The following is a 57523-nucleotide window of genomic DNA, read 5'->3' as shown; positions in this document are numbered from 1 at the left end:
CGATGAGCAGCCGTACGCCGGTCCGGTCGGCCAGCTCGTACAGGAACTGACCCTCCGTCATCTCCTCGCCGGGCCAGGAGATCAGCGCCGCGATGTTCTCCACGGCGAGCGGCACGGGCAGCGCGTCCTGCGCGATGCGGACGTTCTCGCAGAGCACGTCGAGCGCGTCGCGGGTGCGCGGCACCGGCAGCAGGTGCCCGGCCTCCAGCGGCTGCGTCGCGGTGAGGGCGCCCCCCGCCCGTACGAACGCGATGTGCTCGGTGACCAGCGGGGCGCCGAGCGCCTCGGCCCGCTCGGCGAGCGCGGTCAGCCGGCCCCCGTCGGGGCGGTCCGCGCCCCCGAGGCCCAGCGAGACGCCGTGCGGCACGACGGTCACCCCGCGCTCGCGCAGCCGCAGCAGGGAGTCGGGCAGATGCCCGGGGCAGAGGTTCTCCGCGACGGCCTCGACCCAGTCGATGCCGGGCATGGCCTCCACGGCGTCCGCGATCTCGGGCCGCCAGCCGATGCCGGTGCCGAGGCGCAGCCCCGGGCCGCCGTGCGTGGTGCCGGTCCCCATGGCGCCGGTGTCCGTGGTGCCGGGCCCCGTCGTCGTGCCGCTCTCCGTCCCCGGGCGCGTTCCCAGACGCTGCATGTGCCTCCCCCTTCGTCCCCCGTCCCCAGGACCATGGCCGGGACGGGGTCGTACGAACCCTCGGGAGGAGACGTTCAGAGCTACATTTGAGGTTCTGGGCGCCCGGTGTCGACCGTGCCGGGCGGCGGGGGCGAGGGGCGGGACGTCGTCGGCACACTGCCGCGGGGGCCCGCAGGCGACGGCTCCGGGGGAGTGCCCCCGGAGGGCGGGGGAGGTCCGGTCGGGCTCGCGGTCGCGCCCGCCGCGGCGCCGTTGGCGATGTCGTCGAAGTCGACGAGCCCGGTGGCCTCCAGCATCGTGATGTGGTCCAGGACGGTCTGGTTGGCGTCCGTGGCGAGCTGGCGGACCAGCGAGTTGCGGGTGCTGTCCCGCACCTGGGCGATGACGGCGAAGACCTTGCCGTGCGCGACGCGCAGCAGATTCGCGAACTTGCGCTGGTACGTCTCGCCGCTCGCCTCCGTCAGCTCCTTCAGCCAGCCCTGCTGCTGGGCGTTGGGCTGGTTGGGCAGCTCCACGCCGAGCTGTCCGGCGGCCGAACGGACCCGCCGGTCCAGGTCGGTGTGGCCGACGATGAGGTGGTCGCCCGCCTCCTTGACGGCCTCGGTCGGCGCGCGCTCGACGGCCTGCTGCCCGGCGGGTATCTCCCACAGCCCCGCGAGCCGCACCTTCACCAGGAGATCGCGGTCGGCCGCCGACAGCGGGCCCCACCGGGTGGGCACCGAACCGGCGGCCAGATTGGCGGGTCCCGTGCCGGAGCGGTCGGCGTACGACCACACGGGGAACGCGATCGCCCCCAGCGTGGCGAGGAGTGCCGCGATGATCAGAGCCGTGCCGTTGACGCGCCGCAAGGTGCCTCCCGTGGTGCTCCGGTGCCGCCGGTGATACCGGGGAGTACGGAAGATACGGGCGGGGCGTTCAGCGGCGCGAGACGTCGTACGCGACCGGTGCGGGCGTCCGGCCCAGCAGGGCCAGCGTCTCGTCCAGCGGCGAGGCGCCCTCCGGGACGGGGACGGGCGGCGCGAACGCGGCGCCGGGGCCACGGTGTTCGGGCCCCGCGGGCACCCGGCGCGCGACGGCGAGCGCGGCGTCGACGACCTCCCCGGGCAGGTCGAGCGGCACGCCGAGGGAGCGTGCGACGTCCCACCCGTGCACCACGTGGTCGACGAGGTGGAAGCCGACGGCGACGCGGCCGGGGAAGGCCCCGCCGAGCTCCGGGAGCGTGAACGACCGCTCGGCCGCGCCGTCCTCGGCGAAGGCGGCGAGGACGTGCCGCACGGACTCGGCGTACCGCTCCCGCGGGTCGCCGCCGAGGTCCTGCTCGATCCAGTACGTCCGGTCGGCCCCCACGCCACGCGCGGCGGCCGCGAAACCGTGGTGCTGGGCGGTCATATGGGCCACGAGCCGGCGCAGGGTCCAGCCCGCGCACGGGGTGGGGCGCTCCCAGTCCGCCGCGTCGCGGGCGGCGGCGAGGACGCGCAGCGACTCCTGGACGGCGACGCGGTCGAGGGCGAGGAGGCCGGTGTTCTGTGTCCGGTACGTCATGAGGGCCTCGTCTCCTTGGTGGGCGCGGGCCACGGGGCCGGGTCCGAGAGGAGGCCGAGGGCCGACGCCCACACGGCGTCCGGGGCGGGCTGTTCGGTGGTCCAGACGGTGGCGCGCATGGTGCCGTGGCCGCGGTGCGCGCGGACGGTCCGCAGGTGGTCGGGGTGGGCGACGAAGCCGTGCAGCGAGGCCTCGTCCACCCAGACGGAGACGGACCCCGAGCGCCCGCGGAGCGGGTCGGCCCACAGCCACATCCCGACGGCGCCGGGCAGGCGGGGCCAGGCGCGGCGCAGGCGCAGTCCGGAGAGGGCGATGGGGAGCAGGCGGCCGCGGCGGGCGGTGAACTCGGTGAGGCTGACGAGGACGGGCCCTTGGGGGTGTGCGGCGGGGCCGGTCCGCCATCGGGCGCGCAGGAAGGTCGGTGAAGGCATGGGCCGAGCATAAAACTAAACGAACGGTCGTGCAGGTAAATTCTCGCGATACGCACGGCCGGATGGTGGTGCCGGTCCACCGGGCCGGTGACGTCCCAAGGTGTCGTCGGAAGGCCGGAGTTGGTCAGGGGAGCGCGGCCAGGCCCGCCGGGTCCGTCGCCGCGGCCCGCAGCCGGTGCGTGATGGCCGCCGCCGCCCTGCGGTACGCGGCCGGCTCGTCGTGCAGGACCGAGTGAGCGTTGGCCGTCTCCAGGAAGGCGATGAGCTCGAAGGCGAGTTGGGGGACGTCCGTGTCCGCGTGCAGCCCGCCGGTGTCGACGGCCTCGGCGAGGCACTGCTCCACCTGCGCGGTCCAGTCGCGGTCGGCGCGGACCAGCGCGTCGTGCACCGCGCCCTCGCGGGCGTCGTACTCGGCGATCACTCCGTGGAAGAAGCAGCCGCCGGGAAAGATCCGCCGCTCCGAGTACGCCAGCCAGTGCGCGCACAGCTGCCGCACCCGCCCGATGCCGGGCGCCTCCTGTCGGGCGGGCTCGACCACCGCGTCGAGGAAGATGCGCCCGGCGGCCCTGATGGTCGCCAGCTGGAGTTCCTCCTTCGAGCCGAAGAGGGCGAACACCCCGCTCTTGCTCAGCTTCAGCTCGGTGGCGATGCGTCCGAGGGAGAGGGCGTCCAGGCCCTCGACGGACGCGATGTCGACGGTGCGGCGCAGCACGAGACGCCGGGTCTGGTTCCCGCGCTCGACCCGCCCGTCGAGCCGCGCGGCGGTGCCGCCGGTCATGCGGGGGCTCCGGCGTGTCCCCGTCCGGCGTGCCTGTGCGTGATCATGTGGGCGGCCTCCACTCGGCTGCGCGTCTTCCCGGGTGCGAACTCGGGCGGGCCGGGCCCCGCGTTCTGCTCTTGCGTGCATTATTCCCTGCCCCCTTCCCCGCCGCGGGGGAGCGGTGAGGTGCGGTGGATCCCCGGTGCTTTGCCCGCCGGGCCCCGGGACATTGCCCGTCGAGATGACTAAAAAGCCACTTCTTCCGTTCCCCTTGGGATAGTTCCTGCACACAACTGATGAATGGTTGACGCAAGTTGTCCAAAACTCTTAGGCTCTGGAGGTCCAACAGGATGCGGGTCGAGGAAAACCCGCACGGTTGGTCGATCTGTACATGTCTTGGCACCAGTCGATCCACTCGACGGGGTGTGGGGGGGTATCGGCTTCGCTGGTGGTATCCGTCTCGCTCGAACTTCCGGGCTGAGGCGCGGATACCCTTGCGGTCGTTTTTCGGCGATGCTGCCACATCCGCTGCGTCGGGATGTCGAATTCTGCGAGGTTCGGAACGTGCAGCAGTCCGTCATCGACCGGGGGCGCATCACCTTCGGGCAGCTGTCTTTATGGCGATCCAACGAAATGGTCCCGTCAGGGGCCTGTGATCTTTCGCAAGAGGGGGACCCGTCGCCGGGTGCGACGACCGTGTCGGTCGGGCGCGCGCGGGGAGGGCGCGAAGGCCGCCACGTCCGGCCCGTCCCCCCGTCCCGCCTTGTCGGCGGCTCCCAGGAGGAGCCCTGCCACCGGGTGTCCGGGCCGGCTCCGGCCGCGGCGAGGTCCGCTCCCGCCGCGCCGAGGTCCGCGCGGAAGTCCTGGCACCGCTCCTCGCAGCCGCCCCGACCGGGAGGCCGCGGCCGCTGAGGCCATGAGTCGGGGCAGTCCGCCGGACCGGGGCCGCCCACCGCTGATCCGTCACGCGATCACGCCGGTGCTCTCTCCCCGATGCCGTGCCCGCCCCGTCCCGCGCCCAGAGGCGTGCGCGGTGGCGTTCCACGGCCGTTTTCGGTGCCCGACGGATCGGCGCGATACCGAAATCTCGAATTCCGTTTATGGCCCGTCCGCTAACGGGCGGCACGGCGTCGCGACCGTGTGAGTTCCCGCCTCATTCGTGGCACCGACACACCGTCACACGCGATGCGTTCTGCCGACGGCCGCCACGCGTTCCATCGGAAAACCGTCGGCACTCCACCGGGCCGTCGGCAAGCGCCCGCTCTTCGCGCACAGGGCGCCGTGCGGCATGCCCGAAAACCGTCAGGCCCCGGGCAAGGGGCCCTGCCGTGAGCGGCAGCAACCACTAAGGCAGCGTATGAAAGAGAAAGTGATTCTGGGGGAGCGTTCCCAGGACTCCGGAAGAACGTCGGCGCGGCTCCTCGTGGACAAGGAGGACTCGTTCTTCTTCGACCACGCCCTCGACCACGTACCCGGCATCCTCGTCGTCGCGGGACTCCTCGATGTGATCAAGCCGGAATGCGAGGGGCTGCGGCCGGACGGGCGCATCAAGCTGGCGCTCGACTTCCACAAGTTCTGCGAACTGGACGACGCCATCGACGTGTCGGCCGCGCCGTCGGAGGCGGGCGCCGAGGACGGCGCGGCCTGGGACCTGGCCGCCGAGCTCGCCGTGTCCGGCGCGAGCGCGGTCAGCGGGTCGGCCGTCCTGCACCGCAAGTCCTCCGAGCGCTTCGTGCCCGCCGCCCCCGCCCAGGAAGGCGAGACCCTCCCGTCGGCCGAGCTGGCACACCGCGACCGCATCGAGAACTCCCTTCTCGGCTCCGTCTGGTGGGGCGGTGACCGCCTGGTCGCCCGCGTGCGGAGGCCGCCGGAGGGGCACCCGCTGCGGACCCGCCCGCTGGCCGAACTCATCGAGGCAGGCCGGCAGTTCGCGACGCTCATCGGACACGCCGGCTTCGACCGCCCCATCGGCGACAAGTTCATCCTGAGCGCCCTTGAGGCGGACCTGCCGCTCGGGCTCACGCCCGGCGAGGTCTCCATGGAGTGGGTGCGCAGGCCCGTGGACGGCCGGACGTATCACCTCGCGATGCGGCTGTTTCGCGCGACCGGCGACGACGTCGACGAGGAAGTGGGCAGCGCGAACTTCGACGCGATGATCGTGACCCCGCGCCAGTACCAGACCATCCGTTTCCGCAGGCGACGCGCCGAGGAGCGTGCGATATGACGCAGGGACCGATCTTCGCCGACACCACGCCGGAAGCAGCCGATCCGCTGCTGGTCGGCCACAAGTTCGCGCGCCAGGCCCAACTGCGCGCCGCCGGCTTCCGCGTACCGGAATTCGCCTGCCTGCCGGTGGCCGCCTTCGACCGCGTCCGGGAGTCGATCGGGGCGGACTTCCCCGAACTGGCCCCCGACAGCGGCCCCGAGGCGCTCGGCGACTGGTCGAAGCGGGCCGCCGACGCGGTGCTGCGCGCGGGCGTGCCGGACGACGTCGCCGCCGCGCTGCTGGCGGCGTTCGACCGGCTGGCCGGGGACGCGGGCACCGTCGCGGTCCGCTCCTGCGCCGTGCCCACCGCCGACGACGCGGAGGGCGGCGAGGACTCCGCGGGCGATCCGTTCGCCGGCCTCGGCCGCAGCTTCCTCGCCGTCGGCCGCGACGAACTGATCGAGCGGGTCGCCGAGTGCTGGGCGTCCGCCTTCACCGCCGAGGGCGTCCTCTACCGCGCCACGCGCGACGCCGACCCCACCGCGACCCGGATGGCCGTGGGCATCCAGCGCCTGGTGCCCGCCGCCCGCTCCTTCGTCGCGTTCAGCCGCGACCCGCGCGGCACCCGGGGAGCCGAACAGGCCCTGGTCGCCGCGGCCTACGGGCTCGGCGAGGGCGTCGTGCAGGAACAGGCGGACGTCGACCACTTCTCCGTACCCCGCGGCACCGGCGCGATCGAGTCGCAGCTCGTCACCAAGAAGCGCCGCGTCGTGCCCGACGCCGTCGGCGGCACCACCATCGGCGAGGTCCCCGCCGACCTGGCGGAGCGCCCCGTACTCGACGACGCCACCGCCCGCCGCGTCGCCGAACTGGCCGTCTCCCTCGAAGAGCACTTCGGCCTGCCCCAGGACATCGAGGGGGCGATCACCGAGGACGGCGACATCCACCTCGTCCAGGCGCGCCCCGCCGTCATCGCGCCCCTCGCGACCGCCGCCGCGCCCGCCGACCCGGCGGCGCGCGAACTGCACTGGAGCAACGGCAACATCTCCGAGAGCTTCGCCGGCTTCACCTCCATGCTGACGTACTCGGTGGCCTGCGAGCTCTACACGGTCGGCTTCGAGGAGCTGTACCGGCGCATGGGCGTCAGCGAGCGCACCCTCCAGCGCCACCGCTACGAACTGCGGCGCATGATCGGCTACCTCGACGGGCGCGTCTACATGCGCCTGGAGTCCTGGTACCGGCTGCACAGCCAGATGCGGACCTTCGCCTCCATCAAGCGGCAGTGGGAGAAGGCTGTCGTCACGGTCGGCTCGTCCGTGGCCATGGAGGCGCCCGGACGGCTCAAGCGCCTGGCGATGCGGGCCCGCGAGATCCCCGCCGCCGGTGCCCGGCGCGCCCTCGCCCCCGTGCGGATGCGCCGCTTCTTCGGCTGGTGGGACGAGCGGCGCGACGCGCTGCCCGACCCGAGCACCCGGTCCGCCGGCGAGATCGTCGAGGACTACCGCGAACTGTGGGCCGACGTCGCCCTGCGCTGGGGCGGCACGCTCGTCACCAACTCCCACGTCATCGCCGAACTCGACCTGGCCGAACGGCTGATGAAGCGCTGGGCGCCCGGGGCGGACCGCGGCGCGCTCAACGGCATGCTGTGCGACGGCCCGGTCAACCGCTCGGTCCTCGCGCTGCGCTCCCTCCTCGGCGTCGCCGAGGCCGTCGCCGCGCACCCCGAGGCCCACGAGAGCGTGCTCGGGGACAAGGACTCCGAGCAGGTCTGGAGCCGCCTCGCGGACGGCGCGTTCGGCACCGGCCTCGCCGACCTGGCCCGGGCGCACGTGAAGCGGTACGGCGACCGCGGTCTGCACGACCTCAAGTTCGAGTCCACGGTCGTCGCGAACGCCCCGCACCTGCTCATCGACCAGCTGCGCCCGCTGATCTCCATCGGCCGCACGGTCGAGAACAGCGTCGAGGAGGAGCGCCGGGCACGCCAGGAGGCCGAGGACGAACTGCGGGCCCACATCGCCGACCCCGCGCGCCGTGCCGCGCTGCGCGTGCTCTTCTGGTCGCTGCGCCGCAACCTGCTCATCCGCGAGAACGCCCGCTTCTGCCGCACCGAACTCTTCGGCGCCTCCCGCAGGATGGTCAACGCGCTCGCCCAGCACCTGGTCGACGCCGGGCAGTTGGACGAGGTGTCCGACGTGTACGACCTCACCATCGAGGAAGTCCTCGGCGCCTACGAGGGCGGCAGACCGGGCGGCGAGCTGCGCGAACTGGCCCGCGTGCGCGCGGCCACCCGGAAGAAGGCGATCGAGCGGCCGGACCCCCCGAACGTGTTCGCCACCGACGCGGACGTGCCGCTGACCGTGGCGCTCGCCTCGGCCGGCACCGCCCGGACCACCACCGCCTCCACCCTCACCGGCCTCGCCTCCAGCGGCGGCGTGGTCCGCGGTCGGGCCCGCGTGGTCACCGACCCGGACATCGACCCCGAGTCGTGCCGCGGCAAGATCCTGATCGCCAGGGAGACCGACCCGGGCTGGCTGGTCCTCATGCTGGTGGCCAAGGGCCTGGTCGCCGAACGGGGCACCGTGCTGTCGCACATGGCCATCACCGGCCGGATCTTCGGCGTGCCCACCGTCGTCGCGGTGCCCGGCGTGGTCGACGCCGTCCCCGACGGCGCCTGGATCGAGGTCGACGGCGACCGGGGCACCATCACCGTCCTCGACGAGCCGGAGGCCGAGAGCGCCGCCGTCTCCGACGGGACCGGCGCCGAGGACGAGCCCGACCAGTCCGGAGCCGTGGAAGCGTCGTGATCACCCGGCTCGTCAAGTACGCCCTGACGTATCCCCTCTGGTTCTACGGGGTCCTCGGCCTCGGCTGGTCGTACGGCCTGACCTTCGTCTACCAGGCGGCACACCGCTCGGAGGGGATCGCGTCGGCGTCCGGCCTGGCCGTGACGGCGGTGACCATCGCCGTCACGCTCCTGCTGTTCCGCGCCGTGGACGACGTGCGCGACCTCGACTACGACCGGGTGCAGAACCCGGGCCGGGCCCTGGTCACGGGCGCGGTGCGGGTCCGCGACCTGATGACGCTGTTCTTCGGCGGCATGGCCGTGCTGGTGCTCGCCAACGCGCCGCGCGGCCTGCCCGCGGCCGCCTACGCCGCGGTCTGCGCGTACGTCTGCGTCGTGCTGTTCATCGAGTGGCGCTGGGAGTGGCCGAAGCCGGACCGGCTCCTTGCCGGGCTCCTGGTCAACATCCCGCACCAGACGCTCATGTGCGGCTACGTCTACCTCGGCACCGCGCACGGGAGGGACACGGCACCCGGTCTCCTGGACCTCGCCGTCGCCCTCGGCTTCGTCCTGCTGCTCGCGCACATGGAGTTCGCGCGACGGCTCGTGCGCGACCCGGCCCCGCACCTGCGCACCTACGTGCACACGCTGGGCGTCACGGCCACCGCGTGGACCGCGCTGGGGTGCGCGATCGGCGCGGCCGCGCTGCACCTCGCGGCGCTGCGGCCCTGGTCGCCCGGCGAGGCCGAGGGCTGGCTGGTGCTCGTCCCGCTCGTCGTGCCCGTCGTCGCGGCCGTCCGCTTCCACCGGGGCGCGCCCCGGTGGTCCGTGGGCCTCGCCGTGCTGTTCCTGCTGCTGTCCTTCTCCTCGTTCGCGGCCATCGGCCTGGTCAACGCGCTGTGACAAAGACCCACACCGTAAGAAGAAACAGAAGGGGTAGTCCCTTGACCGGATTCTGGACGCTGCTCGGGCCGGACTTCTCCGGGAAGTCGACGGTCCTGACCCGGCTGCACACCGAACACGGCTGGCACGTCGTCTCCTACGACGACCGCTACCTGGAGGCCGCCCCGATGGTGCGGCTGCTCCGCGAGAACTGGGTGGGCGAGGCGTTCGCCCACCGCGGCGAGCGCTACTCGCCGGAGATGGTCCTCGCGGCGCTGCACCCGATCGTGCTCCACCTGCGCGACGAACTGGCGCGGGCCGCGGACCGGGAACGGGTCATCGTCGACTCGTACTACTACAAACTCCTCGCCAAGTGCGCGCTGCTGGGCCTGGAGGACGGCGAACTGTTCGCCGGCTGGCGGGGGTTCCCGCAGCCCGACGGCGTGATCTACCTGGACGTCAGTTCCGACGTGGCGTGGGAGCGCAGCGGCGCGGGCGCGCGCCTCAACTGCTTCGAGCATTTCGGCACGGAGCCCAGCAGGGAGGGGTTCACGGAGCTCCAGGACGCCCTGCGCGGCAGCGTGCTCAAGGAGGTCGCCGAACTCCCGCTGACGGTCATCGACGGCGACGTGCCGCCGGAGGTCGTGCTGGAGAAGGTCCTGGCCGTGCTCGGGGACCGGGAGGCGCGATGACGCCGGCCGCGGCGGCGGTCCGCACGCAGGACCGGCTGGCCGCCCTCTTCGACGAGCGGGCCCGCCTGGTGGCCGGGGCCACCACGGACACCACGCCCGTCACGGCCCTCGTCCTGCTGCGCGCCCTCGACGTCGTGGACGTGGTGCGGGGCGCCCGCGCGTTCGCGGCGGACCTGACCGAGGCCGAGGGCCGGACCTGGCTGCGCTCGTGGACCCGCACCCGCTTCCTGTTCGGCAATCCGGCGAACCTGCCCGAGCACACCCCGGCCAGGGCGGTGGCACCGGGCGGCACGGCGGCCTGGCTCGGCACCTGTCCCAAGGACCACCTGCCCGGCGTGGGCCGCCTGCTCAAACCGCTGATCGGCACGCTCCCGCGCCTGCCGGACACCCTCGACGTGCCGGGCAGCGGCGGCGGCCCGGCACGTGAACTCCGGCTCGCGGTACGCGAGGTGACGCTCGTCCAGTACCTCGTCCACCTGCACCACACCATCGCCGAGGCGACGCTGCTGGGCCGGCTCGACGCCACCGAACCGCTCCGGCTCATCCACCTGCCCGACCTGGACGCGGAGTACGCGCACGGCGACCCCGGCTACGCCCGGGTGCACCACGCCGCCGAGGACGCGCCCGAGCTGCGCCTGTACACCGCACTGGCCCCCTGACCACCGGACCCCGACGGAGAAGAGAACGACGATGGACCTCCCCCACTACACCGAGCAGGACCAGGCACGCCTGGCCCTGTCGACCCGCCTGCGGGACCTCTCCGAGGAGCTCCGCAAGACGGTCGCCGAACCCGACGGCCCCGCCGCGTCCGACGCGTCCGCCGAGCCCGGCAGCGCCCTGGCCGAGCGGATCTGGCAGCTCCTGAACGTCGACGTCCCCGTGCTCCAGGACGAGCTCGTCGCCTACCTGCGCACGCGCGGCACGTCCTGGGACTGGATCGGCGAGCGCACCGGACTGGGCGCGCGCGGCGCCGAGGAGCGCTGGGCCCCGCGCGAGCCCGAGCACCTCGCGGACCCCCGGGCCCGCGCCGCCGAGCTCGACGCCTGGTACGTCCGGCACGTCCAGCTGGAGCCCCTGGCCGACTTCGCCGACCCGGTCAGCCGGCTGCTCGGCGACAGCGCCCCGCTCACAGAACGCTGCCTGATCTGCGAGAAGTACGCGGGCGAGCCGGTGCCCGCCTGGGCCGGACGCCCCGTGCCGCCCGGCGGCCACCTCGTGGACGACGGCACGTGGCGGGTCTGCCACGGACCGACCGGCTACTGGCCGCGCGGCACCCTGCTCATCGAGTCGCACCGCCACTTCCTCGACCACGGCGAGCTCACCGAGGAGGAGGCCGCCTCGCACGCGCTGCTGGTCCGCAGGCTGACGAGCGCGGTCAAGGAGGCCACCGGGTCGCCGCGCGTCTACACGTTCTCCTCGATGGAGGGCACCGCCCACTTCCACACCTGGATGATGCCGCGCATCGGCGAGGACGGCCCGCGCGGCCGGCCCCTCGTCGGCAACCCCGGCCACTGCTCCGAGGCGGAGGCCGTGGAGACCGTGCACGCGATCCGCAAGGTCCTCGGCGAGCAGGCGCAGGCAGGGGAGGCGTCGTGAGCGCGCAGTGCCCCTTCCCCTTCCCCGAGCACGCGGGCGTCGAGCCCGCCCCGGAGTTCGCCACCCTGCCGCAGCGCGAGCGCCTGGTCCCCGCGACCCTGCGCAGCGGTGTCACCGCGCTCCTCGTGCACCGGCACGAGGACGTGTGCCAGGTCCTCACCGACTCCTCCTTCGCCCGCTTCCCCGCCTCGCAGTTCGGCCTGAGCGCCCGCTCCCCGGAGTCCCTCGCGCTGAACTCGGTCGACCCGCCCGACCACACCCGGCGCCGCCAGATCGTCGCCCACGCCTTCACCAACCAGCAGGCGAACCTGCTGCGCCCGTACGTCACGGAACTCGCGGACACGCTGGCGACGGCGCTCCGGGAGCGCGGCGAACCCTTCGACCTCCTCGAAGACTTCGCGGTACCGCTCACCGTCGGCGTGATCGGCCGCGTCTTCGACCTCGCGGAGACCGACGTACGCCGGCTGCTGCCGCTGGTCGAACGGATGATGTCGACCACGGCGTTCGCCAAGTCCGAGGTGCACGAGGCCCATCAGGCCATGTTCGCCGAGTTCCAGAAGTTCCTCGCCGGGCCGCACCTCGATCCCGACGGCCTGTTCGCCCGGATCGCGAAGGCCATCGACGCGGGCGACCTCGGTCCGGACGAGGCGGTGCACCTGGCGTACGGGCTGCTGATCGCCGCCCACGAGACGACCGCCAACCAGCTGGGCCTGTGCGTCCTGCTCCTGCACCGCGACCCGGAACTGGCCCGGCGCCTGCGCACCGGCCCGGAACTGCTGCCCGCCGCCGTCTCGGAGATGCTCCGCTACACCTCGCTGAACGCGGCGGGCGGCGTGCCGCACGTCGTGCAGCGGCCCGTCCGGCTCGGCGGCGCCGACCTGGAACCCGGCACGGTCGTGCTGCCGGTCACCGACGGCGCCAACCGCGACCCCGAGGTGTTCCCCGAGCCGGACACCCTGGACGTGGACCGCCCGGCCAACCCGCACGTCGCCCTCGGCTACGGACGGCACCGGTGTCTGGGCGCCCCCCTCGCCCAGATGGAGCTGGAGGTCGCCCTGGACGCGCTCCTGCGCCTGCTGCCGGGCCTGACGCTCGCCGTGCCGGAGGAGGAGCTGGAGTGGCGCCGCGGCATGTACGTGCGCGGGGTGCGAAGGCTGCCGGTCACGTGGTAGCCGCCGCCGGGCGCCGCGAGCGGGTCCTGCTCGCCCCGGTCACGGTGAGTCCCACCAAGCCGCTGACGCCCACGCACCTGAAGTACCTGCTCTCCCTGGACCTGATCCGGCGGGCCACGGACGCCTTCGCCGACATGGACTGCGCCTATCACCACACGGTGTACACGGGCAGCCGTCAGGTGGCGGGCTTCTGGGAGTACCTGGACCGCCGCCACCCCGGCCTCGACGCGCGGGCGCTCGGCGAGGAGGACATCGGCCACCTCTACGTCGACCACCACCGCGAGGAGGCGGCCGCTCCGTACGCGGCGATCCGGCCGCTGGTGCGGCGCGCCGAGGAGGGGTGGGTCCACCCCGTCAGCGCCCGCCTCCTGGACCTGTGGGAGGGCCACTACCGGAGCCTCGGCATGGTCGACCCGGAGCTGGGGCGCGGCCGGCCCGAACTCGCCCCGGCCGACGAGGTCATCGACCTGCTGGTGCGCCACGACGCGGCACTGGACGGGCGCCCGCTCGGGGCCCCCGTCTATCTGGACGCCACCCGCAAGGGCCTGCCCCTGCGGCTCGTCGTGAGCGCGGAGGGCCAGGCGAACTACCTGGTCCACCTGCTGCGCGAGCTGATCCCGGTGCTCGACCGCTACGACCTGGTGGTCCTCGCGCACGACGTCGAACTGCGCTCCGACTACCGGACGGTGGCGCACGTCCTGGAGACGCTCGGCGCGCGGGTGGCGCGGTTCGAGGTGCCGCGCGTCCCGCTCGACGGCGTCACGGCGTCGGCGCGGGCAGGCGGCTGGGAGGGCTACACGCTCGGCGCCTTCCAGGATCCCCTGGTCGAGCGGCACGGCCGGGCCGCGTTCCGGCTCGGGATGCGCCTGTACCTGGTGGCGGGCCTGGGCCGGACCGCCCAGGAGTCCTTCTCCGTCAAGCACTTGGGCCGCTGGGTGCGGCGGGCCGAGCGGCTCCTCGCGGACGGCGGCGCGGGGCACGGCGGCGCCGACGCGGCGTCGTACCTGACCCGCCTCACCGGCCGCCAGGGGTACGCGGATCCCTACCGCGTGGCCGCCGCCCTGCTGAGCCGCGGCGACGACGTGCCGGTCGCGGAGCTGCTGCGCGTGGTGGCGGGCGAGAACGCGATGGCGGCGAGCGCGAGTTGAGGGCATCGGGGAGCGCGTGAACGGCTTGGGGGCACCTGCACGTGCAGGTGCCCCCAAGCCGTTCACGACCTCAGAGTCCGGCAATCCCCGTCTCGAACGCCTCGGCGAGGCTGTCGGCCACGGGGAGGCCCGTCGCGCGCAGTTCGTCCGGCGCGGTCATGCCGGTGGTGACGAGTACGCAGCGCGCCCCCGCCTCCCGCGCCGCGGCCGCGTCGTCGACGACGTCGCCGACGAGCAGGCACTCGTCCGGAGCGAGGCCCAGCCCGTCGATGTGGCGGGCGAGGTGACCCGCCTTGTGGCCGCCGGCCGCCTCGGGGAGCACGCCGTCGATCCGCTCCACGTACCGGTCCACGCCGAACCGCGTCGCCTGCGTGGTGACGTCGTCGTGCAGCGCCATCGAGAGGACCGACTGGGTCAGCCCCGCCTCCCGGACCCGGGACAGGGTCTTCCCGGCGTCGGCGGCGAGCCGGAGTTCGCCCGCGCGGCCGTGGTAGCCCGTGCGGTACAGGCGCACCACCTCGGCCCACTCCGTGGCCCCGCTCACGTCCCGGTCGAGGATCGTGCCGTAGCAGAGCCACAGGGGCCGGCGCAGGGCCGCCCGCCAGGTCGCCATGTCGACGGCGGGCCTGCCGAAGTGGGCGCACACGTCGTTGACGGACGCGAGCATCACGTGGTTGTCGTCCAGGAGCGTGCCGTTCCAGTCCCAGACGACGTGTCGGATGCGGCGTTCCTGCGGTGCCTCGTGGGCGGTGTGCACCGGGGGTTCCTCTCTCTGTCCGTTGACGGTTGCCGGGCCGCGCCGGTCAGGGCGCGGGAGGACCGGTCACCGCGGGCGAAGGGTGGTCAGCGTGCCCGCAGCGCGGGGTGGTCCGCGATGACCGTGGCCGAGCCGGGCGCGATCTCGGTGAACCCCGCGTCCCGCACCACCGGCAGGCCGCTCGCGCAGAGCGCCCGCCAGTCGGCGGCGTCCGCGGTGCGCACGGAGAGCGGGAACCCGGCGTCGCGCCAGGCGTCGCGGTCCTCGTCCGAGAGCTCCCACCAGGCCAGCTGGGCGCCGTGGCCCGCCTGGGCCATCGCCTTGCCCGCCGTCATGCCGACCTCGGGGTTCAGCCACAGGACGGGGTGCGTCGGGTCGGCGGCGACCGGGGGCTCGGGGTCGTCCAGGTCCGTGCCGGAGACCTGGAGGCGGGCCAGGTCCTTGGGCCAGCCGTCCAGGGGGACCGGCGGGAAGACGCGGACCTCGGCCGACTTGCCGGTGACCGTGATGCCGGGCAGCGCCTCGGCCCTGCGCCACTCGGCGCCGCGGGCCCGCCGCACCACCTTGCGGATCCGGGCGTCCTGCCAGTCGCGCATGGCGCGGGCCCACTCGCCGTCACCGAGGGAGCGCGCGTCGCCCAGCATCACCAGGACGGCGCGGGCGGCGGTCTCCAGGGCGTCCGTACGGGCCGGGGGAGCGGCGCGTTCGATGCGGGCGACGAGGGGCAGCACGTACTGCGGCGCCTCGTCGCGCGAGGTGGTCCCGTGCCGGAAGGGGCTGTCCTCGGCGGGGCCCGCCGCATCGGGGGTGGTCGTGGTCGTCTCGTCGCTGCTCACGCGCCCAGTCTGCCAGGCGGTCCCGGCGGACGGCCGGGGGACGGTGCCCGACGGGAGTGGGCCGTGCGCGAGGATGGCCCGCATGGGACGGGACATCGCGGTGCGGCTCGACGGCGTGGGCCGCCGGTACGGCATGAGCGGTCCATGGGTGCTGCGCGGGGTCGACCTGGCAGCGCGCGCGGGCACGCTGATACGGATCGAAGGCGCCAACGGCACCGGAAAGTCGACCTTGTTGAGGCTCCTCGCGGGGATCGACGCGCCCTCCGAGGGGCGGGTGAGCGGGCGTCCGCGCACGGCGTTCGTGCCCGAACGCTTCCCGGCCACACTGCCGTTCACGGCGAACAGCTACCTCACGCACATGGGCCGCGTGCACGGCCTCGCGCGCGACACGGCGGCGCGGCGCGCGACGGAGTGGCTGGAGCGCTTCGGCGCAGGGGAGTACGGGCGTACGCCGCTGTCGGAACTGTCCAAGGGCGGCAGCCAGAAGGTCGCCGTGGCCCAGGCGCTCCTGGCGGACGCCGACCTGCTCGTCCTCGACGAGGCGTGGACGGGCCTGGACGCGCCCGCCCGCGCCGAACTCGACCGCGCGGTGGCCGAACGCACGGCGGCGGGCGCCTGCGTGGTCTTCGTCGACCACGACCCGCGCCGGCTCCTCGGGGCGGCGGACGAGACGTACGCGGTGGTGGGTACGGCCCTGAACAGCCGTACGCCGCAAGGCGCTTCGCGGGAGCGGTACGACGGGCCGGCGGTGGTCGTCGAGGCGCAGGGCCCGTACGGCGCGCAACTGCCTTTGTCGGTAACGCAGTTGGATATTGAGTCCGGTGTGCCCGTCGACCCGGGGACTCCTGACGGCGTCACCCGCATCACGGTTCCCGAGCCCCACTCGGACCTGGTCCTGCGGGAGCTCCTGACGGCGAAGCCGCCCTGGCACGTGGTGGCCGTGCGGAGAGCGGGCCCGGACGCGGCGCCACGGCCGACGGCGCCGCCGCGCCAGGAGGGGCGGTCCCGCGCATGAGTGCGCTGTTGCGTTACCAGGCCGCCCTGTTGGCGCGCTCCCAGCGCTGGCTGCCGCCCGTGATCCTCTACGCCGTGTTCCTCTCCGTCGGCGTACAGGGCGGGCAGCCGATCCTGGACTCCCTCGCCTACGCCGCCGCGGCCCTGCTGCCCGTCGCGGGCTGGCTCGCGCGGATCTGCGTCACCAACGAGCCGCCCGCGGCGCGCGGTTGCACCGCGGCGGCGGCCGGTCCGGGGCGCGCCCACCTGGCCGCGCTGCTCGCCGCGTTCCTCACGACGGCCGCCCTCGGCGCGTGCGCCGTTCTGGCCGTGGCGGCGATCAGCGACGCGGCGAGCACCGACGCGCGCACGGCGGTACCCCGGCTCGCCGCGGGCGCGGCCGGGCTGCTGGCGATGCTGGTGAGCGCGCTGCTCGGCACCGCGCTCGGGGCGCTCGCCAACTGGCCGCTGCTGCGCTCCGCGGGGCGGGCCGTCCCCGCGCTGCTGCTCGGTTCGCTGCTCCTGCTGGTCACCACGGGCTCCCCGGCGCACTCGGTCCTCGTCGACCTGACCACGGGGTCGCGGGAGGGCGCGGTGCCGGTGTCGCCCGGCGCACTGGCCGGGGCGCTCGCGGCGGCGGTGGCGGCGGTGTGGACGGCGTGCGCGCTGAGCTCACGCCGGGGCTGACCTCACCCCGAGCAGGCGGTGCGCTGTGCCTCCTGCCATGCGCACGCGGGGCAGAGGGTGATGCCCTTGTGGGACTCGGGGTACTCGGTGGGGGCGCGGCACAGCACGCACTCGGCGAAGGGCCCGTCCGACGGCACGGGCGCACCCGCCTCCGCCCCGGCATCCGTGCAGCGGCCCTCGTCCCTCGTGTCCATGCGGACCAGCCTAGGGCCTGCCCGGCGGGCCGAGTCCCCGCCGGGTGGGGGCAGGCATCAAGCCCCGGCCGCGACCGGGAGGTTCAGCCCCGCGCCGCGGCCGATCCGATCTGTTCCGACACCCGGACGAACCGGAACCCGCGCTTTCGCAGCTCGGGGACGATCGTCCGCAGGGCGCGCTCCGTCGCGGGCGCCGCACTGCGCGTGCAGTGCATGACGACGACCGAACCGGGCCGCACCCCGTCGAGCACCTGCCGGGCCACCGCGGCGGAGTCCGTCGCGAAGGCGTCGCCGCTGACCACGTCCCACTGCACGGCGGTGACGCCGCCGGGCGCGAGGGCGCGCAGGGCCCGCCGGTCGTAACAGCCGCCGGGGAAGCGGAAGTACGGCACCGGACGCTCGACGCCCGCCGTCCGGAAGGCGTCGAAGGCGCGCTGCACGTCCGCGCGCATGCGGGCCGCGGGGACGGTCGGCAGGCCGTAGCAGTCGCCGGTGAAGGCGTGGTGGCTGTACGAGTGGTTGGCGACCTCGAAGAGCGGGTCGCGGCCGATGTCCTTGGCCTGGGCCGGGTACTCCTCGGCCCACCGGCCCGTCATGAAGAAGGTCGCGGGCACCTTCAGGCGCCGCAGCGTGGCCACCAGCGCCGGATTGTCGAACCGCTCACCGGCCGCCGCGCGCGGCCCCTGGTCGGCGGTCATGTCGGCGTCGAAGGTGAGGGCGACGGTGCGGTCCCGGGTGCGGGGCGCGTTCGTGAACACGGGGGTGAGCCCCGCGGGTCCCGGCGCGAGTGTGGGCGGGGCGGGCGGTGAGGGGGCGGCGGCGGTCGCGGCGGGACGGGCGGGGCGGCCCGGGTGGCCGGGCGTGGCGGCCTCGCCGGAGCACCCGGCGAGGACGGCGGTCAGGGCGCAGAGCGCGGCGCATCTCCGTACGAGAGTGATCACGCGCCGACGATATAGCCATTAAAGCGGCAAATAGGATAATGGCGGCGCGGATTCCCCCGACCACACCAGCGCCCCGCCGCCGTCCCGGTGCCGGCCGGTCCGCGCCCGGCCGGCTACACCCACCCCTCCAGCGACGCCATGAACGCGTCGAAGTCGTCGCGGTGGATCGTGTGCCCGGCGCCCGGGACCGTGCGGACCTCGAAGCCGCGCCGCGCCAGCTCCTTCCTGAACGCGTCGTCGAGGAGGAAGCCGGCGCCCGCGACCTGGACGAGCGAGGGCACGACGGGCGCGGCCGGGCTGCGGTCGACGGCGTTCTCGCCGGACAGCGCCAGCGTGGTCTCCGGGTCCCACAGGGCCAGCGTGGCGACCTCGACGTCGACGTCGGCCTCCTCCCAGCGCGGGTTGAAGTTCGCGATGATCGACCGCGTGGCCCGCCGGAACTCCATGAACACCTTGGCGTCGAACCCGCTCGCCGCGTCCAGCGCCCAGGCCGGGTCGGAGTAGACGGCGCGCGCGGGCGCGAGCCGCTCGGCCGCGAGGGCCAGCGCTATCCCGCCGAGGGAGTGCCCCAACGCCAGCTCGGCGCCCGCCGGCAGCGTGTCGACGAGATCGTCCGCGAAGAGCTCCGCGCTGTACTCGCCGCGCTCGCTCGCGCCGTGTCCGCGCAGGTCGACGCCGATCACGCGGTAGCCCTTGTCGGCGAGCGCGGGCCCCACGCGCCGCCAGGTGCGGTGGTCCGACATGATCCCGTGGATCAGCAGGGCGACGCGGTCGCCGGTTCCCCATTCGTGGGTGTGCAGCTTCATGGTGGTGCCTTTCTGATGCGTGGGCCGGGCGGCACACGTCGATCTTGTACGTGAACGGGTCCGCGCCGGAAGCGAACCGATCACTTCTGTGCCCCAACTCATCGCTCCGTGCATGGACCCGTCACCGCACGCCCCGGATCGGCCGCACCGCGAGCGCGCCGAGGACGGACAGCGCCGCGCCCACGGCGAACAGCGCGGTGTAGCCGCCGCCCCGGCTCCCGCCGCACAGCGAGACGACGACGGAGGCGGCGAACGGCGCGAGGATCTGCGGGCCCGCCTGCGCCATGTTCAGGACGCCGAGGTCGCGTGCCGCGTCGTCGGCGCTCGGCAGGATCATCGAGACGAGCGCGTTGTCGACGGCCATGAAGCAGCCGAAGCCGAGGCCGTTGAGCGCGGCGAAGACGAGCATCGCGGACCAGGTCGGCGAGAGCGCGGGGACGACCAGCGCGACCGCCGAGATCACCGCGGAGAGGGCGATGAACGGCTTGCGGCGGTCCAGCCGGTCGGAGAGCACGCCGCCGACGACGGTGGAGGCGGCCATGGCGACCGCGTTGACCGGCGCGAGGACGGCGACGGCGTCCTCGGGTTCGAGGCCGGAGGGCAGGCTGATGTGGTCCTGGAGGATGTAGAGCTGGTAGCCGAAGACGCAGAAGTAGCCGAGCACGAGCAGCGCGCGCCCGATGAAGGCCCAGCGGAAGTCGTGGTGGCGCAGGGCGCCGAGGAACGCGGCGAACTGCTTCTTCAGAGGGACCGGCGCCGGGCGCGCGGCGCCGGGCAGCGGCTTCTCGCGGGCGAACGACGTGAAGAGGACGGCCGAGACCGCCACGAACGCGCCGAGCACGAGGTAGCCGGTGCGTATGTTCCCGGCGAAGGCCGCGCCCAGCAGCGCGCCGAGGGTCGAGCCTATCGGCATGCCGAGGCCGACCGCCGCCGACGCCCGGCCGCGCGCGGAGAGCGGGACCCGGTCGGGGACGACCGAGGTGAGCGCGGCCTGGAACACGTTCATCACGGCCTGGCCCAGGCACCACGCGATGGTCACGAGCAGCACGGTCCTGACCCCGCCGAGCAGCGCCATCGCGCCGACCGCGGCGAGGCCGCCGCCGAGGATCCACGGGTTGCGGCGCCCCGAGCGGTCCGAGAGCGCGCCGGCGACGGGGTTGAAGAAGGTGGCGAAGACGGCGCTCACGCCGCTGACCAGGCCGAGCATCGCGACCTTGTGGGCCCGGTCGATCTGCTCGATCTGGAGGGGGAGCAGCACGCCGCCGACGCCGATGTAGAGCGTGTACATCGCGGTATTGCCGAGCATGAGGAGCGGCATCAGGCCGCGCGGAGCGCGCGCCCGTCCCTGTCGAACGTGTTGCCGGTCCTGACGAGCGGAAAGGGCCACGGTGCCCTCCTCCTCGGACGGTCGGCCGAGTGGCCGAATGAGGTCGTTACACGTGTCACCTGACACGTGTAACGAATGTTTAGCATTGGACGAGCGGCTCCACCAGACCCGTGTCGGCAAAGCTCCACCGGTCCTGTGTCGGCAAAGCTCCGTCGGACCGTGCCGGCAAAGGCCGGACGCACGTCTCGCGCCCCGTGGGCGGCGTGGGGTCGCCGTGAAAGGATGCGCCGCACGATGAACGACAGCCCACCGCCCGTGCCCCGACCACAGGGAACCCCGCCCACCAGCACCTCCGTGGCCCGGCACGCGGGAGTGTCGCGGGCCACCGTCAGCTACGTGCTCAACGGGCTCGCGGCGGGCCGCGTCAGCGAGGCCACCCAGGCGAAGGTCCGCGCCGCCGCCGAGGAACTCGGCTACGTGCCGCACGCCGCCGCCCGCTCCCTGCGCGCCGGCTCCAGCGGACTCGTCCTGATCGCCGTCCCCGCCGACACCGTGCCCGTCTTCGGCCCGCTGTTCGCGGGTTTCGTCGCGGGCTTCCAGTCGGCGCTCCAGGAGTACGGACACACCGGTGTCCTGCACGGCGCGAGCGCGGCGGGGGACCCCCTGGCGGCCGCCCGCGCCTGGGCCGAGCTGCGCCCGGCCGCGGTGCTCGCCACTCACGGCAGCCCGCTGAGCGGCGCCTCCGTCGAGGTGCTGAAACGCTCCGGCACCGCCGTCGTCGTCTCCTACGGCCCGCCGCCCGCGCCCGGCGCCCACGGCATCACCATGGACCAGCGGGAGATCGGGTTCGTGGCCGTCGCGCATCTGCTGGCCGGCGGGCGGCGCCGCATCGGCGTCGTCGTCCCCGTCGAGCACGGCCTCGCGATGTTCGGCGCACCGCGCCTGGCGGGCGCGCGGGCCGCCGCGGCGGAGGTCCCCGGCGCCCTGGTCGAGCCGCTCCCGCTCGCCTACGCGGAGGAGTCGGCCGCTCGGCTGGCCGCCCGGTGGCGGGACCTGGGTCTCGACGCGGTGTTCGCGTACAACGACGAGTACGCGATGCTGCTGATGCGCGCGTTGCAGGACGCCGGGGTGGACGTCCCCGGCGAGACCGCGGTGGTCGGCGCCGACGACCTGCTCATGGCGCGGCTGCTGCGGCCGCGCCTGACGAGCGTACGGACCGAACTCCCCGCGCCCGCCGAGGTGGCCGCCCTCGTCGACCGCCTCATCCGCGAGCCGGACACCCCGCCGACGGTGCACCACCGCTCGTCGCCGAGCGTCGTGCCGAGGGACTCCAGTCGCCCCTGACGCGAGGTGGTGGCGGACCGGTGCGCCGTCGACGGTGAGAGGTGGGCGTCCTCACCGCCCCGAGGGCAAGGAGTTCTGTGCGCCGCGCGCGGCGCGGCGGAGCGAGCCGTCGGGGAGCCCGCCCCCTGCGATGCGGTCCCCGGGCGGTTGCCGGGGGAGCGCGGGGTGTGGCAGCGTCCTGGTCATGGTGATGGGCATGGTCGTCGGCTGACATCCGCTCGCGCGCCGCGACGCGGGTGATCGCGTGTGCCGTTCGTCGGCATGCGGGGATGAGAGTGCGCGCCTCTTGAGGGGTGCGCTGTGGCGCAGGTTCTGGAGGCATGCCGTGGAGGCGTGTCCCGCAGGTGTGCCCTGAAGAGGTCTCCTGGAGACGTGTCCCGGAGACGTCTCCAGGAGCCGTGCCCTGTAGGTGTGTCCTGGAGTGGACGCACCTGAAGCAGGCGCCCTGCCGTGCCGGTTGGCCGGCAGCGCACTCCCCCGAGCCCCACCCTCCGGTGACCCTTGAGGTCTCCGCGTCGAAGCGCTCTTCGTGTCCCAGCACCCGCCATCACGAGGAGTCCTTGATGCCCCGCATCGAGTGGACCGAGCACGACCACCCCAACACCCCTGTCCAGTACGCCCGTTGGCACTCCGAGAGCGGTGCCGCCGTGCCCCGCCGCGTCGTCCTCGCCGACGACCGGACCAGGGCCGACGTCGCGCACCGCCTCGCCTGCGAGGGCACCGCGCTGCTCTGGCGCGGCGACTTCCACGGCGCCCGGCAGCTCCTGAGCGCCCTCGGCCGACGCGTCGACCGGAAGGCGCCCCCGCCGGGGGCCACGCCCGCCGAGGCCTTCCACCGCCACCGCCGTGCCCGCGGCCACCGCGCCCGGGTGCTCGGCATGCTCCTCGTGCGCCTCGACGGCGACCACGCCCTGGGGCTGCGCCGCGCGCCCGACGTCCGTGCGGCCTGCCGGGAGGCGTACGGACCGCCCGACGGGCCGACGGTGGTCTCCCTGCGTGAACTCCTCGGCGTGATCGGCGCCCACGAGTGGCGCGGGAAGGGGGTGTACGTACCCGCCCTGGGGGCCAGGATCCATCCGCACTACGGGGTGTTCTCGCCGGTCAGGGGCGAGTACGTCGACTTGGTGGCGCGCGCCCCGCTGCCGGCCGCCGTCGCGCAGGGGGCGCCCCGGCCGCGTACGGCCTTCGACATCGGCACCGGAACGGGCGTGCTCGCGGCCGTCCTTGCCCGCCGGGGCGTCGACCGGGTCGTGGCCACCGACATCAGCCCGAGAGCCCTCGCCTGCGCCCGCGACAACGTCGAACGGCTCGGTCTGGCCGGGCGGATCGAGGTGGCGGACGAGGTCGTGGACACGGGGCTCTTTCCGGGGGGCCGCGGTCGCGCCTCGCTCGTGGTGTGCAATCCGCCGTGGCTGCCCGCCCGTCCGACGTCCGCCGTCGAGCAGGGCGTGTACGACCCGGGCGGCGCGATGCTGCACGGCTTCCTGGCCGGGCTCGCGGCGCGCCTTGAACCGGGCGGGGAGGGCTGGCTCGTCCTCTCGGACCTGGCGGAGCACCTCGAACTCCGTTCGCGCGAGCAGCTGTTGGCGTCCTTCGACGCGGCGGGGCTGCGGGTGGTGGACCGGCTCGACACCGCGCCGCGCCACCCGCGGGCCACCGACGTCACCGACCCGCTGTACGCGGCCCGCGCGGCCGAGGTCACGTCCCTGTGGAGGCTCGTGCCTCGGTGAACCGGTGAGGCGGCGGGGAGCGGTGGAGAGCGGAAGGGGCTCTCGGTTTTGAAGCGAGTGATTCAGAATGTGCTAGCGTCGTCGCCCGTCGGTTCTGAAGCGCTCGCTCCAAAAGGTGCACGGCCTCGTGCGCCGCCTCGCGCATCGCCCCGTGCACCGCCCCACGCGGCGGCCCGCCGGGCTTCGGGACACGGCGTCAGCGTCAGCACACGTATCGGTCGTGAACGGGAGGACCGCGTCAATGCCCCCTGCGGTGTACATGGTCGGGCTCGGCATCTTCACCCAAGGAACATCGGAGTTCATGCTGTCCGGCCTGCTGCCCGGCATGGCCGACGACCTCGGGGTGTCCGTCCCCGACGCCGGACTGCTCATCTCGGCGTTCGCGATCGGCATGGTCGTCGGCGCCCCGCTGCTCGCCGTCGCCACGCTGCGATGGCCCCGCCGCACGGCGCTCGTCTGGCTGCAGGCGGCCTTCGTCGCGGCCCATGTGGTCGGCGCCCTCGCGCCCGGCTACGCCGTCCTGTTCGTCACGCGCGTGGTCAGCGCCCTCGCGTACGCCGGTTACTGGGGCGTCGCCGTGGCCACGGCGGTGGCGCTCGTGCCCGCGGACGCCAAGGCGCGGGCGGTCGCCGTGGTGGCCGGCGGGCTGACGCTCGCCACCATCGTCGGCGTTCCCGCGGGCACGCTCCTGGGCCAGTACTCCGGCTGGCGCGCCGCGTTCTGGGCGGTCGCCGCGGCCACCGTGGTGAGCCTGGTCTGCACCCTGCTCGTCGTCCCCGGCGGCCGCGACGAGGGCGAACGCCCCTCGATCCGCGCCGAACTGCGGGGCATGGCACGGCCGCGGCTCTGGCTCTCGTACGCCGTGACGGCCTTCGCCTTCGGGGCGGTCATCGTCACCTTCAGCTATCTGGCGGCGCTGCTCACCGAGGTCAGCGGCGTCCCCGAGGGCTGGGTGCCCGCGGTCCTCGCCCTGTTCGGCGTCGGCGGTCTCGCGGGCATCGTGATCGGCGGGCGCACCGGTCAGTCCCGGCCCCTGGGCACGCTCGGCCTCGGGCTCGGCGCCCTCGCCGTCTTCTCCGCGCTGCTCGCGCTGGCGGCGCACGTGACGGCGCTCGTGATCGTCCTCGTCTTCCTGCTCGGTCTCGCCGGCTATGTCACCAACCCCGCCCTGCAGTCACGGGTGTTCACCCTGGCGCCGGGCGCGCCGACGCTGGTCGGCGCCACCAACACGGCCGCGTTCAACGTCGGCAACACCGTGGCCCCGATGCTCGGCGGCCTGGCCATCGACGCCGGGTACGGCTATGCCTCGGTCGCCTGGGTCGGCGCCGCACTGGCGGCGGTCGGGTCGGTGGCCGTGCTGTGGGCGGCACGGCTGGAGCGGGCTGACCGGGCTGACCGGGCTGACCGGGGGCGGGCGGCGGGGCCGCCCGGGGAGCGTGCGGGCGCCGTGCGCGAGACCGTGCGGGCGGAGGTGTGAGCGCCGCCGTGCGACGAACTCCTCCTGGTCCCACCGCTCTCGCCGGTCCCGCCGCTTCCACCGGTCCCGCCGCTTCCACCGGTCCCGTCACTCGCGCCGCCCCCGCCGCCCCCGCGGCACCGGCACCCGGGACCCGCGTCCGCGTCACCGCGGACCCCGACTGCCCGGCAGGCGCTCGCCAACCTGTCCACCGTGCCGGGTCCGGCCTCGACCGGCTGGTCAAGGTCACGGTCTTCGTCACCGACGTGGCCCATCAGGACGTCTTCGCCCGGCTCCGCGCGGAGTCCTACGTCGTGGGGCCGGCCGCTGACGGTGTTTTGTAGGGGCGTTCCAAAACGGCTAGTGTGGGGCGCATGGCCAGACCGCGAGAGTTCAACGAGGACCGCGTCGTCACCGCGGCCATGGAGACGTTCTGGCGCCATGGGTACGAGGGCACGTCGACGCGCGACCTGTGCGACAGCACGGGCCTCGGGCCTTCGAGCCTCTACAACACCTTCGGCGGCAAGCGGCAGCTCTACCTCCGCGCCCTCCGGCGCTACTACGAGACGGCCACCGCCGAGCAGGTCGCGCTCCTGCGCGGGGAGGGCCCCGCGAAGGAGCGGCTGCGCGCCATGATGCTCCACGCCGTCGACGCCGACCTCGACGAGCAGGGGCCGCCCGGCTGCTTCGCGATCAACGCGGCCGTCGAGGTCGCCGGGTTCGACCCGGAGGTCGCCGGGGCGGTGCGGCGCAGCTTCGACCGGGTCGAGGACGAGCTGTGCGCGGTCGTGGAAGAGGGGCGGCGCGCGGGGGAGATCCGCGCGACCGGTGACGCGCGGACCGTGGCGCGCCGGGTGCAGAGCACGTACTACGGCCTGCGCGTCCTCGGCCGGGTGCGGGACGACCGCGAGGTCCTGCTCGCCACGGTGGACGGCGCGCTCGCGGATCTGTGAGCCGCCGGGGGGCGGCCAGGCGGCAGGGCGGCAGCGCGGCCGCGCCCGACCGGGGTCAGGGCCCCGGTCATGTGTTCGCATGCGCCCCGTAAAATGACCGAATGTCCGGAGTGACCCCCACGTCGTCCAGAGTCGAGACCGCCGTCGGCGTGCTCTGCTTCCTCGGTGCCTTCGTCCTCGTCGGCCTCACCGGCGACGCGGTGTGGCGCCACGGTGCCGCCGTCTGCCCCGGCGGCGGGATCGCCTTCGGCGGGCTCGTCGGCCTCCTCGTCCTCGTCGCCTGGCCGGTCGCCGGCGCCCTGTGGCGGCGGGCGCGCGCTGCCGGTGGTGCGACACCGAAGGCTGTCGGGCTCTGGCTCCTCGCCGCCGGTGCGTGCGTGTCCGGAGCGCTGGCCGTGACCGCCGCCCTCTCGCTCCTGCCCGGACGGAACGGGGTGGCCCTCGGGGCCATCTTCCAGGACGGCCCGACATGGCTGGACGAGAACCCGGAGGCGGCATGGGCCCTCGTGCCCGGTCTCGCCGTCGGGCTCGCCGTCCTGCTGGCGGTCGCGCTGCGGCGGCCCGGCACCGGACGGCGCGGACGCCCGCGCTCCGCGCGCTGACGTGCCGCGCACCGCGCGCTGACGTTTCGCTCACGCGCACGGCGCGGCACGCGCGCGCTGCCCGTTCCACTCCCTTCCGGATATGCCCGGCATAGCGTTCCACCTGCCCGTTTATCGGTTGTTGATCGCATGCCGGGACGCTCCGCGGGTCCATGTCACGCATGGGCTCACGGAATCGACCGGAGGTACGTGCATGAAGATCGTCCGCTCCCTCAAGAAGAAGATCACCGGAGAGAAGAGCCTGAAGGCGTACGCCTGGTACCACTGGTACTAAACCGGCGAAACAGTCACCTCGCGCGGCCCGCACGGCCGCGCACCCATGAGGGCGCCCCGCGCCCAGGGACGTAATTCGCCGTCGAGGCCCGTACCCGGTGCGCCCATGGCCGCCGGGCGCGGGCCTCCCGCACTGGGAGACCTCCGATGTCCCTCTCCGGCAGCACCGACCGGCTCACCCGGACCACCGTCTTCACGCCGAGGCTTCACGCCCTGCTGCGCGACCACCGCGGCGAGGACGTGTTCCGCCTGGACGCCGACACCGTCGGCGTCGCCGGTCACGACCTGACCGACCGGATCCTCGCCGCGCGCCTGGCCACCGAACATGAACGTCCGACCTTCAAGCCGCTGCACGGGCGCTCCATCCCGCGCACCGAGGCGTCCACCGTCATGCAGGCCATCGGCCGTGACGTACGCGCGGCCCTGAAGAAGCCCGTGCCGACGGACGCCGACCTCTCGGGCGAGTGGCCGCACGTCGGCCACGTGTATCTGCGGGACCTGATCCTCGGCGCCGACCCGTACCGGCTCCGCATCCTCATGGACCGCACGCTTGAGCTGACGCCCAAGCTGACCTGGACGGTCATCGTCACCGGCGCCGCCCTGCCCGGCAGGCTCCGCCCGGGGGCGCCGGTCACCAGCATCGCGGGCCTGACCGCGAACGCCACGGGCTACCACGACCGCCGCTACGCCATGGGCCTGTACCGGCGGGCCGCGGCCCCCGTCTGCTTCACGGTCTCCACGCTGGTGGCCAACGCGTACTGGCTCGGGGCGCCCTTCGACGACGCGACGCCGAACGAGCACATCCTGTACGAGTCCATGCGGCTGCTGCCCCCCTCCTGGAACATCCTGCGCAACGCGTCCCCCGAGTACCCGGCCCTCGACGCCCGCATCGGCGCGGCCGACGACGTCCTGCTGCTGCCGCTGCTCAGCCACCGCGACCCCGGGCTCTGGGACGATCCCGACGTGTTCCGCCCCGAGCGCTGGGCCGATCTCGACCCCGACGACCACCCCGGCTACCTGCCCTTCGGCCATGCCTCCGAGCGCTGCTGGGGGCGGCACATGGTGATGCCGCTCGCGGGGATGCTGCTCGACATGATGCGCGGCGCGGGCCTGACGGTCAGCCCGCGCCAGACCATCGCGAAGGTGCCGCTCGCGGGGCTCCTCGGGGTCGACAAGGTGCGGCTCGTGCGGTCAGGGCGCACGTGACGATGTGAGCAACACCCCATGGCCGAAAGGGAGTTACCCCCTGGCGCCGGGGTGTGGCGGCAGGGCATGGTGAGGATGAGCGGTGCGACACCGTACCGCCCGGACCCGTCATGGGGTTCGACCACAGGGAGTGGTGGACATGGCTGCGTACCTCCGGTGCATGAGCGCCGACTCGAACGGCAAGTGACCCGGGCCGACCCGGCCGACCGGTCCGATCCCCGACGCAGCCCTGCACCCGATCACCGAAGTGATCGCCGCGGTGATCATCGCATTGATCGCCGAAGTCGTCGCTGAAGCCGAACGCCCCGGCACCGTCGTGCCGTTCGATTCGGTGCGACGCCGGACGCGTCTCCCGTCGACCAGTCGGCACATCGGTGCACCGGTACATCGGTACATCGGCATTCCGGTTCCGGACCTCCGGCTCTTCGCACAGCCGGATCTCCGGACCGCGCCCGCATCGACCCTGCCTGCCGACGGAGGAATCCCATGACCACCATCGTCGTTCAACTCGCCGCCGGAACACCCCAGATCCTGCTCGCCGTCGTGGTCGTGCTCGCCGTGACGTTTCTGGCCGCCCTCGCCATCGCGGTCCGGGGCACCGCCCCTGAGGAACGCGCGCGGGTGTTACGCGCCTTCGCCCACGTCCTGCCCGTTCGCCGCAGATAGACCGCGTCCGCCGGACGCGTCCCGAGGGGCCTCGGCCGGACGGCGGAACAGCGCCGTCCACAAGAACGGCTCGCCGAACAGCGGCGAGCCGTTCTTCTCGTCGCGCATGCGGCGCAGTTCGATCTCGGTGAGGCCGGCGAAGATCCGGCGCAGCGAGTCGGCGCCGTAGGCGAGGCCGCCGTGCAGGCCGGCCGTGCGGTAGAGGTCCGCGTCGGGCAGCTCGGAGCCCATGCCGTTCTCGCCGGCGGCGAAGCAGGTGAGGGCGAAGTGGCCGCCGGGCGCGAGGACGCGGTCCAGGAGGGCGAGATAGCTGATCCGGCGGTGCGGCGGCAGGTGGTGGAAGCAGCCCGAGTCGTAGACCAGGTCGTACGGTCCGGTCAGCCAGGTCTCCGTCATCGCGAAGGCGTCGCCCTGGTGGAACCGTATGGCGGCGCCCGCCTCGGCGGCCCGGTCGGCGGCCCAGGCGAGGGCGGCCGGCGAGAGGTCGACGGCGTCCACCTCGAAGCCCAGGGCGGCGAGGTGGAGGGCGTTGCGGCCTGGGCCGCAGCCCAGGTCCAGGGCGCGGCCCGGCGCGAGAAGGCCCCGCTCCACGTACGAGGCGAGGTTCTCGTCCGGTTTCGCGGCGAAGAACGGCACGGGCTTGGCGCGGTCCGCGTAGAAGCCGTCCCACCATGCCGCCCCTTCGGTGGTCCACCGGTCGGCCTCCGGGGCGAACAGCCCGTCGAGGAGCTTCATCACGTCGTCGATCGTGCGGATGTCGCGGTCCATCAAGTCCCCTTTCCGAGGCGGCAATTGTAGGTCGGGGGATCGGCGAAAGCCCAGGTCAGAGAGGTTCTCGAAGGCGTTCGCGCGGCTGTCTCCGGGCCTCTGCACGGCTGGTCGGGACATCGGGGAGCCACCCCTCCACCCGGCCCCCAAGAGACGCCGACGCACCCCGGGAAGGCCGTCACGGGCCCTTCCACGGGCACTCCGGAGGCGCCTTTTCGGCGGGATCGGACGACGTGTTCACGCGAAGTATCCCCAGAAGTAATCACAGCTGCTTGGATGTGCGGGCGCCGGAACAACGGCACCGTCCGCATCATCCGGAACAGCATCGACCACCCCCCCACCCTCAGGAGTTTTTGTGCCGCACGCAGCGCCGCGCAGGGCCCAGGCCGCCGCGATCACCACCGTGCTCGCCGCCGCCACGCTCGCCGCCGTCGCCCCGTCCGCCCCTGCCGCCCCTGCCGCCACGCCTTCGCTCAAGGTGCTCACGTACAACACGTTCCTGTTCAGCAAGACGCTCTACCCCAACTGGGGCCAGGACCACCGCGCCAAGGCGATACCGGCCGCGGACTTCTTCCAGGGCCAGGACGTCGTCGTCCTCCAGGAGGCGTTCGACAACTCCGCGTCCGACGCGCTCAAGGCCAATGCGGCGGACCGCTACCCGCACCAGACGCCGGTGATGGGCCGCAGCAAGAGCGGCTGGGACGCGACCGGCGGCGCGTACTCGGCGGTGACGCCGGAGGACGGCGGCGTGACCGTCCTCAGCAAGTGGCCGATCGTGCGCAAGGAGCAGTACGTCTACAAGGACGCGTGCGGGTCCGACGCGTACTCCAACAAGGGCTTCGTCTACACGGTCCTGGACGTCAACGGCACCAAGGTGCACGTCGTCGGCACGCACACCCAGTCCACCGACCCGGGCTGCGGCAGCGGCGAGGCGGCGGCCACGCGGGCCAAGCAGTTCAAGGAGATGGACGCGTTCCTGGCCGCGAAGAACATCCCGGCGGACGAACAGGTCATGGTGGCGGGCGACTTCAACGTCGACTCGCACAGCTCCGAGTACGCCTCGATGCTCGCCGACGGCGGCTTCGCCCCGGCGGACACCCGCACGGGCCACCCGTACTCCTTCGACACCCAGGACAACTCGATCGCCGCCGAGCGCTACCCGGACGACCCGCGCGAGGACCTCGACTACGTCCTCCACCGCAAGGGCCACGCCCGCCCCGCGACATGGCGCAACGACGTGATCAAGGAACAGACCACCCCGTGGACGGTCTCCAGCTGGGGCAAGCAGTACACGTACACGAACCTCTCGGACCACTATCCGGTGGTCGCCCGCTGACCGTCTGAGATCAGCGCTCCACGGTTTCCTGAAGGCGGCTTCGGCAGTCCGTCACGTCGAAGTCCGCCTTCGGGTACTGGGGGTCCAGGGACTCCAGGTGTTCCAGGAGGAGTTTGCTGATGGCCCAGTTGCGGTACCACTTGCGGTCCGCCGGGATCAGGTGCCAGGGGGCCGCCTGGGTCGAGCAGCGTTCCAGGGCGATCTCGTACGCCTCCTGGTAGGCGGGCCACAGGGCGCGCTCCTCGATGTCGCCCGGGTTGAACTTCCAGTGCTTGTCCGGGTTGTCGAGGCGTTCCAGCAGGCGGCGGCGCTGCTGTTCGTACGAGATGTGCAGGAAGCACTTGATGATCGTGACGCCGTCGTCCGCGAGGGACTTCTCGAAGCGGTTGATCTGGCCGTAGCGGCGGCCCAGCTGGCTGCGCGGGACCAGTTCGCGGACGCGGGCGATGAGGACGTCCTCGTAGTGCGAGCGGTCGAAGATGCCGATCTCGCCGGGCTGGGGGAGCGCCTTCATGATGCGCCAGAGGAAGGGGTGGTTCTGCTCCTCGGCGGTCGGCGCCTTGAACGCCTTGATGCGGCAGCCGGAGGGGTTGAAGAGGCCGATGACGTGCTTCACCGTGCCGCCCTTGCCGCTGGTGTCCATGCCCTGGAGCACCAGCAGGATCCGGCGCCGGTCGCCCTGGGTGCTCGCCGCGTACAGGCGCTCCTGGAGGTCGGCGAGGCGTTCGCCCAAACGGGCGGTCGCCGCGAGCCCCGCGGCCTTGTCGGCCGGGCCCGCAGGGGTCGCGGCGGCGTCGTACGAGGAGAGGTCGACCCTCTCCCCTTCGGGGATGCGCAGCAGGTCGGAGAGGAGAGGCGGGGCCTTCTTGGCGGATTTCCCGGATTTCCCGGATTTCCCGGACTTCCCGGACTTCCGGGATGTCTCGGTCCTGCCGGTGGTCTTTCCGCCGGTCTTCCCGCCGGTCTTCCCGGCTGGGTCCCCGACCCGCTTTTTCGTGCCCCTGCCGTCCTTCTTGGACTTCGCCACCGCGCACCCCTTCCGGTCGTATCCCTCGATCGTGCGACGAGGGCCGGTGGGCCGCTACTTGTGCCAGGGCCCCGTCACCGCGAACGTCGTGCCGGGCGTGTAGCAGTTCACGTACATCGTGTCGTGGTCCGGCGAGAACGTGACGCCCGCGAACTCGCCCCACTCGGGCTTCTCCGGCGTGCCGATGTTCTGCCGGCCGCGCGCCATCGCGTAGACCTCGCCGCCCCGGGTCAGCCCGTACACGTGCTGCGCGCCGTCGCCGTCCTCGCACACCATCAGGCCGCCGCTGGGTGCGAGGCAGATGTTGTCGGGGGACTCGCCGGGCAGCTGGATGTCGGTGCTCGGGCCGAAGACGATCACGAGGGTGAGCCGGCGCGCGGACGGGTCGTACCGCCAGATCTGGCCGAAGTGGTCGGCCGCCGAGCCCTCCGCGCTGTGCGCGAAGGAGGAGACGAAGTAGACGGACGAGCCGCCCCAGTAGCAGCCCTCCAGCTTCTGCGCGTGCGTGATGCCCTTGGTGCCGAAGTCCTGGAAGCGGATGGGGGTCTGGGCCGCCAGCGGGTCCGGTACGTCGACCCACTCGATGCCCTCGAAGCACGCGCCGGTCTCCTGGATGGCGGAGAGGTCCGGCACGCCGGGCACCCGCATCGCCTGGAGCTTCCCGCCCGCGCGCAGGGAACCCCGGCCGCCCTCGGGCTTCTTGGGCAGGAAGCGGTAGAAGAGGCCGAACGGCTTCTGGAAGGCGTCCTCGGTCTCGTAGACGATGCCGCGCTTGGGATCGACGGCGATGGCCTCGTGCTGGAAGCGGCCCATCGCGGTCAGCGGCACGGCGCCGGTGCGGTGCGGGTCCACCGGGTCGACCTCGAAGATGAAGCCGTGGTCCTTGGTGTAGCCGTTCGTACCGGCCTTGTCCTCGGTCTCCTCGCAGGTGAGCCAGGTGCCCCAAGGGGTGGGCCCGCCCGCGCAGTTGACGGCGGTACCGGCGATCGCGACGCGCTCGCTCAGGACGTTGTTCCGCCGGTCGAGCGCGAGCGCCGTACAGCCGCCCTTGGCCATCGGGTCGTAGGTCAGCCCCTCGACGGTCGGCACACCGATCTTGCCGGTGACGCGGTTCTCGTGGTTGCGCACGAGGTGGACGCCGCCGTGTCTCCCGCGGAAGGCGGCCATGCCGTCGTGGTTGCTGGGGACCTTGCCCTCGCCGGAGCGCAGGGCGTCGCCCTCGCGGGAGAGGACCTTGTAGCGGAACCCCTTGGGCAGGTCGAGCAGCCCCTCGGGGTCGGGGACGAGAGGGCCGTAACCGGCCTTGCCGTGTGCGGCCGCTGTGCCCGCGAAGAGTTCCGAAAGAGCGCCGGTGAAGGCGATTCCCGCGCCCAGCGCACCGGTGCGGGCGAGAACCTGACGTCGTGTGGCAGACATGATGGGCAACCTCCTGTTGGCGGACAGGAATGTGACCGGATGTGTGTACCACGCGCCTTGGTGCACGGGAACCACGCGCGTAGCTTCCGTTTTACGCGTCCTTTTGACCGCGTCCTTTCGGCCGCCGCCGCGCGCGTCCCGTGCCGTACCGGGGGCTGACCGGGGGTTACCCGTCGACGAGCCCCTTGGCGTCCCGCGCGAGCGCCGTGAGCCGGGAGATGGCCCGGAAGTACTTCTTGCGGTACCCGCCCTTGAGCATGTCCTCGCTGAACAGACGGTCGAAGGGCACACCGGAGGCGAGTACCGGTACCTCTCGGTCGTACAACCGGTCGGCGAGCACCACAAGACGCAGCGCGGTCGACTGGTCGGGCACCGGCGTCACATCGGTCAGGCAGACGGCGCCGAGCCCGTCCGTCAGTGCGCCGTACCGGCTGGGGTGGACCCTGGCCAGGTGGGCGAGCAGGTGCGGGAAGTCGTCGAGCGAGGCGCCCTCGGTCGCGTACGCCGCCTTGGTGACCTGCTCCTCCGAGAACGGGGCGGGGGCCTCCGGCAGGCCGCGGTGGCGGTAGTCCTGGCCGTCGATGCGCAGCGCCTTGAAGTGGGCGGACAGGCCCTGGATCTCGCGCAGGAAGTCGGTGGCCGCGAACCGGCCCTCGCCGAGCTTGCCGGGCAGCGTGTTGGAGGTCGCGGCGAGCGCCACGCCCTGCTCGACGAGCTTGGCCAGGAGCGAGGAGACCAGGACCGTGTCGCCCGGGTCGTCCAGCTCGAACTCGTCGATGCACAGCAGCCGGTGGCCGCTGAGCGTGCGCACGGTCTGCTGGAAGCCGAGCGCGCCGACCAGGTTCGTCAGCTCGACGAAGGTGCCGAACGCCTTCTGCTCGGGCGCCGCGGGCGTCGCGTGCCAGAGGGAGGCGAGGAGGTGGGTCTTGCCGACGCCGTACCCGCCGTCGAGGTAGATGCCGCGGGGGCCCGTGGGGGCGGCGGCCTTCTTCTGGAACCAGCGCTTCTTGCCCGAGCCGCTGGCGTGCGCCCCGCCGAGGCCCGCCGCGAAGCCGCTGAGGGCGCGGACCGCCTCGGTCTGGCTGGGCCGGCCGGGGTCCGGGATGTACGTGTCGAAGCGCACCGAGTCGAAGCGCGGTGGCGGCACCATCTCGGCGACGAGACGGTCGGCGGGGACTTGCGGTTCGCGGGCGCACAGCGACAGCGGACCGACATCGGCTATGGGGCTCTGCCCGGGGGCAGTGGTGCAGGACGACACAGTTCCCCAGTTTAGAGGTCGTGCAAGACTGCGGACATGCGACGCCTGTTCCCTGTGACGGACCAGACAACCGACCGGACGGACACCCGGACGGAGGACCGGACTGATGACCGGAGGCACAACCGGACGGATGAGACGGTCGAACGGGAGTGGGGGCTGGACGAGCTGGCCGACGCCTACGCCTATCCCTTGGGGGCGGCGACCTGGCTGCGCGCCAACATGGTGTCCGCGCTGGACGGCGCGGCCCAGCACGACGGCCGCTCCCAGCCCATCTCCAGCGACACCGACATGCGGGTCTTCGGCACCCTGCGGGGCCTGGCCGACGTGGTGGTCGTCGGTGCCGAGACGGTCCGCAAGGAGGGCTACCGGCCGGCCCGCGCGCGTGAGGCCTTCGCGGCGCGCAGGGCCGCGGCCGGGCAGACGCCGGCGCCCGCCGTCGCGGTCGTCAGCGCGAGCCTTGACCTGGACTTCTCTCTTCCGCTTTTTACCGGGCCGCTGACGCCGACGCTCGTGGTCACGGGCGCCGCGGCGCCCGCCGAACGGATGGACGCCGCTGCGCAGGCGGGCGCCGTCGTGGTCGTCGCGGGCGAGGGGGCGGTCGTGGAGCCGGAGCGGGTGGCGCCCGCGCTGGCCGAGCGGGGGCTGACCCGGCTGCTCACGGAGGGCGGGCCCCGGCTGCTCGGCCAGTTCGTGGCGGCGGGGGCGCTGGACGAGCTCTGTCTGACGGTGTCGCCGATGCTCACCGCCGGCGACGCCCAGCGGATCGCGGTCGGGCCCGCGCTCGCGGTGCCGGAAAAATTCGCACTGGCATCCGTACTGGAAGAGGACGGGTTCCTCTTCACCCGATACCGTCGTACCTGACAATCGGCGGAATCAGCCGTTCCGTTTGGCTTCGGCTGGGCACACTAGATCTCGCAGACCCCGTGCGAGCACGGGGCAGGATGGTTTCCGCAAGGGCCTCAGGACGGCCCACGGAGGAGAAGGGCGCCTGGCGTGTTCACAAGCGTATTGATGATCGAGAAGGCCCTGACGTCCGCCGACGTGGAGTTCGTCACCACCTTGCACGGGGACGAGCCCGTCACCTTCCACGTGCTGCTCCAGCCCAGGGGCGACCAGGCGGACCGACTGCTGCGGGCCATCGACGACGTCGCCCTCGGCGAGCTCGACCAGGCGGCGCGCGAGGGCGAGACCCCCGAGGGCCAGGACGCGACGGGCCCCGGCGAGCAGGCGCTTCAGGTCTCCCTCACGGCGCTGCACGCGGCGGGCTGCGCGGCCCAGGGACGGCTCATCGAGGACCACCCGCTGGACGCGCTCAAGGATCTGGTCGATGACGCGGACGCCGACGAGGTGATCGTCCTGACCGACCCGCACTACGTGGAGGAGTTCTTCCACCGGGACTGGGCCTCACGGGCGCGGCACAAGGTCGGCGTCCCCGTCCTGAAGCTGTTCTCCCACAGCGCGGCGGAGGAGTAGGCACTCAGCCGGACCGGGCGGGGCGGGGAGCCGCGCCCGCCCGGGGCGCCAGGCAATAGGCTGGGGGCCGCCCACGCGTCGTACGGCGCGTGGCCCGACCGACGTACTCGCACCACCAGGGGAGACACACGCATGGCACCCGGCCTTCCTACCGCCATGGACCGACCGCACTTCATCGGCATCGGCGGCGCCGGAATGTCGGGCATCGCGAAGATCCTGGCCCAGCGCGGCGCCAAGGTCGCGGGCAGCGACGCCCGTGACTCGGCCACCGCCGAGGCCCTGCGCGCGCTCGGCGCCACGGTCCACATCGGCCACGACGCCGCCCACCTCGCCGAGGACGCCTCCAGCGTCGTCGTCTCCTCCGCGATCCGCGCCGACAACCCCGAGCTGGCCCGCGCCACCGAGCTCGGCATCCCCGTCGTGCACCGCTCGGACGCCCTGGCCTCGCTGATGGACGGCCTGCGCCCGATCGCGGTCGCCGGTACGCACGGCAAGACCACGACGACCTCGATGCTCGCGGTCACCCTCTCCACCCTCGGCCTTGACCCGTCGTACGCGATCGGCGGCGACCTGGACGCGCCCGGTACGAACGCGCTGCACGGCGCGGGCGACATCTTCGTGGCCGAGGCGGACGAGAGCGACCGCAGCTTCCACAAGTACACGCCCGAGGTCGCCATCGTCCTGAACGTGGAGCTCGACCACCACGCCAACTACGCGTCGATGGACGAGATCTACGAGTCCTTCGAGACCTTCGTGGGCAAGGTCGTCCCCGGCGGCACGCTGGTCGTCTCCGCCGACCAGGCGGGCGCCGTCGAGCTCACCCGGCGCGTGCGGGACCTGGGCGAGCTGAAGGTCGTCACCTACGGCGAGTCCGAGGGCGCCGACCTGCGCATCCACAAGATCACCGCGCGCGGCCTGACCAGCGAGGTCACCGTCCTGCTCGACGGCAAGTTCCTCACCTTCACCGTGTCGGTGCCCGGCCGTCACTACGCGAACAACGCGGTCGCGGCCCTCGCGGCGGGCATCGCGCTCGGCATCCCGTCCCGGAACCTGGCCGGCGCCCTGAAGTCGTACACCGGCGTCAAGCGCCGCCTCCAGCTCAAGGGCGAGGCCGCGGGCGTGCAGGTCATCGACTCCTACGCCCACCACCCCACCGAGATGACCGCCGACCTGGAGGCGATGCGCTCCGCCGCGGGCGACTCCCGCATCCTCGTCCTCTTCCAGCCCCACCTCTTCTCGCGCACCCAGGAGCTGGGCACCGAGATGGGCCAGGCCCTCGCCCTCGCCGACTCCTCCGTGGTCCTCGACATCTACCCGGCCCGCGAGGACCCGATCCCCGGCATCACCAGCGAGCTGATCATCGACGCGGCCCGCGCGGCGGGCGCCGAGGTGGCGGCCGCGCACGACAAGGCCGAGGCCGTGAAGGCGGTCGCGGGAATGGCGAAGCCCGGCGATCTCGTTCTCACCATGGGAGCGGGCGACGTCACCGACCTCGGCCCGCAGATCCTGGCCGAGCTGTCGAAGTAGCGGTCACCACCAGCCGTAGCGGTCACCAGAAGCCGCGGACGTAAGGGGTTCAGAGTCATGTCGTACGACGTCGAGAAGCCGGACGAGGAATGGCGCGCGGAGCTGACCCCGGCCGAGTACGCGGTGCTGCGCCAGGCCGGCACCGAGCCCGCGTTCGTCGGTGAGTACACCGACACCAAGACCAAGGGCGTCTACTCCTGCCGGGCGTGCGGCGCCGAGCTCTTCACCTCCGGCGAGAAGTTCGAGTCGCACTGCGGCTGGCCCAGCTTCTACGACCCGAAGGACACCGACGCGGTCGAGCTGCTCCAGGACACCTCGCACGGCATGGTGCGGACCGAGGTGCGGTGTGCGCGCTGCGGCTCGCACCTCGGGCACGTGTTCGAGGGTGAGGGCTACCCCACCCCGACGGACCAGCGCTACTGCATCAACTCGATCTCGCTGCGGCTGGCGCCCGACGAGGGCTGAGCCGCCGAACGGCGGTGAGGGGCCGGGCCCCGGTGCCGGACATGGGTCCGGCACCGGGGCTCAGCCGCGCAGCCCCACTCCGTGCCGGGTGCGCAGCCGGTCGATCTCCCACCAGGCCACCGCCGACACCGAGAGCGGCCCGGCCACCAGGGCGCCGAGCTGGATCAGGGGCGGTCCCGGCGGCGGTCCCGAGACCGCGAGGTTGATGCCCGCCAGCTCCCAGACCAGCAGACCGGCGAGCAGCGCGGGCAGGGCCGCGTGCACCCGCGTGGTGCTGAACGCGGTCCGCACGACCGTCGCGGACGAGAACGCGACGAAGAACAGCATCCACAGCGCCGGGAGCAGCAGCGTGGGCATGACCAGCGGTGTGAGCACGCCCGCGTTCGTGTCACGGCCGAAGTAGGTCGCCGCGAGGGCCAGCAGCGGAACGGCCGTGAAGGCGCCGAAGTAGCAGAGCACCGCGCGCACCGTGGTCCGCAGTCCCGCCCGCATGGCCGCGCGCCGGGGCGCGGACGCCAGCCGGAACAGGAGCACCAGCACCAGCGGCGCGGTCAGGAGCAGCAGCCACGGCGTGAGCACCAGGCGGAACACGAACTGCTCCTGCATCTCGCTCCAGTCCTCCGAGGTGCCGTACGCGAGGAGGATCAGCAGCGAGGCGGCCAGCGCGATCCAGGCCCGGACCTGCTGGACGCGCAGCACCTGGGGGTCCTGGAGCCGCTGGTGGCCGTCCGGCGGGAACATCGCGTGCGCCCGGATCCTGGCCGAGCGCGCCAGCGGATAGGTGAGCACGAGGAAGAACAGCGGCCAGGCACAGCACAGCAGGGGCGCCGCGAGGCAGCCGCGCCGTGGGCCCGCCTGCCGCAGCAGCTCCCTGGTGGGCGGCCAGTCGCCGTCGCGCAGGCGGCGCCACAGGGGGGCGCGCGGAGGGCGGTACGGGTGCGGCCCGCCGTTCGGCGGCCATGGTGGACGGTAGGGTCCGTGTCCCCCGGAAGTCACGCGTGCTGCCCTCCTGTACGTGGCTGCCGCCGTCGGCCCCCGGCGACCGGCGGTGATCGCAGACGGACATTGAACTCCCTTGCGGGCGAGGGCACATGGCGATGACCGCAACTGCCCGGCAACCGCCCACGAAGCGACCTGACGACGCCCAGGACCGGCTGGCAGGATCACCGCATGCGGACCGTGAACGCGCTCTTCGTGGGCATCGACGACTATCCCGGCAAGCCGCTCCAGGGCTGTGTCAACGACGTGACGGAGGCGGAGAGCTGGCTGCGCGCCCAGCCCGGACTCGCGCCCCGCGTCCTGAGCCTGCACGACGCACGGGCCACCCGCGCGCGGGTCGTCGAGGCCGTCGGGACACACCTGGGGCGCAGTGGTCCCGGTGACACCGCGCTGCTGTGGTTCAGCGGGCACGGCAGCGCGCGGGACACCGACGACCCGCGCGCGGCGACCGGCCGCAGCGAGTCCCTGGTGTGCCACGACAGCCTCCGTGAGGGCGGCCAGCCGCTCCTGCGCGACACCGAACTCGGCGCGCTGCTCGACCGGATCGCGCGCGGTGGCGCCCATGTGGTCGCCGTCCTCGACTGCTGCCACGCGGGCGGGGCGACCCGCGAGGAGGCCGCGCCCGGGGCGCGGACGCGGGGCGTGACGTGGCAGCCGTGGTGGCGTACGGAGGGGGCCGCGGGCGTGGGCGGCGGCGGTCCGTGGGGACGCGGCCGGGTGTGGGGCGGCGGGGCACGGCGCGAGCGCGGGGCGCGGGACGGCGGCGGGCTCGGGGCCGAGGCGCCGCGGCATGTGCTGCTCGCCGCGTGCCGGCCCCGGGAGAACGCCTACGAGACGTCCGTCGACGGCGCCGTGCGGGGCTGCTTCAGCCACGCGCTGCTGGGGTCGCTGCGGCGCCTGGACGCCATGGCCACGTACGGGGCGCTGCACGCGCTCGTCGAGGAGCGCGTGCGGGGCGCGCACCGCGACCAGCACCCCGAGCTGCGCGGGCCCGGGAGCCGCCGCTTCCTGTACGACGCCCCGCTGCCCGCCGCGCCCTTCCTGCTCCGGCACACGGAGTCCGGGTGGGAGGTCAACTGCGGTTCCGCGCACGGGCTGCGGGCCGCCGGGGCCGAGTTCACGCTGCTGGACGCGGGGGCCGGGGCTCCGGGCGGTCCGCCCCGGGTGGTCGCGGTGCGTGCGGTGCGGGCCGAGTCCGCGCTGGTGGAGCCGGTGGGCTGGCGGCCCGGGCCCTTCGAGCGGGACGTGGTGCACGGTGTGACGCCGTCCGCCTCGGCGTTCCCGCCGGCCTCGGTGACGGTCTCCGGGCCGCCCGACGCGGTCCGCGCGGTCTCCGCCGCCGTCGACGGGCAGCCGCTGCTGGCCCGGGGCGGGGCCGGACTGCCGCTGCGGGTGGCGGTGGGCGACGACGGGTTCGCCCGGGTGTCGGGCGGGGCGGGACATCCGCTGGAACCGATGCCGCTGCGGTCCGGCGAGGACGCGGTGCGGGTGGCCGACTGCCTGGCGCACCTGACGCGTTGGCATCAGCTGCGGGACTTCGGCAGCCCCGATCCGGCGGTGTCGGCGCGGCTGCGGATCACGGTCGAGGGGCTGGTGGGGGACGTGCGGGTGGACTCCGCTACGGGGGAGCTGGTCTGCGCGTACGCCTCCGACGGGAGGGAGCCGCAGGTGCGGGTGCGGATCCACAACGACTGGGATCGTGAACTGTGGTGCGTGCTGCTTGATCTGACGGACAGTTACGAGGTGTCGCCCGCGCTGTACGAGGGGGACTTCGTGGGGCCCGGGAGGGTGGGGCTCGCACGGCGGGGGGAGGCGGTGTGGCTGCGGTTGCCTTCGGGGCGGGCGGTGGTGCGGGGGGCGGTGGTGCGGGACGTGTTGAAGGTCGTCGCCACGGAGGGGCCGTTGAATACGGCGCCGTTCGTGCTGCCCGCGTGGTCGGCGGCGCGGGCGGCGGGGGGTCCCCCACGGGGTGGGGTGGTCCGTCTCGGGGCGGCCCCGCGGGGCGGGAGCCGGGACATGGTCGCCGCGGGGCGCGGTGCGGGGCGGTGGGGGACGGCTTCGGTGACGATCCGCACGGAGGTTCGGTGAGGCTTCTTGTGCGGGGCCCCGGGGCGGGTGCCTTCTTTTAGAGCTGCCCGGCGCCGGGGGTGTGCCCGCCTGCGCCGGGGCGGGTGTCTCCTTGATCGCTGCCCGGCACGGGTCGGCTGCGCCGGGGCTTGGGCCACGGTCATCGCTGCCCGGCACCGTCCGCTTCCCGGCGCTCCGCGCCGGGTCTTTCCCACCCACCCACCCGTTTGCCCCGCACCGCCCTGCGGGACCGGCTGCGCCGGCGCTGGAGCCACACTTCCCGCCACCCGGCACCGTGGGCTGTGCCCACCCTTCCCCAAGCTCTCGGCTTCGCTCGAGCAGGGGAGACCCCACTCGCCCTGCGGAACGCCTGCCCACAGCGGGGGGCTGGGGGGCTACCAGCCCAGGTGGGTGAAGCCTGCCCAGCCTGTCAGGTCTGTGGAGCGGATGTGGGGGACCTGGGACAGGAGGTGCGGGGGCATTTCCGGTGGGGGTTGGCGGGAGTCGTTCAGCATCCAGAGCTGGGCACGGCGCAGGGCCTGGCCCGGAGGGAGGGCGTCCGCGTGCAGGTAGTGGTGCGTCATGTACATCAGGAGTGACGTCGCCTCGTCCGGCACCGGCCACATCGAACCGATCACCGAGCGCGCGCCCGCCACGAGGAACGCCGTGGCCAGGCTGTACGCCTCGTCGTAGCCGCGGCCGGACACATGGGTGCGGCACGCCGCGAGGAGCACCAGCTCCAGCCCCCGGTACCCGGGCGTCCCCTCCGTCAGCTCCTCGGCCGTCAAGTCGCCGCCGGACAGCACGAGATGGGCGCTGTGCCGTTCGCCGTGCCGCACCACGCCGTGGCAGGCGAGGTGCAGCACGCCGCCGCGCTGGCGCCGCAGCCACGACCGCACCGCGGCGGGCGTCGCCGTGCCGGGGCCGAGCAGGTCGCCGCCCGGGTGGAACGCGCGGTGGACGGCCGCCGCCTCCTCGCCCGCGTGGCGCAGGTCCTGGGTCGGGTCGCCGACGACGAGGGCGTCGCGCGCGCCGGTCCCCGCGCCGGGCCGCGCGGCCACCTCGCACAGCATCCGGGCCGACGGCACGGCGGAGATCTGCGCCCGCTGGCAGGCGTACGGCCGCGTGCCCCGCCGTCCGGGCAGCCGGGCCGCGTGCCAGGGCACCACGCCCAGCTCGCCCATGGGCACGAGCGCCACGGTGGGCGCCGTGCCGTAGCCGCGCGGCAGGTGGTCCAGGAGCGGGCCCATCACCGTGCTGCCCGCCCAGTCGCAGAGCCGCTCCAGCGCCCGGCCGCCGTCCGGCGGGGGAGTGGGCGCGGCCGGGGGCGGCGGGGCGGCGGTGGGCGGTCCGCCCGCGTCGCGCACGGCCCCGACCTGCGCGTGATACCGCGTCAACTGCGCCGCCTCAAGGGTGAGTCCGGGCAGCTGGAGCGCGCTCACGGTGCCGTCGGCGGCGACGGCCAGCGCCGTGCCGGGGACGCCGTCGCCCGCCGGCACCAGATAGACCAGCGCGGTGGCGCCCATGGTCCGCAGCGCGTCGCCGATGTCGCCGGGCGAGGGGACGTCGAGGATCCGGCGCCGCACCGGCGACGTGCCGAGCGCCTCCAGGGCGCGCCGCCGCAGCCGGCTGGACGGGCCCGAGGCCGCGGCCCGGCCGGTGAGCGCCGCCTCCTGGTCCAGTTCGGGCCCCACGGCCCCCGCCGCCCGCCACTCGTCCGCGAGGGCGGCCGCGCCGACGGAGTCCAGCATCTCGGGCACCGTGGCCGACACGGTGGCCGCGTGCAGCACCAGGCCGCGCCCGGAGTCCAGGGCGCGTACGGCGTCGTCGAGCGCGCCGTCGGCCAGGCACCAGCGGGCCACGTCGAGCGCCCGTTCCCCGGCGCGGCGCGCGCTCTGCGCGGCGTGCGCGGTACCGGACTGGAGGAGGGCGCTCCACGACGCGGCCCGCACCGCGTCCAGGCCCACGCGCCGGGCCTCGGCGTGATTGAGCGCCCGGGCGCGGGAGTGGGGCCTGTGCGCGTCGCCGCGTACGCGATAGGCGCTCGCCAGCGACATGCCCGTGGTGACCCGCAGCGGGTGCTCGGGGCCCTCGGTCAGCCGCAGCGCGTGGGTGAGCCAGGAGATGCCCTGGTCGCGGTCGTGGGCGCGCTCCGCGCGCGAGGCCCGCGCGCGCTGTCCCTGGAGGAGGTGCGCGTTGCCGAGCGTGGCGGCGGCACGCACCCAGCGGTCGTCGTCGGGTTCGATGAGGCCGAGCGCCTCGTCCAACAGGCCCATGGCGTCCGCGACTTCATGGGGCGCGTCGGCGAAGAGGGCGCGGGCCAGGCGGCTGGTGCCGGTCTCGACGAGCCGGTCGGCGCGCGCGTTGCGCGGCAGCCCCGCGATCTGCCGCCGCACCTCGTCCACGGGCGGCTGGCCCGACGGGGTCACGGGCGGCAGCAGGCCCCCTTCGCGGCGTGCGCGCAGGATCGCCAGGTTGCTCCGGTCGATGTCGAGGGCGGACTGCATGCCGAGGCGGTCCATGTGGTCGGCCGGCAGCCGGGCCAGGACCGCCTCCTGGAGGCGGATCTGCTCGGCCAGCGCGTCCGCGTCCTCGCGCCGCACGGCCTGCTGCGCCCGGAAGGAGGCGAGCTGCCCGTCCACGGCGAGCCGCAGCCCTTCGTCGAAGATCGGCGAGTCGCGCAGCCGGGCGATGTCGTCGACGGCCGAGTCGAAGTCGTCGTCACCGCCGCCGAGTTGGGCGAGGTGCGCCCGAAGAGCGGCGTGCTGGAGATCGACCGCGTCGCGCTGCGGGCTGCCCGGCGGCAGCAGGGCGCGGGCCTGCTCCAGGCGTGCGAGGTCCGCCTCCATCGCGCTGGGGTTCTCGCCGGTCGGGTACTGCATCCCGGACGAGCTGCCGACCGTGGTGATCATGGCCTGCCACTGGGCGTCCGACGGGCCGTGCTCACGGGCCGCGTCACGCAGTTCGTCGAGCTGGTGGCCGGGGAGCTGTGCGTCGTACCGCAGCATCGGCAGGATGGTGAGCACCTGGCCCGCGCGCATGCCGGAGATGAGCGTCCCGGCGGGCAGCGCGCGCCAGTCGGCGTACAGCATGGCGTAGGCCTCGGCGCCCGTGGCGCAGCCGAGCCGGTCGAGGACGAGTTCGGTGAGCCGGTTCAGGTCCTGGGCGCCGGTCATGCCCTGGTCCGCGGCGTTCTTGACCTCCCATGTCAGGGCGTGGAGGTCGTACGTCTTGCCCGGCATGTCAGCGGCTTCCTCCTCGGCGGTCCGCCCCGGTGGCACTCGGCTGACCGAACGTCAAAAAACCGAGTGCCACGGTGACTTGTGCTCATGATCGGGCACGGGTGGCCCGCGTCACAAGCCGGTGCGGGGTGGACGGGACGAGGACCGGGCGCGTCCTCGTCCACGCCGGCGGACGGTCGAACTCCAGGACGCCAGACGCCAGAAGCCAGACGTCAGATGTCAGAACGTCAGTTTCCAGCTGTTGATGTAGCCGGTGTCCTGCGCGGCCACGTCCTGGACGCGCAGCTTCCAGGCGCCGTTGGCCGCCTTGGCGGACGCGTCGACGGTGTACGTCGCGATGACGTTGTCCGCGGAGTCGTTGCCGTTGGAGTCCTTCAGGCGGTACGCCGTGCCGTCGGGGGCGAGCAGGTCGACGACGAGGTCGCCGCGCCAGGTGTGCCGGATGTCGACGTCCACCTTCAGGGCGGCCGGTGCGTTGCCGGTGCGCCCGGTCACGTTCACCGTCGAGGTCACCGCGGCGCCGTTGTCCGGGACGGTGACGTCCGTGGTGTTCTCGTACGCGTCGCCGGGCGGCACGGTGGCCTCGGTGCCGAGCGCCCACACCGCGTAGGCGATGGCGTCGCTGTTGCGGTCCAGCGCGGTGTCGTTGACGTTCGACGTGGTGTCGCAGGACGAGTGGTAGCAGCGGTCGAAGGCCTGGCCCGCGGTGCCGCCCCACTTCTGCGCCTGTGCGCTGGACTTGGCGCGCTCGGCGCCGGAGAAAAGACCGCCGACCGGGATGCCGACGTTCTTGAACGGGGCGTGGTCGGAGCGGCCGTCGCCCTCGGTCTCGATCTCGGTCGAGATGTTGAGACCGGCGTAGTAGTCCTTGAACGTCTTTTCGATCGTGGGGTCGTCGTCGTAGACGAAGTAGCCCGCGTTCGGTGAGCCGATCATGTCGAAGTTCAGATAGCCGCTGACCTTCGAACGCTCGGCGGTGGGCAGGTTGTTGACGTAGTAGCGCGAGCCGACCATGCCCAGCTCCTCGGCGCCCCACCAGGCGAACCGCAGGTGCTTGGTGGGCTTGAGCTGGGCGCGCGAGACGGCGAGCGCGGTCTCCAGGACGCCGGCCGAGCCCGAGCCGTTGTCGTTGATGCCGGGGCCCGCGGAGACGCTGTCGAGGTGGGCGCCCGCCATCAGGACCTTGTTGGGGTCGCCGCCGGGCCAGTCCGCGACGAGGTTGTAGCCGGTGCCGCCGCCCGAGGTGAACTGCTGGACGCTGGTGGTGAATCCGGCGGCGTCCAGCTTGCCCTTCACGTAGTCGATGGAGGCCTTGTAGCCGGGCCTGCCGTGGGCGCGGTTGCCGCCGTTGGCCGAGGCGATGGACTGAAGCTGCGAGAGGTGCGCCTTGACGTTGGCGAGCGGGATGTCGGGGGCCGCGAGCGTCGGGGCGGGCGCCGCGGCGGTGGGAGCGGCGGTGGCGAGCAGGCCGCCGATGGCCAGAGCGGCGGCACCGACGGCCGCCCGTCTGAAGACAGTCATGTGGGGCTCCGTATTCCGAACAAGAATGGGGACGGAACGTACGAGACGCCCTGCGACGCGGGTGTGTCGCAGGACGCCTTTGGAGCTGTGCGTTGCCTGATGGTGAGGGCGGGGCGGCCCCCGGTCAAGGGCGGAATCCGGTCAGAAAGCGGGGAGCGATGTCCGCATATCGGACCCTGCCTAGAGGGAGTGCCGGGTCAGAAGAAGACCCCGCACCGCAGCAGCACGTTCGCGTACGGAGTGGCCTCGCCGGTCCTGACCACCAGACGGGCCGTCGCCGAGAGCCCCTTGAGCTCCTCGTGCGGGACCAGGTCGAGCGCGGGGAGCGAGTCCCGCAGCAGCCGCGCCGCCCCCGGATTCGCCTCCCGCACCTCGTGCGCCGCGGTGCCGCCCTCCACGACCAGCTCCGCGAGGAGCCCGTCGAGGACCTCGGCGAAGGAGGGGACCCCGGCGCGGAACGCCAGGTCCACCACGCGCGGCCCCGCCGGGATCGGCATCCCCGCGTCGCAGACCAGCACGGTGTCGCCGTGGCCCAACTCGGCCAGCGCGCCCGCGAGATGACGGTTCAGGATGCCCGACTTCTTCACGGCGAAGGGACCTCGGGACCGGCCAGCTCCGCCGCCGTCGGGTACGAGTCCTGCGCGCCCTTGCGGGTCACCGCCGCCGCACCCACGCGTACCGCGTACGCCGCCGCCGTCGCCAGGTCCTCGCCGAGCCCGAGACGCCAGGCGAGCGCCGCGGTGAAGGCGTCGCCCGCGCCCGTCGTGTCCACCGCGTCGACGCGCGGACTCGGCACCCGTACGAAGGCGTCGGCCGCGCCGTCCGCGGTGAGGGCGCCCTCGGCGCCCAGCGTGATCACCACCGAGCGCGGGCCGAGCGCGAGCAGCCCGCGCGCCCAGTCCTCGGGGGCGTCGCCCGCGTCCGCGCCGAGGATGACACGGGCCTCGTGCTCGTTGACCACCAACGGGTCGCAGGCGGCGAGGACTTCGCCCGGCAGCGGGGCCGGCGGCGAGGGGTTCAGGACCAGGCGGCTCTCCGGCCGCAGCCCGCGCACCAGCTCCGCGACCGTGTCGAGGGGGATCTCCAGCTGCGTGGAGACCACCCGCGCGGCGGCGAGCAGACTGCCCGCCGCGCGGATGTCCCCGGGCGTGAGGCGGGCGTTGGCGCCCGGCGACACCACGATGCTGTTGTCGCCCGACGGGTCGACGGTGATCAGCGCGACGCCGGTCGGCGCGCCGCCCACCAGGACGCCGACGGTGTCCACGCCGGCCGCGCGCTGCGCGTCGAGCAGCAGCACGCCGTGCGCGTCGTCGCCCACCCGGGCGAGCAGCGCGGTGCGGGCGCCCAGGCGGGCGGCGGCGACCGCCTGGTTGCCGCCCTTGCCGCCCGGGTGGACGGCCAGGTCGGAGCCGAGGACCGTCTCCCCGGCGGCCGGGCGCCGCTCCACGCCGACCACCAGATCGGCGTTGGCGGAGCCCACGACCAGCAGGTCGAACTCGTTCATGGGGTGATTCCTGCTTTCGTACGGTACGGAGGTGGCGGCGGCCTCGGGGGAGGCGGCGGTGGCCGGGCCGGGCCCGGCCACCGGGGCGCCGGTCGAGGGGACCGGGGCGTCGGTCACGAGAAGTCGTCGACGTTCTTCGACGTCACGACCTTCACCGGCACCTTCACCATCTTCTCGACCTTCTTGCCCTGTGCCGCCCGGACCGCGTTCTCCACCGCGATCCTGCCGAGCTCCTTCGGCTGCTGCGCCACCGACGCGTACAGCGTGCCCGCCTCGACCGCCTTGAGGCCGTCCGGGGTCCCGTCGAAGCCGACCACGGGGACGGACGTGCCCGCCTTGTCGCCGAGCGCCTTGACCGCGCCGAGCGCCATCTCGTCGTTCTCGGCGAAGACGCCGTTCACGCCCTTGTGGGACTGGAGGAGGTTCGTCATGACGTCCAGGCCCTTGGTGCGGTCGAAGTCCGCGGGCTGCTTGGCGACCACGTCGATGCCGGGGTACGCCTTGATGCCCTCGGCGAAGCCCTGGCCGCGCTCGCGGCTCGCGGAGGTGCCGGGCGTGCCCTGGAGGACGACGACCTTGCCCTTGCCGCCCAGCTTCTCGGCGAGCGTCTTCGCCGCCAGCTTCCCGCCCGCGACGTTGTCGGAGGCCACGAGCGTGGCGGTCTCCGCCTTGTTCACGCCGCGGTCCGCGGCGATCACCGGGATGTCCGACTTGTTGGCGCCGCGCACCGCGGGTCCCGCCGCGTCGGAGTCCACCGGGTTCACGATGATCGACTTCACGCCCTCGCCGGTGAAGTTCTGCAGCTGGTTGCTCTGCTGCGACGCGTCGTTCTGCGCGTCGGTGACCGTCAGGTCGATGCCCGCCTTCTCGGCCTCGGCCTGCGCGCCCTCCTTCATCTGGACGAAGAAGGGGTTGTTGAGGGTCGACAGCGACATGCCGACCTTGGTGGTCGTGCCGGACGAGCCCTGGTTGAAGAAGGACACCGCGCCGACCACGGCCGCCACGACCACGGCGGCGACCGCGTACTTCACCGCCTGCGGCCCCTTGCCGCGCACGCCCCCGGACGCGCCGGAGGACGCCCCCGGGCTCGCCCCGGCCCGGCGGCGCAGCGTGTCGAGGAGGACCGCGAGCGCGATGACCACGCCGATCACGACCTGCTGCCAGAACGCCGACACGGACAGCAGGTTGAGGCCGTTGCGCAGCACCGCGAGGATCAGCGCGCCGACGAGCGTGCCGGACGCCTTGCCGACGCCGCCCGCGAGGCTCGCGCCGCCGATGACGACCGCGGCGATCGCGTCGAGCTCGTAGCCCTGCGCGGCCTGCGGCTGCGCGGAGACGAGACGTGAGGCGAGGACGATGCCCGCGACGGCCGCGAAGAGCCCGGAGAGCGCGTAGATGACGAGCTTCTGCCGCTTGACCCGCAGGCCGGACAGGCGGGCCGCCTCCTCGTTGCCGCCGATGGCGTACATGGAGCGGCCGATGAACGTACGCCCGAGGACGACCGCCGTCACCAGACCCATCGCGATCATCACGATCACCGGGACCGGCAGCCAGCCGCCGACCGTGTCACCGAGGTGCGAGACCGAGTCGGGGAACGCGATCGGGCTGCCCTGCGAGATCACCAGGGACAGGCCGCGCGCCACGGACAGCATCGCGAGCGTCGCGATGAACGGCGGCAGCTTCCCGTACGAGACGAGCAGGCCGTTGACGAACCCGCACGCCATGCCGGTGGCGACGGCAAGCACGACCGCGAGCCAGACCGGCAGCCCCTCCGACGTCGCCGTCCAGGCGAGGACGGTGGCCGAAAGCGCGGCCACCGAGCCGACCGACAGGTCGATGCCCGCCGACACGATCACGAACGTGACGCCGAACGCCAGGATCGCGGTCACGGCGGCCTGCACGCCGACGTTGAGCAGGTTCTGCGTGGTGAGGAAGTCGCCGGAGAGCAGCGACATCGCCACGACCAGGACTATCAGGGCGCTCAGCGCGCCGTTGTCGAGCAGGACGCGGCGGAGCGTCGGTGCGCCACCCGCGTCGCGCTTCACGGTTTCAGTGGCCACGGGAGCCCTCCGCTTCTTCTTCGTTCCGTACTGCCGCGGTGGTGACGGCGAGCGCCATCACCGCGTCCTGGGTGGCCTCTTCGGCGGCGAGTTCACCGGCGATCCGGCCCTGCGCCATGACGAGGACCCGGTCGCTCATGCCGAGCACCTCGGGCAGATCGCTGGAGATCATCAGGACCGCGTGCCCGGCGGCCGTCAGTTCGTTGATGAGCTGGTAGATCTCGACCTTCGCGCCGACGTCGATGCCGCGCGTCGGCTCGTCGAGGATGAGGACCTTGATGTCGGCCAGCAGCCACTTGCCGATGACGACCTTCTGCTGGTTGCCGCCGGAGAGGGTGCGCACGTGCTGGCCGAGCCCGGCCATCCGCACCCCCAGCTGCTCGGCGATCCGCGCGGCCGCCCGCTGCTGGCCCTTGAGGTCCACGAGCCCGGCGCGGGTGGCCGAACGCAGCGTGACCAGGCCGAGGTTCTCCTGCACGGAGGCGTCGAGGACCAGGCCCTGGCCCTTGCGGTCCTCGGGGACCAGGCCGATGCCCGCGCCCATCGCCGCGTTCACGTCGTGCCGGGGCAGCCGCTCGCCGTGTACGTCGACGGTGCCCGTGTCGTAGGGGTCGGCGCCGAAGACGGCGCGCGCCACCTCGGTGCGGCCCGCGCCGACCAGCCCCGCGAGCCCGACGACCTCGCCGGCCCGCACCTCGAAGCTCACGTCGTGGAAGACGCCGTCGCGGGTGAGGCCGTCGACGCGCAGCAACGGCGCCCCGGTGTCGGGGCGTTCGCGCGGATACTGCTGCTCGATGCTGCGCCCCACCATGAGGCGTACGAGCTCGTCCTCGTCCGTCGACGCGGGCACCTGGTCGACGCTGCGGCCGTCGCGCAGGACGGTGACGCGGTCGCCGAGGGCCGCGATCTCCTCCAGGTGGTGGGTGATGAAGACGATGCCGACGCCGTCCTCGCGCAGCGTGCGCACGATCCCGAAGAGCTTGTCGACCTCCTCCGAGGTGAGGACGGCGGTCGGCTCGTCCATGATGAGCACGCGCGCGTCCAGGCTCAGCGCCTTGGCGATCTCGACCATCTGGAGCCGGGCGATGCCCAGTTCGCGCACCTTGGCGCGCGGCGACACCTGGACGCCGACGCGCCGCAGCAGCACCTCGGCGTCGGCCTCCATCGCCTTGCGGTCGATCATCCCGAAGCGGCGCGGCTGGCGCCCCAGGAAGATGTTCTCGGCGACGGTCAGGTCCGGGACGAGGTTGAACTCCTGGTAGATCGTGGCGATCCCGAGCCGCTCGGCGTCCTGCGCGCCGTGGATGCGGACCTCCTCGCCGTCCACGACGACGCGCCCGCTGTCGGGCCGGTAGGCGCCGGAGAGTATCTTGATCAGGGTGCTCTTGCCCGCGCCGTTCTCGCCGAGCAGGACGTGCACCTCCCCGCGCCGCAGATCGAAGTCGACGGAGTCCAGCGCGACGACGCCGGGGAACGTCTTGCGGATGCCTTCGATGCGCAGCAACTCCTCCTGGCTGCTCACGAGTTGCTCCTTTCCTCAACGGGGGTGGGCTCGCCGCAGGAACGCCGTACGACGAGCCGGGCGGGCAGGGTCACGGACCGGGGACTGCGGCCCTCGATGCGGTCGACCAGCGCGTGCACGGCGGCGCGGCCCAGCTCACCGGTCGGCTGCGCGATCGCGGTGACCGGCGGGTCGGTGTGCACGAACCACGGGATGTCGTCGAAGGCCGCGAGGCCGATGTCCTGCGGCACGCGCAGGCCGCGGGCGCGGATCGCGTCGAGGGCGCCGAGCGCCATCAGGTTGTCGGCGGCGAAGACGACCTCGGGCGGCTCGGGCAGGGCGAGGAAGCGCTCGGTGGCGCGGCGTCCGCTGGCGGCCTGGAAGTCGCCCTGGCCGATGTACGCGTCGGGCAGGGCGGTGCCGTGCTCGCGCAGCGCCTCACGGAAGGCCTCGACGCGCTCGCTGCCGGTGGTGGTGGCGGCCGGGCCCGCGATGATGGCGAGCCTGCGGTGCCCGAGGCCGTGCAGGTGGGCGACGAGGTCACGGACGGCCTGCCGTCCGTCGGAGCGGACGACGGGCACGTCGAGGCCCGGGATCCACCGGTCGACGAAGACCATCGGGGTGCCGGCGCGCGCGGCGTCCAGCATCAGCGGGGAGCCGCCGTCGGTGGGGGAGACCAGGAGCCCGTCGATGCGCCGGTCCAGGAGGGTCCGTACGTGGTGGTCCTGGAGCTCGGGCCGCTCGTCGGCGTTGCCGATGATCACGCTGTAGCCGAGCGCGCGGGCCGCCTCCTCGACGGAGCGGGCGAGCTCCGTGAAGTACGGGTTGAGCACGTCGCTGATGACCAGGCCGAGGGTCCGGGTCTGGTCGGTGCGCAGGGAGCGGGCGACGGCGTTGGGCCGGTAACCGAGCGACTCGACGGCGGCGAGCACGCGGGCGCGGGACGCCGGGCTGACGGAGGGGTGGCTGTTGAGCACGCGCGACACGGTGGCGACGGACACGCCGGCCTCGGCCGCGACGTCCTTGATGCTCACCGAAGACGGGGCCATCGTCGGTCCACCTCCTCGTGGAATCGATTACACGAGGATTGGAAACGATTACACGGGCGTGTGGCAAGAGGTGGACGGGATCTTCGTGGTGAGCGAGACCTGATTGTGATGGAGCGGGCTCAGATGAGCGGAGGGCTGGAGGGGGAGGGGAGGGTGCGGCGCTGGTGGCGGGGGTGTGGTCGGTGTGACGGTGGCTTCGATCGGTGTGGTGGGAGGGGTGAGAGGGGCGTCGTGAGAGGTACATGACTGTTGTGCTGAGAGGTGGTGAAGGGTGCGGTGGGGCGCGTGGCTCGTGCGGCGTGAGGGCTGTGACCGGTGCGACGGTGGGAGTGTGGCCGGTGCGGCGGTGCGGCGGTGCGGCGGTGCGGCGGTAGGGCTGCGGCTGATGCGGCGGTGGTGCTGTGGCCGGTCCGGCCGGAGCGTTGTGATCGGTGTGACCCGTGTTCTGGCGGGGGTGTGACCGGCGTGACGGGAACCGTGGGGGCGGTCATGGGTGTCGTGACTTCGGGGGAGGCGCTGCGGCTGCCTCGTGGGTCCGTGCGTCCCGAGTGGACGCGAGCGGCCCGTGTGTACGTGCTCTGACCGAATCGGACCTGCCTTGACCGAACCTGTCCTGCCCTCGCATGAACCCGCTTGGCCCGGATGAACCTGCCCTGCCCCGTACGCATCCACGTCACCGCGCATGATTCCGCCTCAACCAGCATGAATCCGCTTCAGTTCGCATGAATCAACCCTGTCCTGCCCACCCTCGGTCCCGCCTCGCACGAACCCACCCGGCCCGCCGGGAACCCACCCCACCCCGCCCCGCATGGCCCCCCGCCCTCGACCGCCCCGCCCCTTCCCCGGAGGTGCCGTGAACCGGATGACCCCGCCGGCCGCCGTCGGCGCAGCCGTGATCGCCACCGGTACGGCGCCGCTCGTCGGGCGGCGGCGCGACCGGCGGGAGCGTGCGCGGGAGCGGCACGCCACGCGGCGGGAGCCGTACACCTCCTGCCCCGCCGTGCTCGGCGAGGCCCGCGACGAACCGCGTGCCCTCGCCCGCGACTCCGTCACCGTGTCGGCGGACCCATCCGCCGGGGCCGGCGAGGCGTGCGCCCCGTGCTCCGCGCCCCGGTACCGGACGCAGATCCTCGCGCCGCCCGCCGCCGTCGGCCCCGTGGACGGCGTGCGCGCGGGTGCGCCGGAGCGCGAGCGTCTGGTCGACCGCTTCCGCCGCGAGCTGGACGTGGTGAGAGATGTCCTGCGGTGCGACCCGGCGGCGGGCAGGCCGTGAGGGGGGTCGCGGGTCGTGCGGGGCGTCGCCCGCCGGGCGGCGCATGAGCGCGGCGCACGGTCATGGCGCGCGGCGGCGGCGTGCGCTTCGACTCCCGTGCCCCGATCCGTCCGTCCCGTCCGTGCCGCGTACGGGGCGGAGCCGGGCCGTACGGGAGCGGACCGCGCGGCGGGACGGCAGGTCGGCGGGGGTGGGTCCGGGGCGCGGGCGGGGGCCCGGTCCCTGCGCCGGGCCGCGCCGTCCGGCGCGCCGGGCACCACTTCGTCCCTCCCGGGTTCCTCCCGCGTGAGACGTCGGCCGAGGCCCGTAGGGAGGGTCCTTAAGATGTGCGCGACCAGTACCTCGCAGGAGAGCGTGGGGGCCATGCAGGGGGACGAGCTTCATTACGCGTTGCTGGGTCCCGTCAAAGTGCGCGAGCCCGGCGGGGGGACGGTCGGCCTCGCGCCCCAGCAGCGGGCGATCCTGGTGATGCTCCTCTCCCGGGGCGGCAGGTCCGTCACCGCCGCCGAACTCGTCGACGGCGTCTGGGGCGACCCGGCACCCGAGCGCGCGCTCTCCACCCTGCGGACGCAGATCGCCCGGCTGCGCCGCGTGCTCGAACCCGCACGCCCGGCCCGCACGCCCGCGAAGGTCCTGCTCTCCACGCCCGGCGGCTACCGCCTGCGGATCGCCGAGGGCGCCTGCGACCTGGACCTCTTCCACGGGCATGTCACGGCGGCCGAGCGCGCGGTCCGCGACGGCGACCCGCACGCGGCGCGCCGCCTGTTCGGTGCCGCGCTCGACCTGTGGCGGGGCGAGCCGCTCGCCGGTGTCCCCGGACCGTACGCGGACACCCTGCGCGCCGCGCTCGCCGAACGGCGGCTCGCCGCCCTGGAGGCCCGCGTCCGCCTCGACCTGGAGCTCGGCGCGCCCGCCGAGAGCATCCCCGAACTGACCCTCCTGGTCGCCGAGCACCCGCTGCGCGAGGGCCTGCGGGCCCAGCTGATGCTCGCGCTCTACCGCGGCGGACGCCAGGGCGAGGCGCTCGCCGCGTACGCCGACGTACGCCGTGTGCTCGGCGAGGAACTCGGCGTGGAGCCGGGGCCCGAGCTGCGGGACATGCACCGGCGCGTCCTGCGCGCCGATCCCTCGCTCGGCGGGACGGAGGGGGCCGCGCCGGTCGGCTTCGTGCCGGTGCCGACGGGCTCCGCGGGTGCCGACGAGGCCGCCGCGGCGGACTACCACGTGCCGACCCCCGCCCAACTTCCCGCCCCGCCCGCCGACTTCACCGGCCGTACCGAGGACGTCGAACGCCTCCTCGCCGCCCTCGCCACCGACCGCCCGCAGGTCGTCGTCTCCGCGATGGCCGGCCTCGGCGGGGTCGGCAAGACCGTGCTCGCCCTGTACGCCGGACACCGGGCCCGCGACCGCTACCCGGACGGGCAGCTCTACGCCGACCTCGGCGGCGCGTCGGCCGTGCCCGTGGACCCCGCCGACCTGCTCGCCCGGTTCCTGCGGGCGCTCGGCATCGGCGTCGTCCCCGACGGGCTCGACGAACGTGCCGCGCTCTACCGGTCCGTGCTCGCCGGGCGCCGCGTCCTCGTCGTCCTCGACAACGCCGCGAGCGCGGGTCAGGTCGCGCCCCTGCTGCCCGGCACGCCGGGCAGCGCGGCCCTGGTGACCAGCAGGGCCCGGCTGCCCCTGCCCTCCGCGCACGCCTTCGAACTGGACGTGTTCACCGAGGACGAGGCCCTTGAGCTGCTCGCCGGGATCGTCGGCGCCGACCGGGTCGAGGCGGAGCCGGAGGCCGCCGCCGCGCTGGTCGCCGCCTGCGCCCGGCTGCCGCTCGCCGTGCGGATCGTGGGCGCCCGGCTCGGGCAGCGGCCCTCCTGGCGGATCGCCGGGCTCGTGGGCCGGCTCGCCGACGAACGGCGCAGGCTGGTCGAGCTCAGGGTCGGCAGCATGGCGGTCGAGGCGACGTTCCGGCTCGGCTACGACCAGTTGGCGCCGCCCCTGGCCCGCGCCTTCCGGCTGGCCGCGCTGATCGAGGGCCCGGTGTTCGCGGCGCCGATGGCCGCCGCCGTGCTCGACAGCACCGAGCAGGAGGCCGAGACGCTGCTCGAACGCCTCGTCGACGAGGGCCTGTTGGAGGCGCGGGCCGACGGCGGCTACCGCTACCACGACCTGCTGCGGCTGTTCGCGCGGGCGCAGACGGAGGAGACGGGAGAGACGGGAGGGACGGAGGGGTACGGGGCGGCGGCCTCCGGCGAGCGGCACCGCGGCCGTGCGGAGGCGGCCTCCGGCGAGGAGGACCGGGGGCGCGGAGGAGGCGTCGCCGTCGAGGGGGACCGGGCCGGCGAAGGGGACGCCGCCGTCGCGCGGCTCGTCGACCACTGCCTGGCCGTGGTCCGCGGCGCCCACCGCCTCGCCCGGCCCGGCTCCACCACCCCCGACGACCTCGCCCCCACCCGCGCCGTCGGCCTCCCCTTCGAGGACGCCACGGCCGGGCAGGACTGGGTGCGCCACGAACTCGACACCCTGCTCGCGCTGTTGCGGGAGGCCGCCGACCGCCCTGGCGTGCCGATCGGGCCCGCCGCCGACCTGCTGCTCGCCCTCGACCCGTTCGCCGAGTCGGACTTCCTGTGGCCCCGGCTCAACGGTCCCGCCGCCGCGCTCGCGGACGCGGCCGCCGTACGGGGTGACACGTCCGCCGAGATACGCGCCCGCTACATGCTGGGCGGCGGGCTCTGGCAGGTCGGCCGCGAGGAGGAGGGCAGGGAGCACGCGAGCCGCGCCCTGGAGCTGAGCCGCACCACGGGCGACGAGGTGCTGCTCGGCCAACTCCTCAACATCGCCGGTCTGCTGGTCGGCAGGGGGCACGAGGTGCGGCTCGCCCTGTTCCGGGAGGGCGTCGCCGTGCACGCGCGGCGCGGCAACCTGTGGGGCGAGCTGGAGACGCTGAGCAACACCGCCCAGGCGCTGCGCGGCCTGGGTCGTGCGGAGGAGGCCCTGGACTGCCTCAACGGAGCGCTGGACCGGGCCAGGCCGCTCGGCTGGACCCTCGTCCGCGTCTACCTCCAGGGCAGCCACGCCCGCACCCTGGCGCAGCTCGGCCACCCCGCGGACGCCGTGGCCAGCTACACCGAGGCCCTGGCCGGCTGCCGTGCCGTCGGCTCCGTGTACCTGGAACTGCTCCTGGAACAGGGGCTCGGCGAGACCGAGCGGGCCCGGGGCCGGACCGGTCAGGCCGCCGCGCACCTGGAGCGCAGCCTGGCCGGAGCGCGGCGGATCGGCAACGAGCCGATGCAGGCCACCGTCCTGCTCGAACTCAGCCGCACCCTGGCCGAGGCGGGCCACGCCGGGCGCGCCGAGGCGTGCCTGCGGGCCGCGCGCGACCTGCACCTCCGGCTCGGTCTGCCCCTGCCGCTCCGCTGACCAGCCCCCGGGCCGCGCCCGACGCCATGGCCGCGTACCTCTCGTACTTCTACGCGGGCGCCCGCAGCCGCAGTGACTTGAGCCCGTTGATGAAGTGCGAGACCAGCCTGCGCGGTGGTTCCGCGAGGTGCAGCTCGGGCAGGGCCCGCGCCGACTCCTCGTAGAACACGCGCAGTTGGAGCCGTGCGAAGTGCGCGCCCAGGCAGACGTGCGGGCCGTCGCCGAACGCCACGTGGGGGTTGGGCGAGCGAGCCAGGTCGAGGCGGTGGGGGTCGGCGAAGACGCGCTCGTCGTGGTGGGCGGACGCGTGGAAGACGACGACCTTGTCCCCGGCCGCGATGCGCGTGCCCGCGAGTTCGGTGGCGCGGGTGGCCGTGCGCCGGAAGCTGAGCACCGGCGGGTGCCGGCGCAGCAGTTCGTCCACGGCGGTGCCGAGGGGGACCGCGCCCCGCCGCAGCCGTTCGTACTCGCCGGGGTTCTCCGCGAGCGCGAGCAGCCCGCCCGGCGCCGCCGAGCGCACGGTGTCGTTGCCCGCGACGGTGAGGAGGAAGAAGAACATCTCCAGCTCGGGGCCGCTGAGTTCGGGGTCCGTGGCGAGCGTGGTCATGATGTCGTCGCCGGGCCGCTCGCGCTTGTCCGCCGCCAGGGACCGCGCATGGTCGAACATGTCGCGCAGCATCGCCGGGGAGCGCGGATCGACCGGTGTGCCGTCCGGGCCGAGCACCCGCGGGGCCGCCTCGTCGGGGTCCTGGTAGCCGATGACGCGCCGCGTCCAGTGGAGCAGCTTGCCGCGGTCGGCGGGTGGGACGCCGAGCAGGTCGGCGAGGTTGAGCAGGGCGTAGTCGTCGGTGACGGCCGTGACGACGTCGAAGGTGCCGTCGCCGGCGCGGGCGTCCGCCAGGGCCGCCGCGAGCAGCGTCCTGGCCCGCTCGCGCGCCAGTTCCTCGAACCGCGCCACCCGCCCCGGCGTGAACGCGCGGCTGACGAGCCTGCGCAGCCGCCCGTGGTCG

At 73.7% G+C, this 57523-nt stretch carries 51 protein-coding genes (2 of these 51 cut by a window edge); 27 read left to right on the top strand and 24 right to left on the bottom strand.

Features of this window, described 5'->3' with window-relative positions; translation table 11 throughout:
* From AB0L89_RS11925 to AB0L89_RS11905, 5 genes are all read right to left on the bottom strand, one after another.
* A protein-coding gene (locus tag AB0L89_RS11925) for a DUF692 domain-containing protein (protein WP_365138580.1) crosses the window boundary here: on the bottom strand, positions 1-556 show its start. The gene continues 764 nt to the left of window position 1, outside the view; the window shows 556 of its 1320 coding nt (coding positions 1-556); the start codon lies at positions 554-556; the stop codon falls past the left edge of the window.
* A 155-nt stretch (positions 557-711) separates the two neighbouring features.
* On the bottom strand, positions 712-1479 hold the full coding sequence (locus AB0L89_RS11920) for a DUF4142 domain-containing protein (protein WP_365138327.1): 768 nt from the start codon (positions 1477-1479) through the stop codon (positions 712-714).
* A 67-nt stretch (positions 1480-1546) separates the two neighbouring features.
* Entirely contained in the window at positions 1547-2173 is a 627-nt protein-coding gene (locus tag AB0L89_RS11915; protein ID WP_365138324.1) for a TIGR03086 family metal-binding protein, read from the bottom strand.
* Complete coding sequence (locus tag AB0L89_RS11910; RefSeq protein WP_365138321.1) at positions 2170-2604, bottom strand: hypothetical protein; 435 nt, start codon at positions 2602-2604, stop codon at positions 2170-2172. The genes AB0L89_RS11915 and AB0L89_RS11910 overlap by 4 nt, the downstream gene beginning before the upstream one ends.
* A gap of 124 nt (positions 2605-2728) precedes the next feature.
* Complete coding sequence (locus AB0L89_RS11905) at positions 2729-3382, bottom strand: TetR/AcrR family transcriptional regulator (protein ID WP_365138319.1); 654 nt, start codon at positions 3380-3382, stop codon at positions 2729-2731.
* A 1351-nt stretch (positions 3383-4733) separates the two neighbouring features.
* Here AB0L89_RS11905 and AB0L89_RS11900 point away from each other — a divergent pair.
* From AB0L89_RS11900 to AB0L89_RS11865, 8 genes are read left to right on the top strand one after another with little or no spacing between them, the layout of a single operon-like run.
* The gene (locus tag AB0L89_RS11900) at positions 4734-5588 is read left to right on the top strand and encodes an AfsA-related hotdog domain-containing protein (protein WP_365138316.1); all 855 of its coding nucleotides are present in this window, start codon (positions 4734-4736) and stop codon (positions 5586-5588) included.
* On the top strand, positions 5585-8374 hold the full coding sequence (locus AB0L89_RS11895) for a PEP/pyruvate-binding domain-containing protein (RefSeq protein WP_365138313.1): 2790 nt from the start codon (positions 5585-5587) through the stop codon (positions 8372-8374). Before AB0L89_RS11900 ends, AB0L89_RS11895 begins: the two co-directional genes overlap by 4 nt.
* Positions 8371-9255, top strand: a complete 885-nt coding sequence (locus tag AB0L89_RS11890; RefSeq protein ID WP_365138310.1) for a hypothetical protein — start codon at positions 8371-8373, stop codon at positions 9253-9255. The genes AB0L89_RS11895 and AB0L89_RS11890 overlap by 4 nt, the downstream gene beginning before the upstream one ends.
* Positions 9256-9296: 41 nt before the next feature.
* On the top strand, positions 9297-9926 hold the full coding sequence (locus AB0L89_RS11885; protein WP_365138307.1) for a hypothetical protein: 630 nt from the start codon (positions 9297-9299) through the stop codon (positions 9924-9926).
* Positions 9923-10585: a DUF6182 family protein gene (locus tag AB0L89_RS11880; RefSeq protein ID WP_365138304.1), complete on the top strand. Its 663-nt coding sequence runs from the start codon at positions 9923-9925 to the stop codon at positions 10583-10585. Before AB0L89_RS11885 ends, AB0L89_RS11880 begins: the two co-directional genes overlap by 4 nt.
* A 31-nt stretch (positions 10586-10616) precedes the next feature.
* Positions 10617-11522 (top strand): hypothetical protein, encoded by a 906-nt coding sequence (locus AB0L89_RS11875; protein WP_365138301.1) that lies wholly within the window; start codon positions 10617-10619, stop codon positions 11520-11522.
* Complete coding sequence (locus AB0L89_RS11870; RefSeq protein WP_365138298.1) at positions 11519-12694, top strand: cytochrome P450; 1176 nt, start codon at positions 11519-11521, stop codon at positions 12692-12694. The genes AB0L89_RS11875 and AB0L89_RS11870 overlap by 4 nt, the downstream gene beginning before the upstream one ends.
* Positions 12688-13842 carry a hypothetical protein gene (locus AB0L89_RS11865; protein WP_365138295.1) on the top strand — a complete coding sequence of 385 codons (1155 nt, stop codon included), beginning with the start codon at positions 12688-12690 and terminating at the stop codon, positions 13840-13842. Before AB0L89_RS11870 ends, AB0L89_RS11865 begins: the two co-directional genes overlap by 7 nt.
* Positions 13843-13912: 70 nt before the next feature.
* Here AB0L89_RS11865 and AB0L89_RS11860 read toward each other — a convergent pair whose 3' ends face one another.
* A complete protein-coding gene (locus tag AB0L89_RS11860) occupies positions 13913-14599 on the bottom strand; it encodes an HAD hydrolase-like protein (RefSeq protein ID WP_365138292.1) in 687 nt (228 codons plus the stop codon).
* An 86-nt stretch (positions 14600-14685) separates the two neighbouring features.
* Positions 14686-15435 (bottom strand): peptidyl-tRNA hydrolase, encoded by a 750-nt coding sequence (locus tag AB0L89_RS11855; protein ID WP_365138289.1) that lies wholly within the window; start codon positions 15433-15435, stop codon positions 14686-14688.
* 82 nt (positions 15436-15517) lie between these two features.
* On the opposite strand from AB0L89_RS11855, the gene AB0L89_RS11850 reads away from it, so the two are divergent.
* Positions 15518-16450, top strand: coding sequence for an ATP-binding cassette domain-containing protein (locus tag AB0L89_RS11850; protein WP_365138286.1), 933 nt, complete (start codon positions 15518-15520; stop codon positions 16448-16450).
* Entirely contained in the window at positions 16447-17115 is a 669-nt protein-coding gene (locus AB0L89_RS11845) for an ABC transporter (protein WP_365138283.1), read from the top strand. The genes AB0L89_RS11850 and AB0L89_RS11845 overlap by 4 nt, the downstream gene beginning before the upstream one ends.
* A gap of 2 nt (positions 17116-17117) precedes the next feature.
* Here AB0L89_RS11845 and AB0L89_RS11840 read toward each other — a convergent pair whose 3' ends face one another.
* From AB0L89_RS11840 to AB0L89_RS11825, 4 genes are all read right to left on the bottom strand, one after another.
* Positions 17118-17309 (bottom strand): hypothetical protein, encoded by a 192-nt coding sequence (locus tag AB0L89_RS11840; RefSeq protein ID WP_365138280.1) that lies wholly within the window; start codon positions 17307-17309, stop codon positions 17118-17120.
* Between the two features lie 83 nt (positions 17310-17392).
* Positions 17393-18250: a polysaccharide deacetylase family protein gene (locus AB0L89_RS11835; protein ID WP_365138277.1), complete on the bottom strand. Its 858-nt coding sequence runs from the start codon at positions 18248-18250 to the stop codon at positions 17393-17395.
* 113 nt (positions 18251-18363) lie between these two features.
* Entirely contained in the window at positions 18364-19056 is a 693-nt protein-coding gene (locus AB0L89_RS11830) for an alpha/beta hydrolase (protein ID WP_365138274.1), read from the bottom strand.
* Between the two features lie 121 nt (positions 19057-19177).
* Complete coding sequence (locus AB0L89_RS11825; protein ID WP_365138271.1) at positions 19178-20362, bottom strand: MFS transporter; 1185 nt, start codon at positions 20360-20362, stop codon at positions 19178-19180.
* A gap of 315 nt (positions 20363-20677) precedes the next feature.
* Here AB0L89_RS11825 and AB0L89_RS11820 point away from each other — a divergent pair, with 315 nt between their 5' ends.
* From AB0L89_RS11820 to AB0L89_RS11780, 9 genes are all read left to right on the top strand, one after another.
* Positions 20678-21727, top strand: a complete 1050-nt coding sequence (locus AB0L89_RS11820; RefSeq protein WP_365138268.1) for a LacI family DNA-binding transcriptional regulator — start codon at positions 20678-20680, stop codon at positions 21725-21727.
* A 563-nt stretch (positions 21728-22290) separates the two neighbouring features.
* On the top strand, positions 22291-23457 hold the full coding sequence (locus AB0L89_RS11815; RefSeq protein WP_365138265.1) for a class I SAM-dependent methyltransferase: 1167 nt from the start codon (positions 22291-22293) through the stop codon (positions 23455-23457).
* 241 nt (positions 23458-23698) lie between these two features.
* Positions 23699-24934: a Cmx/CmrA family chloramphenicol efflux MFS transporter gene (locus AB0L89_RS11810; protein WP_365138262.1), complete on the top strand. Its 1236-nt coding sequence runs from the start codon at positions 23699-23701 to the stop codon at positions 24932-24934.
* Positions 24935-25287: 353 nt separating this feature from the next.
* Positions 25288-25866 (top strand): TetR/AcrR family transcriptional regulator, encoded by a 579-nt coding sequence (locus tag AB0L89_RS11805; RefSeq protein WP_365138259.1) that lies wholly within the window; start codon positions 25288-25290, stop codon positions 25864-25866.
* Between the two features lie 101 nt (positions 25867-25967).
* Positions 25968-26468, top strand: coding sequence for a hypothetical protein (locus AB0L89_RS11800; RefSeq protein WP_365138256.1), 501 nt, complete (start codon positions 25968-25970; stop codon positions 26466-26468).
* An 82-nt stretch (positions 26469-26550) separates the two neighbouring features.
* Positions 26551-26742: a tryptorubin family RiPP precursor gene (locus tag AB0L89_RS11795; RefSeq protein ID WP_365138253.1), complete on the top strand. Its 192-nt coding sequence runs from the start codon at positions 26551-26553 to the stop codon at positions 26740-26742.
* A 146-nt stretch (positions 26743-26888) separates the two neighbouring features.
* Positions 26889-27947, top strand: coding sequence for a cytochrome P450 (locus AB0L89_RS11790; protein ID WP_365138250.1), 1059 nt, complete (start codon positions 26889-26891; stop codon positions 27945-27947).
* A 247-nt stretch (positions 27948-28194) separates the two neighbouring features.
* Entirely contained in the window at positions 28195-28437 is a 243-nt protein-coding gene (locus AB0L89_RS11785) for a hypothetical protein (RefSeq protein ID WP_365138247.1), read from the top strand.
* Positions 28434-28613, top strand: coding sequence for a hypothetical protein (locus AB0L89_RS11780; RefSeq protein WP_365138244.1), 180 nt, complete (start codon positions 28434-28436; stop codon positions 28611-28613). The genes AB0L89_RS11785 and AB0L89_RS11780 overlap by 4 nt, the downstream gene beginning before the upstream one ends.
* On the opposite strand, the gene AB0L89_RS11775 is transcribed toward AB0L89_RS11780, so the two are convergent.
* Complete coding sequence (locus AB0L89_RS11775; protein ID WP_365138241.1) at positions 28572-29381, bottom strand: class I SAM-dependent methyltransferase; 810 nt, start codon at positions 29379-29381, stop codon at positions 28572-28574. The genes AB0L89_RS11780 and AB0L89_RS11775 overlap by 42 nt on opposite strands.
* Before the next feature lie 355 nt (positions 29382-29736).
* On the opposite strand from AB0L89_RS11775, the gene sph reads away from it, so the two are divergent.
* Entirely contained in the window at positions 29737-30717 is a 981-nt protein-coding gene (gene sph / locus AB0L89_RS11770; protein WP_365138238.1) for a sphingomyelin phosphodiesterase, read from the top strand.
* A 10-nt stretch (positions 30718-30727) separates the two neighbouring features.
* On the opposite strand, the gene AB0L89_RS11765 is transcribed toward sph, so the two are convergent.
* The 3 genes from AB0L89_RS11765 to zapE form a co-directional block, all read right to left on the bottom strand.
* Positions 30728-31558 (bottom strand): polyphosphate kinase 2 family protein, encoded by an 831-nt coding sequence (locus AB0L89_RS11765; RefSeq protein ID WP_365138577.1) that lies wholly within the window; start codon positions 31556-31558, stop codon positions 30728-30730.
* A gap of 240 nt (positions 31559-31798) precedes the next feature.
* Positions 31799-33160 (bottom strand): PhoX family protein, encoded by a 1362-nt coding sequence (locus tag AB0L89_RS11760; RefSeq protein ID WP_365138235.1) that lies wholly within the window; start codon positions 33158-33160, stop codon positions 31799-31801.
* A 166-nt stretch (positions 33161-33326) separates the two neighbouring features.
* Positions 33327-34418, bottom strand: a complete 1092-nt coding sequence (gene zapE / locus AB0L89_RS11755) for a cell division protein ZapE (protein WP_365138232.1) — start codon at positions 34416-34418, stop codon at positions 33327-33329.
* Between the two features lie 36 nt (positions 34419-34454).
* Here zapE and AB0L89_RS11750 point away from each other — a divergent pair, with 36 nt between their 5' ends.
* The 4 genes from AB0L89_RS11750 (at position 34455) to msrB (ending at position 37883) form a co-directional block, all read left to right on the top strand.
* Positions 34455-35279, top strand: coding sequence for a pyrimidine reductase family protein (locus AB0L89_RS11750; protein ID WP_365138229.1), 825 nt, complete (start codon positions 34455-34457; stop codon positions 35277-35279).
* Positions 35280-35411: 132 nt separating this feature from the next.
* Positions 35412-35891: an indole-3-glycerol phosphate synthase gene (locus AB0L89_RS11745; RefSeq protein WP_365138226.1), complete on the top strand. Its 480-nt coding sequence runs from the start codon at positions 35412-35414 to the stop codon at positions 35889-35891.
* 132 nt (positions 35892-36023) lie between these two features.
* Positions 36024-37418: a UDP-N-acetylmuramate--L-alanine ligase gene (murC, locus tag AB0L89_RS11740; protein WP_365138223.1), complete on the top strand. Its 1395-nt coding sequence runs from the start codon at positions 36024-36026 to the stop codon at positions 37416-37418.
* A gap of 57 nt (positions 37419-37475) precedes the next feature.
* On the top strand, positions 37476-37883 hold the full coding sequence (msrB, locus tag AB0L89_RS11735; RefSeq protein ID WP_365138220.1) for a peptide-methionine (R)-S-oxide reductase MsrB: 408 nt from the start codon (positions 37476-37478) through the stop codon (positions 37881-37883).
* A gap of 60 nt (positions 37884-37943) precedes the next feature.
* On the opposite strand, the gene AB0L89_RS11730 is transcribed toward msrB, so the two are convergent.
* Positions 37944-38879 carry a hypothetical protein gene (locus AB0L89_RS11730; protein ID WP_365138217.1) on the bottom strand — a complete coding sequence of 312 codons (936 nt, stop codon included), beginning with the start codon at positions 38877-38879 and terminating at the stop codon, positions 37944-37946.
* A gap of 174 nt (positions 38880-39053) precedes the next feature.
* Between AB0L89_RS11730 and AB0L89_RS11725 the strand changes: the two genes are divergently transcribed.
* Positions 39054-40970 (top strand): caspase family protein, encoded by a 1917-nt coding sequence (locus tag AB0L89_RS11725; RefSeq protein WP_365138214.1) that lies wholly within the window; start codon positions 39054-39056, stop codon positions 40968-40970.
* A 374-nt stretch (positions 40971-41344) separates the two neighbouring features.
* On the opposite strand, the gene AB0L89_RS11720 is transcribed toward AB0L89_RS11725, so the two are convergent.
* The 7 genes from AB0L89_RS11720 to AB0L89_RS11690 all read right to left on the bottom strand — a co-directional run bounded on the left by AB0L89_RS11720 (position 41345) and on the right by AB0L89_RS11690 (position 51826).
* Entirely contained in the window at positions 41345-44191 is a 2847-nt protein-coding gene (locus tag AB0L89_RS11720; protein WP_365138211.1) for a CHAT domain-containing protein, read from the bottom strand.
* A gap of 219 nt (positions 44192-44410) precedes the next feature.
* Entirely contained in the window at positions 44411-45712 is a 1302-nt protein-coding gene (locus AB0L89_RS11715) for a M28 family metallopeptidase (protein WP_365138208.1), read from the bottom strand.
* A 197-nt stretch (positions 45713-45909) separates the two neighbouring features.
* A complete protein-coding gene (gene rbsD, locus AB0L89_RS11710; RefSeq protein WP_365138205.1) occupies positions 45910-46299 on the bottom strand; it encodes a D-ribose pyranase in 390 nt (129 codons plus the stop codon).
* Positions 46296-47216, bottom strand: coding sequence for a ribokinase (locus AB0L89_RS11705; protein ID WP_365138202.1), 921 nt, complete (start codon positions 47214-47216; stop codon positions 46296-46298). Before AB0L89_RS11705 ends, rbsD begins: the two co-directional genes overlap by 4 nt.
* A gap of 113 nt (positions 47217-47329) precedes the next feature.
* Positions 47330-49276 carry a substrate-binding domain-containing protein gene (locus tag AB0L89_RS11700; protein WP_365138199.1) on the bottom strand — a complete coding sequence of 649 codons (1947 nt, stop codon included), beginning with the start codon at positions 49274-49276 and terminating at the stop codon, positions 47330-47332.
* A complete protein-coding gene (locus tag AB0L89_RS11695) occupies positions 49266-50798 on the bottom strand; it encodes a sugar ABC transporter ATP-binding protein (protein WP_365138196.1) in 1533 nt (510 codons plus the stop codon). The genes AB0L89_RS11700 and AB0L89_RS11695 overlap by 11 nt, the downstream gene beginning before the upstream one ends.
* Positions 50795-51826 carry a LacI family DNA-binding transcriptional regulator gene (locus tag AB0L89_RS11690; protein ID WP_365138193.1) on the bottom strand — a complete coding sequence of 344 codons (1032 nt, stop codon included), beginning with the start codon at positions 51824-51826 and terminating at the stop codon, positions 50795-50797. Before AB0L89_RS11690 ends, AB0L89_RS11695 begins: the two co-directional genes overlap by 4 nt.
* Positions 51827-52688: 862 nt before the next feature.
* On the opposite strand from AB0L89_RS11690, the gene AB0L89_RS11685 reads away from it, so the two are divergent.
* Positions 52689-53099, top strand: a complete 411-nt coding sequence (locus AB0L89_RS11685) for a hypothetical protein (RefSeq protein ID WP_365138190.1) — start codon at positions 52689-52691, stop codon at positions 53097-53099.
* Between the two features lie 324 nt (positions 53100-53423).
* The gene (locus AB0L89_RS11680) at positions 53424-56513 is read left to right on the top strand and encodes a BTAD domain-containing putative transcriptional regulator (protein ID WP_365138187.1); all 3090 of its coding nucleotides are present in this window, start codon (positions 53424-53426) and stop codon (positions 56511-56513) included.
* Positions 56514-56562: 49 nt separating this feature from the next.
* On the opposite strand, the gene AB0L89_RS11675 is transcribed toward AB0L89_RS11680, so the two are convergent.
* Positions 56563-57523: the 3' portion of a cytochrome P450 gene (locus AB0L89_RS11675; RefSeq protein ID WP_365138184.1), read on the bottom strand. Its footprint extends 317 nt past the window's final position; only the last 961 of its 1278 coding nucleotides appear in the window; its start codon lies off the right edge, out of view; the stop codon is at positions 56563-56565.

This window comes from Streptomyces sp. NPDC052114 (assembly GCF_040680155.1).
In the GTDB taxonomy this organism is placed as follows: Bacteria; Actinomycetota; Actinomycetes; order Streptomycetales; family Streptomycetaceae; genus Streptomyces.
The sequence above is the reverse complement of the archived record's forward strand: the minus strand, read 5'-3'. Positions and strand labels throughout refer to the sequence as shown.

Coding starts and splice junctions, on each gene's coding strand:
- AB0L89_RS11915 (WP_365138324.1), bottom strand. CDS start 2,173: ATGACGTACCGGACACAGAACACCGGCCTCCTCGCCCTCGACCGCGTC.
- AB0L89_RS11910 (WP_365138321.1), bottom strand. CDS start 2,604: ATGCCTTCACCGACCTTCCTGCGCGCCCGATGGCGGACCGGCCCCGCC.
- AB0L89_RS11905 (WP_365138319.1), bottom strand. CDS start 3,382: ATGACCGGCGGCACCGCCGCGCGGCTCGACGGGCGGGTCGAGCGCGGG.
- AB0L89_RS11895 (WP_365138313.1), top strand. CDS start 5,585: ATGACGCAGGGACCGATCTTCGCCGACACCACGCCGGAAGCAGCCGAT.
- AB0L89_RS11880 (WP_365138304.1), top strand. CDS start 9,923: ATGACGCCGGCCGCGGCGGCGGTCCGCACGCAGGACCGGCTGGCCGCC.
- AB0L89_RS11875 (WP_365138301.1), top strand. CDS start 10,617: ATGGACCTCCCCCACTACACCGAGCAGGACCAGGCACGCCTGGCCCTG.
- AB0L89_RS11850 (WP_365138286.1), top strand. CDS start 15,518: ATGGGACGGGACATCGCGGTGCGGCTCGACGGCGTGGGCCGCCGGTAC.
- AB0L89_RS11845 (WP_365138283.1), top strand. CDS start 16,447: ATGAGTGCGCTGTTGCGTTACCAGGCCGCCCTGTTGGCGCGCTCCCAG.
- AB0L89_RS11840 (WP_365138280.1), bottom strand. CDS start 17,309: ATGGACACGAGGGACGAGGGCCGCTGCACGGATGCCGGGGCGGAGGCG.
- AB0L89_RS11830 (WP_365138274.1), bottom strand. CDS start 19,056: ATGAAGCTGCACACCCACGAATGGGGAACCGGCGACCGCGTCGCCCTG.
- AB0L89_RS11825 (WP_365138271.1), bottom strand. CDS start 20,362: ATGCTCGGCAATACCGCGATGTACACGCTCTACATCGGCGTCGGCGGC.
- AB0L89_RS11820 (WP_365138268.1), top strand. CDS start 20,678: ATGAACGACAGCCCACCGCCCGTGCCCCGACCACAGGGAACCCCGCCC.
- AB0L89_RS11815 (WP_365138265.1), top strand. CDS start 22,291: ATGCCCCGCATCGAGTGGACCGAGCACGACCACCCCAACACCCCTGTC.
- AB0L89_RS11810 (WP_365138262.1), top strand. CDS start 23,699: ATGCCCCCTGCGGTGTACATGGTCGGGCTCGGCATCTTCACCCAAGGA.
- AB0L89_RS11805 (WP_365138259.1), top strand. CDS start 25,288: ATGGCCAGACCGCGAGAGTTCAACGAGGACCGCGTCGTCACCGCGGCC.
- AB0L89_RS11800 (WP_365138256.1), top strand. CDS start 25,968: ATGTCCGGAGTGACCCCCACGTCGTCCAGAGTCGAGACCGCCGTCGGC.
- AB0L89_RS11795 (WP_365138253.1), top strand. CDS start 26,551: ATGCCCGGCATAGCGTTCCACCTGCCCGTTTATCGGTTGTTGATCGCA.
- AB0L89_RS11790 (WP_365138250.1), top strand. CDS start 26,889: ATGTCCCTCTCCGGCAGCACCGACCGGCTCACCCGGACCACCGTCTTC.
- AB0L89_RS11780 (WP_365138244.1), top strand. CDS start 28,434: ATGACCACCATCGTCGTTCAACTCGCCGCCGGAACACCCCAGATCCTG.
- AB0L89_RS11775 (WP_365138241.1), bottom strand. CDS start 29,381: ATGGACCGCGACATCCGCACGATCGACGACGTGATGAAGCTCCTCGAC.
- AB0L89_RS11760 (WP_365138235.1), bottom strand. CDS start 33,160: ATGTCTGCCACACGACGTCAGGTTCTCGCCCGCACCGGTGCGCTGGGC.
- AB0L89_RS11750 (WP_365138229.1), top strand. CDS start 34,455: ATGCGACGCCTGTTCCCTGTGACGGACCAGACAACCGACCGGACGGAC.
- murC (WP_365138223.1), top strand. CDS start 36,024: ATGGCACCCGGCCTTCCTACCGCCATGGACCGACCGCACTTCATCGGC.
- msrB (WP_365138220.1), top strand. CDS start 37,476: ATGTCGTACGACGTCGAGAAGCCGGACGAGGAATGGCGCGCGGAGCTG.
- AB0L89_RS11725 (WP_365138214.1), top strand. CDS start 39,054: ATGCGGACCGTGAACGCGCTCTTCGTGGGCATCGACGACTATCCCGGC.
- AB0L89_RS11720 (WP_365138211.1), bottom strand. CDS start 44,191: ATGCCGGGCAAGACGTACGACCTCCACGCCCTGACATGGGAGGTCAAG.
- AB0L89_RS11715 (WP_365138208.1), bottom strand. CDS start 45,712: ATGACTGTCTTCAGACGGGCGGCCGTCGGTGCCGCCGCTCTGGCCATC.
- AB0L89_RS11705 (WP_365138202.1), bottom strand. CDS start 47,216: ATGAACGAGTTCGACCTGCTGGTCGTGGGCTCCGCCAACGCCGATCTG.
- AB0L89_RS11690 (WP_365138193.1), bottom strand. CDS start 51,826: ATGGCCCCGTCTTCGGTGAGCATCAAGGACGTCGCGGCCGAGGCCGGC.
- AB0L89_RS11685 (WP_365138190.1), top strand. CDS start 52,689: ATGACCCCGCCGGCCGCCGTCGGCGCAGCCGTGATCGCCACCGGTACG.
- AB0L89_RS11680 (WP_365138187.1), top strand. CDS start 53,424: ATGTGCGCGACCAGTACCTCGCAGGAGAGCGTGGGGGCCATGCAGGGG.